The organism is Hymenobacter montanus (genome assembly GCF_014699115.1).
GTDB lineage: Bacteria > Bacteroidota > Bacteroidia > Cytophagales > Hymenobacteraceae > Hymenobacter > Hymenobacter montanus.
Genome location: NZ_JACXAD010000011.1, coordinates 1 through 56,545, shown reverse-complemented (window position 1 = coordinate 56,545; position 56,545 = coordinate 1). Strand labels below are relative to the sequence as shown.

Here is a 56,545-nt window from a genome sequence, read left to right as displayed (position 1 = left end):
GACCTTGCCAAGGTCGAGGTCGCGAGTTCGAACCTCGTCTCCCGCTCCAAATAAGTTAAAACGCTGTCTTTGGGCAGCGTTTTTTGTTTTCACCCGCCCTATGGCCGCCCCCCGAAAATGTCTGAGCACCGACGACGAGTTCCGGCAAGCGGTGGCCGGGAGCTTGTCGGTGCGACAGGTGCTGGGCCGTATCGGCTTGGTACCAGCCGGTGGGAACTACAAGACGGTGCATAACCGGATTCAAAAAATGGGATTAGATACCAGTCATTTCACCGGGAGCGGCTGGAACGTAGGACCGCGCTATCGAAACATCAATAAGACGGCCGAATTAGATGATTTGCTCGTAATAGGCTCAAGCTATCAATCATATAGGCTTAAGGCTAGGTTGATTGCGGAAGCAAGGTTAATCCGAATTTGTTTTTCTTGTAAGCTTACCCATTGGCTTGATAAGCCAATTCCTCTGGAACTTGACCACATCAATGGGGTTCATAATGATAATAGAATAGAAAATTTACGCTTACTTTGCCCCAACTGCCACGCTTTAACGGAAACGTATCGTGGCAAGAATCAGAAACGAGCCAGAGTGGTGAAATTGGTAGACACTAGGGTCTTAAACACCCTTGCTGAATAGGCGTACGGGTTCGAGTCCCGTCTCTGGTACAATAATCCACCACCGGAAGGCCCGGAAAACCGCTTCTCACGCCGTGAAAGCCGTTTTCCGGGTTTTTTGCGTCTGGGGGAATCGGTACTCCTAGGCGTGAATCTTTCACTTAACGGCGTGAGCGACGCGACCCTGGACGCTACCCATTATGGTTACCCAATTTGTGCTGCGTAAGCAGAAGAAAAACGCGGCGGGAGAATGCCCGGTGCAAATGATTGTGTACTTCGACGGTGCCCGGCTGGCTTGCTCTATCGGAGAGAAATGCAAGGTTACTGACTGGAATGCTGACCGGCAACAGTTCCGGCGCTCTTACCCGCTGGCGGAAGATGCCAACCGGCTGCTGGCCCGCCTCACGGCGGATGTGCTGAGTTGGTGGCGCACCCTGCGGGCGACGGGCGAAGCGCCGACGCTGGCGGGTTTGCGGGCTGCGCTGCGCCCTGCCCCTGCGGCGAAAGTGGCGGTGGTCGAGCAGTACTCGCTCACGCAACTAAATGAGGAACATGGGCTTGCATTGCGGGCTCGGGGATATGCGGATCATACGTTGCGGCAACGTAAGATGATGGGCAGCTGGTTGGTGGCTTATGAGCAGGCCAGTGGTGAACTACTGGACCCCACTACCTACGACCTGGCTACACATGACCGGCTTTTAACTTACCTGCGCTTCGACCGCAACCTGGCCCAGAACACGGTGGCGTCGGTGGTGCGCGGGCTGAAGGTGTTGCTTCGGTGGTGCCGGGAGGAGCGGGGGCTTGCGGTGGGGGTGGAACTGCGAAAGTTGCAGGGGCGCCACGCAGATGTGGTGAAAATGTGGCTCTCGGCCGATGACCTGAAGGCATTGGCCACGGTCATGCTGCCGGAGTACTTGGGGCGGGTGCGGGATGTGCTTTTGTTTTGCTGCTATACTGGGTTACGTTATTCGGACGTGTGGGCGTTGCAGCCAGGCAATTTGCATGAGTGGAACGGTGCGCGGGTGCTGCGGCTGGTTCAAACCAAGACGCGGACCGGAGTAAGCATCTACCTGACGGAAGCGGCTGGAGCTATTCTGGATAAGTACGCTGATCGGGAACGGCTGCGGCTGCTGCCGGTGCTGGCTAACCAGGTGATGAATCGTTACCTGAAACGAGTTGGGAAGTATGCTGGACTAACGGCGCCAGTGGTAGTTGCTGAGCAGGTGGACGGAGTAATTATTAAATCTTCGGTGCCGAAGTACGAGTTGTTGACCACGCACACGGCGCGGCACACGTTTGCAACACAAAGCTTGCTTCGGGGAATGCCGGTAGAGGTACTGCAAAAGGTGATGGGGCACGCCAAGATTCAAACCACGCTTATTTATGCGAAGGTGATAGAGGACTTGCAACACCAGACGATGCGACGGGTGTGGGAAGGTCAGGGAGCGATGGACAGCACGGGAGCCCAGTCGAGCCAGATTTGTGCGGTGGAGCCTTCGGCGGCCTGAACGTAACCTTGGACTAGCACCACACGACCCGCTAGTTGCGTCGGTGCTGCTGCAAACTTGCCCACCAACTCGGGCTTTACGACAACCTCTAACAGGCAGGCCGGGCGGGGCTGATCGAGGTTTAGAAAGACGTAGCCGCTTCTGGCGTTGTAGGTGCGGGCGATGGTGGCGCGCACGTGCACGTACTGACCGGGGCGGGCGGCCTCGGCGGCCGTCATCGCCGAGAGCGGCGGGGTCGTCGAGGATGCAAGGCCGGCGGTTAGTACTAGCAGGAAAAACCCGTGCACTGAAAAGCGGGGGCAGGCGTGAATTACGTCTTGGCAGGCTGGGGTTAACCCTGTTTGTAGGTTGGTTGCAGGGCGGCGGTTACTTCGGCCAGGGGCAGGCCGGTGAACTGGCAGAACTCGCCCACGCTGACATCTGTGCGGGCGGCCTTGTTGAAGTGAGCGCGAATGCGTTGCAATAGGGCTTTGGCGGCATCGTAGCCGGTACCGCGAAGGTGGGCCGCTTCTTTGGGTCGGATGCTGACCTGTGCCATAAAACGGGGTAGTTCTGGGGGGTGTGGGATATGCGAATATACAACGAGATAAGGACGTTAGTAGGTTCAGGCCATGAACAGGCTGGGGCTACTTCGTTTGGGTGTTCGGGTACTACTGGCGGCCGGCTCGGTGGTCGTAGCTGCTATGGGGGTGGCGGTGGCACCGCGCGGCTGTGTGGTGCGCGCCCAACAGGCACCAGCTATCACGGTGCGAGCGTCGCAGTTGCGGCGGCAGTTGTACCCAGCTCCGGCCCCGGTGGTGCTACCGGTGGGTGGGTGGCGCATGCTGAAAGTGGTGCGGGTGCTAGACGCGGACACGTATTCGGTGCAGATGGTCGCGGGTGTGGCGACGGTGCGGCTAGTGGGCGTGGACGCGCCGGAGGCGGGGCAGCCCTTTGGGCGGCAAGCTACGGACTCAGTCCGGGCGCGGGTGCTAGGTAAGTACGTGCTGGTACGGGCCGAAGGGCTGGACGCCTATAGGCGGAACCTGGGCCAGGTGAAGCTGCAGCCGGTAGCCTTCGGCCCAGCCCGGGCGGTGGCGCTGGATTCGCTGCTGGTGGTGCGGGGCTGGGCCTGGGCGTACGCGCCGGGTGGGGCGGCGCCGGCCCGCGCCGGGCAGGAACTGCTGGCGCGCAATGCGGGCCGAGGTTTATGGAAGTGCGGCACGGCGGAGCCGATTCGGCCCGCCATTTGGCGGGTGTATACGAAGCAAGAAAAATTACTGCACTGGGGCGCCTGTGCCTGGTAGAGCAGTCAATGAGCAGGCAGTTACTTCATTTTTTACCTTTTTACCTTTTCAATTATGGCACGAGTACGGAGCCTCCTTGGTGACATCGAGGGCAGCGCGGGGCAAATGACATTCACCAAGCGCAATGGGATCAATATCATGCGGCAAAAAGTGGGGTCCAATGGCAGCAATACATTTGCGCAGCGGTCCATCCGGGCCCGCTTTGCGGAGCTGGCGATAGCCTATAGTAAGATGCCAGTGGCGATTCAGCGGGGCTTTCTGAAAGAAGGTGCTCAGACGAGCTACAACCGCTTTATCGGGGCGAACTTCAAGAACACCACGGCCGATTCGGATGCTGTGGGTAGTATCCTATACCCGGCTCTGATTTTGTCGGCCGGCTCGGTGCTGGGAGTGGCGAACTTGGTGGCGACGGCTTCGGCTAACAGTGTCTCGTTTGCGTTCGCCAACAACGCGAATGGGACAGAGGGCCTACCTACGGACAAGATCACGGTGGTGGTCATCGAAAAGGCGACGGGGGCAACCTATACCATCCAGGGGGCCGCTCGGAGCGCCTCGCTTCAGGTACTGGCGGTGCCGGGCCTGACTGCGGCCAACAAAGCCAACTACGCGGCCTATGCGTTTTTCACCCGGGCGGATGGGGCGGATTCGAGCACCACGTCGTACGTGGCACTAGTTTAATCCGAGCGGTGCAGCATGGAAAACCCCGGCCAGTCTAGTCTGGTCGGGGCTTTTAGCGCTCCACAGCTAGGAGGAGGCTAGGAGTTAGGTAGAAGCAATAATCTGTTTTAACCTTTTCAAATATGGCGCAAATCAGAAGTTTACTCGGCGACATTGAGGGTAGCGCGGGGCAGCTGACATTTAGCAAAGCAAATGGTGTTAACCTGATGCGGCAGAAGGTGGGTAACAATAGCAGCAATACGCCTGCCCAGGCCGCCCAGCGCCGGAAATTTGCCTTGTTGGCCCGGCTATCCAGTGCCCTGGCACCTGTTATCCGTCAAGGTTTCAGTGTGGCCGCGGCGAAAATCACGGCACAAAACGCGTTCCAGCGGGCCAATGCTGACTTGGTAACCGACAACGGGATGGTTGCCAGCATCGATATGGCCCGGCTGTCCATTTCTTCTGGTATCGTTGGTGGGGTGCAGAATCTGAACCTTGGAGTGGAGGCGAATGCCGTGACCCGTGAATTATTGCTTACGTGGAGTGATAATTCCGATGGGTCGGCCGCACTACCAACTGACCTGATTGGTTTTGCTATCTATAGTACAGTACTCGGTGTAGTTGTGACCGATACCAATGTAGGCACTCGAGCCCAAGAAGAGTTCGCTACAGGTATTCTTGTTCCTACAGGTGTATTGCCCTCTACCTATCGTGCATACGCTTATTTCAAACGGGCCAACAGCCCAGCCACCAGCCCTACGGCCACGGACGTAGGCAGCTAGGCCGCGGGGAGGGTGTGCTTTTAAAAATGCCGCTTGCCTCGGTTACCCCTTTGTCTGATCTAGCATATAATTGCTTGTTGTGTCAGGAGCTGACTCACCGCTTTAAAAGCCTTTTTCATGTGCGCGAAGCAGCATAGGCCACCTTTTGCACAGGGTACGCTGGGGCAAACAACAAAGCGCCCAAGCCCTAATATAAGCTGGGCTTGTTCGTAGCTTGGCGTCTCTACCCACTGCATGCGCCACCTCCCCGCCCGCTACCGTACCGGTTACCACCGTACTCTCACCCGCCAGCAGCGCTGTAACCGCCAGTTGCTCTATGGGGCACTGGTGCTGCTCACTATCACCGGCAACCGCTTCGTAGCCGGGTGCCAGCGGGTGGAGCCAGTAACAGAACTGGGCTGGGTACATGGCTATTCTCTCCTTCACCGATGCCAAGTATGAGAAGCTGGGCAAATTGGCAAGCACGGCCAAGCTGGGCCGGAGCGAGTACATTATTGACCGGCTGGGATTGGATAAGTAAGTTCTCTATATAAGCTCGCCCTGAGGCTACCTCGGCTTGGGACGGCTCGCTGCGCTGGGCAGGCAGCGCCGGCGCAGTGGCTACCTACTACGCCGACACCGTGCGCCGGGCCGTGCGGGGGCATTTGGCGAAGTGCACGGGCAACCTGACGCCAGCGCTGTACCGCCAGCTCACGCCCGGCCGGGCGGTTTATCTGCACGGCGCGGCCTACCGCCTGGATGCCGTGAACTCCTACGACCTGGCCGACGAAGCCAACCAAACAGAAATCCAGCTTCTGCGGGAGGTCTAACGCACCCCGACAATTCTTAACGCAAATCTTTGTTTCCTCAACAACTCTCTCAACTTTTCCTCGCAAGTATTTGGTTTTTTCGCAAATCCTTTGACTTTTTTCGCAAATCCTTTGACTTTTTTCGCAAATCCTTTGGCTTTTCTATCAAGTTTTCTGTTTGTTTTGCAACTTTTGTGATTTTTTGACCACAAAAGTTGTTAGCTTTTGCAACTTATGGATTCCTTTGCGTTACTTTGTGCGTATATAAAAACAGGGGGCCGGGCACAAGGCCCAACCCCCTGACCACTACCGGAGGAAGTGAGAGAGCAACACAAAGCCAATGGCTTTCGCTGCCCCACTCACCAACCCGAGCAAAACGCCCTCGCAGACTTTTTGCAGTAGTTGTTTCGTACGTTCCCGTTTCATTTTTGCTTGAAGAAAGGGTGTGTACGCACCCACTTCTAGAAGCCTCGGTTGTTACCAGCAGCCGGGGCTTCACCTTTTTACAGGTGGCGCTTTGGCGGGAGACTACCGTGCGATAGGCTAAAGATACTGGGTGTAAGAGGCCCATTCCAACCTATTCTTTAGTTTCAATAACTGGAAGGACTTGAGTCTTATTTGTAATATATTGGACTTCAGCATAATGTGGAAAAGCAGGCTAACCTCTTTTTGTAACTATACCGGCAGCGAGTATGGGTAAGTTTTTTACAGTTGGTGCAGGACTGTAACTGGTTTGGCTGATTAGGTTCGGTGTTGCTGGTTTATAAATACTTTCTGGTTAGGGAAAAAAGAGGAAGTTTTCTCAATGCAATAGTCGGGGCGTCTTCGTAGCTTGGCAGTCCTCTATCTACCCATGCGCCACCTCCCCGCCCGCTACCGCAACGGCTATCATCGTACCCTTACCCGCCAGCAGCGCCGCAATCGCTGGCTGCTCTATGGGGCATTGGTGTTGCTTACCATTACCAGCAACTGCTACGTGGCTAGGTGCCAGCGGGTGGAGCCAGTCACAGAACCGGGCAGATGGGCTATCCTCTCCTTCACCGATGCTGAGTATACCAAGCTGGGCCGGAGCGAATACATCATTGACCGGCTAGGGCTGGATAAGTAGCGCGAAATAACCATTTATGATTACTCCTAGATATATCAATCAAGTCCGTGCTGCTATTCGCAATCGAGGACTTATAGAGCAAGACTTCGAGTTAACGAACACTCACAATGAGCTTGTAATTAAGTATAATAGGGCTGATTTTTATTTTACTTTCGCCCGACATACAGTGCTGCCAACGGCTTCCCCTGTAACAACAAAGACTGTTGTACGGGCGGTAACGACCACTCTCTTACCTTATTCGATAGAGTACAAGCCTAGCTTCGTATCATCGCCAACCGACGTAGGTCCAATAAAGAATTCCGCTAAGGATTTTGATTATGCGCTTAATACAATTAATCGCTGGTTGGCTTGGATAAAACAAGAGTACGGCCCGTTTGAAGCACCGAAACTGCTTAGTGAAAGGGCGGTTGAGCAGGCTACGACTTCTCCACTCACCTACCTGCACCCCACCATCCAGCACGCCGCCGGCTCTTTATACGCCACTGGCCACTACCGCCAAGCCCTGCTCGATGCCTGCATTGCCTTGGACCGTGCAGTGCAGCAGAAGTCGCAGCTCACCGGCAGCGGCACGCGACTGATGGAAACTGCTTTTTCGCCCGGCAACCCCGTGCTCAAAATCGGCAATAGCCCCGACGAGCAGCAGGGGTTTCTTTCGCTTTTTCGGGGAGCCATGCTGGCCATTCGCAACCCAAAGGCCCACAGCCTAGGCGGCACCCACGATGCCCAGCGTGCGCTAGAATGGCTTTCCTTTGCTAGTGTCCTGCTTCGGAATCTGGACGAAGCAACCGTGCAGATACCCAACACCCCGAACGCTTAGCGTCCTTCGCCCTTGACGAAGCCCGTCGCTTGGGCATCACCATCGACAGCTAGTAGTCAATCTAGTACAGAATTGCCTGCTATTCGCATATATTTAGGTAAAGGAAAAACGCGCCACCTGTGGCGCCTAGGCCGGCGTCTTAGTGTGTTCGTCCGCAAAGTTGATTGCAGCGGTTAGAGCATTTACCAATAAACCCATCGTTTCACGAACCGTGAAGTTTGTAGCGGAGAGCTTCGCCCTGCACTACACGGCTCCGTTTCTTGTGGCTATTGTTAAACTTCTAAACCTAAAGATTATGGCAACACTTGCAGTAATAACAGTTGGAGCATCCCTCGTTTCGGTGGAGCGTTGGTAACGGTAAATGCTCTAGCCGTGCTCGGTAACCCGGACAATGAACGCCTAAGAGTCGATAGAGGGCGGGAGTTCGATTCTCCCCTCCACCTCATAACAAAGCCCTGACTCCTCAAACGAGCCGGGGCTTTTTCGTAGCTTGGCAGACCAACATCCTAATTTTCTACCCATGCCAGAAATCACTGCACAAGATTTTACCGCTGCTGGATTCGACCAGGTTTCGCCGGCTCGCAATACCTTTCCAAGCGAAGGTCACATAATCTTTAAGCACAAAGACGTTTCTGTTAAATCCCAAAACGCCTTGTATGCGCACGCGGCAGCCGATTACAGCGCCTTTTGGCTGGCGACAGATGAACGGCTTGATTCATCTATGGTATTGCTGCGGGGCGAATACATGCACACCAGCACGGTCCACTTAAAGAGCATGGTGGACGAGTTCTTCAACAAGCGAGGAGGCAGGCTGTAGCATCATTCATCTGCGGCACAACCGACATAGGCCACCTTTTGCGTGGGGCAATCGTTGAGGCGAATCGTCAACAAATGCAGAAAAAATAGAGGCGCAAACCGCTGGCTACCAACAGGTGTTAGCTAGCAGGTCCTATGGAATATTCCACGCTTGTTGATAGAATCTAATAAACTTCTGTTAGATTTGTATCGTAGACCCACAAAAACAAGGGGCCGAACCTTGCGGCCCAGCCCCTTGCCCTAGTTAATCCAGTGGCTTGCGGCTGCCGATAGGGCGCCGCCGCCCGCTAGAAGCCACAGAAGCCATTTGAACAGCTTCGGTGGCATCCGGATTTTGAGCTCCAACTCAAAACCCGCACTCGCTTTGTCCTTTTCCATTTTGCATGAAGTAAAAGGGTTGTCAGAAAACCCCTGCACTTCTCGAAGGCCCGGCTGCTCCAACAGTTCGGGCCTTCCCTTTTTCAAGGGTAGCCGTTAGTCTGGGGACTTGGTAACGCGAGTGGGGCAAAGGTACTATGGCATTTCTAGCGCAGCCCTACGAATCCATCATACTTTCCATCATATTTTCCCTCATACATTTTATCATTGCCATCTATGCTAGTACTACTTACCTTAGCAGGAATGAAAAACATTACTGTTATGGCAACGGTAAAACTGAACAAAGAGGAAGTGCTCGACTACGACGGGGCACAAGATGTAAGCTACGAAGACCAGGGCGCAACCGGACTATGAGGATGCATTTCGGGATGCAGACGCGGGCGAGGGTAGCCTGGAGTGGCAGGCTTGAAACCAGAAATAAGAAAAACACCGGTTGAGGAAGGTCGGGGCTTTTCCGTAGCTTGGGGCAGAAATCAATCTTTTTCGATATGCCCTACAACGCCTCACTCATTCCCTACCGCTACAAGCATTTCTCCCTGCACAGCGACACAACGATGCTGTGCATCAGTGTTACAGAAGATGCCATGTCTCCCCTTGAGGGCAACCAGCAACTGTGGGCCTACTTTGTTGCTAATGCAGTGAAAAAGCATGGACAAGGCAAGACGTTGGGCACTCTTAAGATAGGTAACAAAACCTATATACTTGAACCCAAGCCAGGAGTACGTCGCTCCGAGTGGAACTCGTTTAAGCAGTTTGATAACGACCGCCCCGCTGAGGACGAAGAGAATTGGCCGTCAGATTCAGATACAGCCACCCGATGACCAAGCCAAGCCCCGGCCCACCAGTCGGGGCTTTTTCGTAGCTTGATAGCCCTACTTTTCCTCCTTTCTATATGTCCATTCAAATCTCGATTAAGCACCAAAGCGCACTTTTCAAGGAACATTTTGAGGAAGAAAACAACGACCGCATCATCTTTTCCGGAGCCTTCGGTATCGGGAAGACGTACTTTCTGGATAAGTTTTTTGCACCGACCAACAGCGAGTACCTGGCTGTAAAGCTGGCCCCGGTAAACTATTCGGTTTCGGCCAATGAGGACATATTCAAGCTCATCAAGTACGACGTCTTATTTGAGCTGCTGCTCCACCACGGCCTGGAGCTGGATACTGACCCGGTGGTAATCAACCGAAGCGTAGCTTATGGCGTGGCGATGCCGGGGAAAGCACAGAGCATTGCCGAGGGTTTTATGAAGGTGCTGCCCTTGCTCAACAAATCCGCTGAAGGCATCCCAACCATTGTGGGAGCGTTGTATGGGTGGCTTACTACGATACAGGAACTTGAAAAAGAACGGAACATGCCCGGCGTTGATAGTGAGGTAGAAAAAGCGGCCGAAGAGATTGCCAAGCACTTCACACTAGAGGCAGACCACATCACCGCGTTCTTAGAAGAGAGCATTACCCGGCTCGCCACGGAGAAGCAAGCCAAAGTCAAGGTGCTAATTATCGACGACCTCGACCGCATCGACCCCGAGCATATTTTTCGCTTGTTCAATATTTTCAGCGCTCACCTCGACTATCACAAGACCAACCGCAACAAGTTTGGTTTTGACAAGGTCTTGTTCGTGTGCGACATCAAAAACATCAAGAACATTTTCCTAACCCGCTATGGGGCCGACACGGACTTTTCGGGCTATATCGACAAGTTTTACAGCAAGGAAGTCTATTTTTTCAACAACGCAGCAGAGGTTCGAAAGGCAGTGGATAAAATCGTGCAGGCGGTTCAGTTTAACGAGGAGAGCAAACACTATTACGAAGAACACATACTGCGGGGGGACCGTGGGAACGGGCGGAGCTTGCTTGAAGTGGTATTGACCGAATTAGTACATGCCGAGGCGTTGATGGTACGCCGAATTATGACGGGTTACAATGTGAGAAGTCGTCTTAATGCGGGCTCACTCGGGCTAAGCTCTCCCTCGGCCCACGAAGTCAGGGACTGGCAGATTCCAGCGGCTGTCTCGTTGAAGATTCTCCATAAAATCTTAGGAGGAAGCGAACCGATGGAAAAAGCGCTTCGGCGGACGATGCAACATGAGCGCAGCGAGGAGTATAAAACCTTTGCGGAAATCCACCAAGATTGGCTCATTGGTTTGATGCTGCCCATTTTAGGTTATGAGCAGCATCAGTTTACGCACGACCTTAATGCTGCCTTTAACTATAGAAACCCACATAATGAGCAAAGCGTACAATATAATCTATATAAATACGGAAGCGGTCGTAACTTATACTATGGGAATTTAATATCCCTAAACGGAAATAATGTAATGGCTCCTACTATTGTCTTTAAAATTGATTTCTTTGGGTTGCTGCATCAAGCCTTTGGTATATTACAAAAGACTGGTTACCTGCGATAGCACCCTACGCCCGGCAAAGAATACCTGTGACCGCAGCCGAACTCATTTAAAACGCCTCGGCTAACTCGCTCACCACATATTCGCGGGTATGCTTGCGGAGCCGAGGCTTGGGCTATTGTTAGGCACCCGACATGGCACAAAAAGGCCGCCGCACCAATGCAGCGGCCTTGAAGTGGCGGCTCGGGCTGAGCGGTGTCTACCCCACCGGTTCAACCTGAAAGCCACTGCACGAGAGGTCCTTCCTTTCCACATCTCCACCCCGTGCAGGGATACTTGTAGGGCAAAAGTATACTGAGCGGAAAAGCAGCAGTAGCGGCTTGGCTAAATCACGCTATTTTCCTGGTCAACTACCCGAACGAAGCGGCGAAGGGTATTTGCAAGAGCTGGGACCGAGACATTTTCATTGCTGAGGGATTCTACCCTGCTCATGCGCCACACCCCCGCAACATCCACCTCTGCCCCTTGTACATTCGAATAAGAATATTGTTTAACAGTTAGTTAATACTATCGCACGTATCTTTGTAGCTTACCTAGCTACGTCCGCATGCTGCGTCTTTATCCTCACTTCCTCTGTTTACTTGTTTTCCTCAGTTTAAGCGTAGGGGCGACGCAAGCCCAGAACATCACGCTACTCGACGACTTCAACCGCCCGGCCAGCAACAGCGTGGGCAATGGGTGGACGGAGGTGGAATCATCGTCATCAAGTAGCTGCGCCATCGTTGGCAACCAACTGAAGCTATCTAACGGAACCACTGCGGGCCGGGACTACATTGTCCGGAGCGTCGCCACGCAGTATGATCCCATGCTCAGTAATAATACGGGACAGCTCACCTGGGCGTTTAACCTGCGCCAGTCCCGCCCGAATCCCAGCGGCTTTGACGGAAGTAATTACGGGGTAGCGTTCGTGCTGGCGGCCAGCTCAGACAACCTGCTGGCCAATACCACGACGGGTTACGCGGTGGTGGTCGGCAATTCCGGCACACCTGATCCTTTTAGGCTTGTACGCTTTGCCGGGGGCCTGGGCAGAAACTCAAACCTGACCAACGTTTTCACCACCAATACCGATTACGGTACGGCCTACCTAACACTGCGCGTCTCTTATTTTCCTGACGACGACAGTTGGACGATGGAGGCAGGTACCAGTACCACCGCCTTTCAAGACCCCAGCACCAGCACCTTCCAGGCCATCGGCACCGGCACCGACGCGACGTATACGGGCGTTAGCCTGCCCTATGTGGGCTGCCTCTGGAACCACGCGACCACGGGTAGTGAGGCGGCGTTGTTCGACAACTTCTACATCACAGCGCCCTGCGTACCCGGCCCCGAGCCCACCGCGGGTCCGCTCGCAGGCATGGTCGACCAGCTCACAAGCAGCAGTGCCCGGGTGAACTGGGCATCGGGCAACGGGACCGCTCGCCTTGTTGTACTGCGTGCCGGACAGGCTCCGGTTAGTGTACCAGTTGATGGAACCGCCTACGCGGCCAATCCAGCCTTTGGATCTGGCAGCAGCCCGGCTTCGGGAGAATACGTCGTGTACAACAGCACCGGTACGAGTGCTACCCTGACCAATCTACAGGCCAACACCACTTATTACTATACTGCCTACGAGGCGCAGGGAACCGGTTGCGCGGCCAACTACCTGCAAAGTGCTCCCCTCTCCGGTTCGTTCACAACGCCGCCCTGTGTGGTCGCGGCTTCCCCTACGCTGCCCGCCAGCCAGGGCACGGCTACGCCGTCTACAGTGGGCAACGGCTTAACGTTCACCTGGCAGAACGGTAACGGCGCGCGCCGCTTAGTGGTCGTGCGCCCGGCCCAGGCGGTAACTGCCACGCCCGCCAATGCCACCAGCTACTCCGCCCATGTCCGTTATGGCAGCGGCACCGCCTTGAGCAGCGACGAGTACGTAGTCTACGATGGTACCGGAACGAGCGTCACGGTGTTAGGGCTGACGGTGGGCCTGCGCTACCACGCGGCCGTGTACGAGTTCAACGGCAGCGGCTGCACCGCGGCTTACCTGACCAGCACCCCCGCCACGGCCTCGGCCGTGGCGCCTCAACCGCCAACCAGCACCAGTTATAATTTTTACCGAGGCAACCTGCACGGACACTCCGCTTATTCCGATGGAAACAAGGATGCGAGCAGTTCAGGTGCTTCGACGCCCGCCGATGACTACGCCCTGGGGCGCCTGGCTCAACGTTTCGACTTCATGGGGATCTCGGAGCATAACCACAGCCAAGCCGGAATGAGTCTGCCCAACTACGCCCTGGGCTTGGCGCAGGCCAATGCAGCCAACCAGGACGGAACCTTTGTCACACTGTATGGCATGGAGTACGGCACCATCAGCGGGGGTGGGCACGTAATTATATATGGCTATGACCGGCTAATCGGTTGGGAGCCAGGAAACTACGATGTGTACTCGCCGAAAGGCAACTACACGAACCTGTTTGCACTCGTGGCCCAACAGCCCGGCGCCATTGCCTACTTAGCTCATCCGCAGGCATCGGATTACAACGGCCTGCTCAGTAATCCGCTCAACTCCACGACGGCTCAGGTGTTGGTGGGGGCGGCCATGCGGTCAGGGCCGGCCTTCTCCACGGCCACTGACTATAGTAATCCCAGCACCAGCACCTTCGAGGCACGGTACAAGGAGGCATTGCGACAGGGCTACCATGTTGGGCCAACGATGGACCATGACTCACACTACAGCGTATTCGGGCGCTCTTCGCATGCTCGCCTAGTCCTACTGGCGCCGACGCTGACCCGTGCAGCGCTGTTTGATGCTTTACAACAGCGTCGCTTTTATGCCGCCGATGATGACAATACGGAGGTAACGTTCTCCGTCGGCACTTCCCCCATGGGCAGCGTACTCACCCGCCCGGGTGCGCCTACCTTCACCGTGTCTGTGGTAGACCCCGACGCTGGCGATGCGGTGTCTTCTATCGTGCTGATGAGTGGTATTCCAGGCAGCAGTGCGCTGCCCACGCAGCTTACCGCCAGCGCGGGCAGCGCCACTCTCACCTACACCGACCCCATCCCAAACACGTCGACGTACTATTATTATGCGGTTATTACCCAAGCGGATGGGGATAAATTTTGGACCGCTCCGATTCGCTATACCCGCAACGACGCGCTGCCCTTGCCAGTAACCCTAACCCATTTCCAAGCTGTGTTACAGAATGAGGACCAGGCCATATTGCGCTGGGCTACCGCCAGCGAACTGCGCAGCGAGTACTTTGTCGTGGAGCGCTCGGCAGACGGGACCCACTATCAGGAAGCAGGCCGCCAACCAGCTGCTGGGAACAGCAGCCTGTCGCGGGCGTACGAGCTACGCGACCCGCAACCGTTGACCGGGCTAACCTATTACCGGCTACGCCAAGTGGATACCGACGGTACGGCCACCTATAGTCCCGTCGTGACCCTCGCGCCCACTGCGCGCGAGGCGGCCCAGGCCAACGTTTATCCGAACCCGGTTGCTGGTCGCGCCGGCCGGCTAGCCTTGCGTGGCCTGAGTGACCAGCAGGTGATGGTGACGGTGCGGGATATGGTAGGCCGTCTGGTTACGACCCAACAGGTCCAGCCAGCTACCTACACCGCTGATGTGCCCTTGTTGCTGCCCAATACGGCCACCACTGGCATCTACGTGGTTACGATTACCACTGGTACCCAGGTGTGGACGACTCGCTGGACGGTTGAGCCATAAGCTACGGCAAAACAATCTTTTTGGCAGCAGGGCATAGAAGTATCAGGCGAAGTCTTGGATTATTCATCAGTTCTAATGTACCCGTCCTGGGGCATGACCACCTGCAAGCGCAACGGCTCATAGTTGTTCAACGCCGCACTAACTGCTGGATCTGCTGCCCGACCAGGTTGCTGTCGGCATCGAACACAAGCAGGCGCAGGTATCCCCGGGACACGCCCCCACTTAGCTGCGGCACCGAGGCCAGCCCCGCCGCCACGCCCACTTGCAGCAGCGGCAGTCCCCTGCGACGCACGCCATCGGGCGGGGTCGGCTGGCTGGGCGAGGGCTGCAAGAATCCGGTTGCAGCCGGCTCGTGCCCACGGTCTTGCCCAGAACCTGCCCCAGTTCAGTATACTCCACCCGAGCCAGAGGCGTGTCCTGCGCCTCGCCTGGCAGTTGCTGGCTCGTGCTCAGCAGCCGGCCCGCGTGGTCGTAAGTGAAGAACTTGCACACAATTACGGTTACATGGAATATTTTGCTTGTTTAAGCTGAAGCTAATCGAGAGCTAAATCATACTCTTTAGGAGAGGATGCAGTAGTAACTAACCGCCAGCCGAGCATAAGCTTTGCTCTAGCATCTGGACCAACATAAAAAACACCGATTCTGGTAGTGCGCTGCTTGATGATTTTGGCAAAGGCCTGGAATGTCATTGTAGAATACGCGGTGGATGAGCCAGTCACTAAGGAGCCCGCCACCAATATCCCCTCAGTAAAGATGCCGCTAGGTTTGAAAACTACTGTGTCTGGGTTTTTTTGCTGGTCAATGGCATACGAATACCCTCCTCGCTGCAATATGATTTCTCGGACAACAATTTTGGTCTCTGGTGCAGATATCAAATATGTGGGTGACTGATTCCAATCACCGCTTGTAAGGTGTCCGAGCGAAGCCTCCTCTATTAGCGAAAATGCTGTTAGAGTCTTGGGCGAGGGGAAAGTGCCAGCTTGGTGATATGAAACTACATTCTGACTTTCAAAAGCTGCCATTAGCTCCACAAGCTCGGCAGGAGTAAGAAAGAAAAGGAGTTGTTTGCTTCCAGGTCTCATTTCCGTTTTGGAATTAATAGTAAATCATCATTAGGTTTTTGTTCTCCAATCCGAATAGCATTTGCAGCTTCTCGTTTGTCTGGCATACCATTTTTGTTAGAATCATATGTATTCACTCGAACCGTTTTGCCATCTTTTGTTGCCGTAATGTCTGGATAAGAACTACCCTTATTTTTACCTTTAGGCCCAGGAATACGTTCTTCTGGGCGTCTGCCCCCTCCGCCGGTGATGGTATGACCACTACTTTCTAGGTCATCGGCAATTTCTTTCACTTGGTCTCGGGTCTCTTTTTTTCCGAGTTTTCCTTTGTTAGATCCTTCCCCTACTCTTCTTGCTGGTCTCGCGTCGACGCGTCCGTTAGCGTCTTTGGCAGAGGGATATCCTTTTGAGCCTTGGGGTAAATAATAATTAGAGCCACCCATCGTCGCCGTTTGCGTGACGACTCCTGGCTCTAGAGAAGGTAACGAAGGTAATTGGTCCCACACGGACCCGATCAGAACCCCAGCCGTCACCAAGATGGCCACAGGCAAGGCCGCTGCGGGTACGCCCGTAGCCTCCCCTGCGGCGACCCCTTCCTGCCACGCCGTTTGCATAGTGCCCGCATCCGGACAAGTCGGGCACCGGCCGTTGGGGTCATTGAAACGCACGGCGTTATCATAGCTGAAGGCATAAGGCGACATCGTTTCCTGGCCCTTCTCCACCTCAGGGTCCACCCCGGGCAGGCGGTCAATCTGGGCATCAAACATGCGCCAGTCGAGCTGGGTCCAGTTCAGGCCCAGGTCGGCCTGGAACTCCTTGCCATTCCAGCGGTACTGGTTCAGCGGTTTCAAGCCCGGCGTCTCCCGCGTGAGCCCAGCTAGTTCCAGCCCCGTAGGGTCGTACTGCGTCTCCTGCACTTGCAGTCCTTGGCGATGCTCAATGGTAACATCATCAAAGAAGACGTCGACGTTGCTCTCGTTGCCCACGTAGGCACTCACGTACCCGTCCTGCGGCACGACCACTTGCAAGCGCAGCGACCAGGTTGCTGTCGGCGTCAAACACGAGCAGCCGCACGTAGCCCCGGGGCACCCCACTACTCAGCTGCTTTGTAGGACGACACTTTGCAATCTTACAAGAAGGCTCTGTTTATCAAATTCTTCGTTGCTGAAATTATTGGTTTTTCCTATAACTTCAGCTATTGTTTCAATAAACATTCTGATGCGGTGCATCTTGGACGAATCTCGAAATTCAATGTAATTGATACGAGCTCGCGCATCCAGTGTTTTATCTTTTTTACCGAACCTCCTATATTCCGGTGTAGGGTCACGGTTTATGATAAATACGACCCTAATTTTTTCAATTGCGTTGCCAAAGTCAGTTTCTTTGGTGATTGTATTGAGACCTGATTGAACAATTTTCATTGTTTCAAAAAAAGCATCGCCAACCTCAGCTTCAACAATGCCGCTAATCCAGAGTATCATCAGTAATCCGATTTGTTAAGTGGCGGGCGCTGCCCATTATTATCTGCTTTGTATTTGCGAATTTGTTCTGTTTGCCATTTGTGCATTCCTGTTTTCGTACCGTCAACCTCTTTCTGGTAGAATGAATTTGTCTTCTCTAAATAACTGTTTGAGTACCTTTTTTGGTTTCCAGCTCCATTCTTGCTTTCACCGTTGGTTGTTTCTCCAAATTTGTTAACACCTTTTGTGTCTCGGTCCCGCAATGTATAACCTTCTGCTGGTTGGTCGCCCAATTTGTTATTATGGGCAGGCTTATCTGCTGTCCTCCTGGCAGGTCTGGCATAGACACGGCCATTATCACTATTGAGCAGGTTATGCATGGCGTTGCCAGCTGTATTGGCGCCGTGAGCCGCAACGGCTGCGCCCCCGGCCGCTACGGCAAACCCCGCCACAGCCCCCACACCGGTTTCCGCCAAGGCCACCCCACCCACGGCCCCGGTGGTGGCTACCACGGCCCCCTCCCCCATCTGCCAAATGCCTTGCGCGACGCTGGCCAAATCACCGACGACCTGGCCCGCGTGTGCCGCCGGGGTGTACGCCGCCACACGCGGCACTCCGTTGCCAACCGACTGGTTGCCCCCAGGTAAGGTCGTCGCATTCGACACCACCGCGTTCACGAAGGCATTGGTAAAGTCGGCGACTGCCATCAGCGCGCCCCCAATTCCTTCGCCCGGGTAGCGCCCATTGGGGTCATTGAAGCGCACGGCATTATCGAAGCTGAAGGCATACGGCGACAGGCTTTCCTGCCCGTTCTCCACCTCGGGGTCCACCACATGCGTGTCATTGAGTTGGGCGTCGTACATGCGCCAGTCGAGCTGGGTCCAGTTCAGCCCCAGGTCTGCCTGGAACTCCTTGCCATTCCACCGGTACTGGTTCAGCGGCTTCAAGCCCGGCATCTCCCGCGTAAGCCCAGCCAGTTCCAGGCCCGTGGGGTCGTACTGGGTTTCCTGCACTTGCAGGCCTTGGCGATGCTCGACGGTGACGTCGTCAAAGAAGACGTCGACGTTGCTCTCGTTACCCACATACGCACTCACGTACCCATCCTGCGGCACGACCACTTGCAAGCGCAGCGACTCATAGTTGTTCAACGCCGCGCTGGTAAGCTGCTGGGTCTGCTGGCTCACCAGGCTGCTGTCCGCATCAAACACCAGCAGCCGCACGTACCCCCGGGGCACCCCGCCACTCAGCTGCGGCACCGCCGCCAAGCCCGCCGCCACGCCCACTTGCAGCAACGGCAGCCCGCCCCGGCGTACCCCCTCGGGCGGCGTCGGCTGGCTGGGCGAGGGTTGCAAGAGCCCGGTCAGGAACGAGGCTAGCGAGAACCACACGTTGTGCTGCACCGCTTGTGGGTAGAGCCCCGGCGCAATCACGCTCACCGTATCGCCCCGCTGCACGGCCAACTGCTTCAACGCACCCAGCGGCTGCGGGGAACTGCCCCCCGCATTGAGCTTGGCCGCGTACTGGCCCGAGCGAGCCCGGGGCCCGACGAGCTGAGCCACGGGCGGGCTGACCGAGAGCGAGTCGAACTGCCGCCGCTCCCGCTCCGCCTCGCCCGGCTCCAGGCCCGCTACATAGGTGCGCATCTGCCCCAGGCGATAGGCCAGCCGCAAGTTGCCCAAATGGTCCTTGAGCGTGTACTCCCGCTCGTAGCGCACGGCCCCGCTGCTGGCGCTCACAAAGCGCAGCACCCGGCCTTCAGCGTGGGGAAAGAAGCGCAGGCTGTCCTGCTCGTACTGATACGGTCCTAAGTAGTCCGTCCGCTGCACCGGTTTGCCCGTCTGATACACCAGCTTGGCCACTTTCTGCCCCGTGGCCGAGTAGCGGAAGACCAGCGAGTCCGCCCCCTGCCCGAAGTGAATCAGCCGGGGCAGGCTCAAGTGGTTGTAGGTGATGCCACTGATGCCCTTGTTGCGGTCCTGGGTCAGGCTCCCGTTGGCATCATACACATACTCTTCGCCCAGGTGCGTGCCGCCCTCCTGGAAGTCCCCCGCCAGCGAGCTTGGCGCTCCCTCGTAGCCCCGCGGGCGCGGCAACTGGTTGGTCGTAACCTGGTCGTCCACCGCCAACAACCGGTTGCCCGCATAGCGGTAGGTGAGCGCATCCACCGGCCCGTACTGGGCCGGGCCCAGGCGCGTGGCCCCCGCCAGCAGCCCCCGCCGCCGCAGCGTGGCGATATTGCCATTGTCATCATAGCTGACGAAGCTGAGCCGGTAGCGGTCTTCCTCCGCCCGCCACGCTCCGGTTAGGCTGCCGCTGCCGCCCGTGCGGGCCACGAAGTCGCCTTGCAGCAGGCGGTTGAGCGGGTCGTAGACGTAGCCATAGGCCCGGTGCACCCCGTCGCGCCCCCGCCAGGTCTGCCCCGTCAGGTTCCCGTTATACTGCTCATAGCCTTGGGTGAAGCCCCGCTCGTAGTGCAGGCTCAGGCTGAACAGGTCCTGCGGGTCCGGCGCATAGGGGTTGTTCACGCTCGTCAGCCAGCCGCGGATGTTATAGGCATAGTCCACCTCCTGCCGCAGCCGGCCCGTGCCCACGGTCTTCGTCAACGACTGCCCCAGCTCGTTGTACCCCACCCGGGCCAGCGGGGTGGGCTGGGCCTCGCCGGGCAGTTGCTGGCTCGTGCTCACCAGCCGCCCCGCGTGGTCGTAGCTGAAGAACTCCCGCACCACCACCGGGGCGTGGTTTGGGCCTTCGTGTATGCTCACCGTCTGTACCGGCTGGCCTGAGAAGTTCAGGCGGGTGGTGACCAGGTCCAGGCCGCCGCGGGCGTTGGTGGCCTGCACCTGCACGGGGCGAGCGCGCTCGTCGTAGAAGGTGCTCGTCGTCAGCCACGCCCCCGCCTCGGTCGCCCCCACGCCCAGCACCCGGGTCTTGGTGCGCGTGACCAGGCCCGTGGTGCGCAGTACGTCGGCCACCGGCGCCGTGCCCGCCGCGAACTGCCCGTCCAGGCTCGGGTTGTACTGCACATCCGCCGTGCCCTGCGCGTCCTGGTCGAAGTTGTAGTCGTCGTAGTAGGTGACCGTCAGCACTTGTCCGGGCCCGAAGCCCTGCTGGCCCAGGCGCGGGAAGGCCTGGTCGGTGGTGTAGAAATGCGCATAGGCACTGCCATTGCTCGTGCGCTGCTCATATTGCTGGGCCGCGTCAGGGGTAGCATCAGCCAGCGCCTGCAGGGCCTCGCGGTCCACGGCCTGGGCGTGGGTCACCAGGCCGGTGAGCACGACCCGCCCCAGCACGTCGTACTTGCTCCAGCTCCACTCCCGCCGCCCCCGCTGGGCCGCGTCCTGGCTCAGCACCGGCCGGTCCAGTTGGTCATACACCACCCACGTCTCCCCCTCCGTGCCCGGCACCTGCTTGGCGATTTCCCGGCCACGCGCGTCATAGCGGTAGTGGAACAGGAAGGGCGCGGCGCTGGCCGGCAGCGGGGCCGGCCGGTTGCCCAACACCAGCACGCGCTTAGTGGCCTCAGGCTGGAGCACGTAGCGCTTGCGGCCGAAGTCGTCGTAGACGTACGCCGTGCGCAGCCAGCGCCGGCGAGTGCTCGCCCCGCTGCCCGTGCGGGCCCCTTCCACCTGGCGCAGCACGGTCTGCCCCTGTTTGTCTTTCCACTCGATCGTAGCATAGCCCCCGCCGCCTGGCCCGGTCTGCTCGTCGGTGGTCTGCACGCCCCAGAGCTCGCCGGGGGCATAGTAGCCCTGGTAGCCCGGGTCCCGGTCCTGCGGCCCGTAGCCGGGAACGAAGCGCGGCACCGAGTCCTGGGCCATGTTCGGCCGCTCCAGCCGCTCTTGCGCGTGCCCGCTGGTCAGCTGCCAGCTCTCACCAGGCGCCGCTTGGGCCAGCACCCGGTTCAGGGGCGAGGGCTCGAACAGCGTTTCAGCGTAGGCTACCCCCGTCCGGGCCACCCCCCGCGTCGGGTCGGTGGCGGGCAACGGACCCAGCGGGCCGGGGAGGTAGAACTGCGCTTGGTCGTCCAGGGCCTGCTCGTGGTAGCCCTGGGCCGTGGCCCGCCCCGAATCGACCGGGTAGGGCAGGTACTGGCGGGGCTCGCGGCCGAGGGCGTCGTAGGCCTGGGGCTGGACCAGGTCCCGCCGCTGGGGCGAGGCTTGGTGCTGCACCGTCTGCACCGGCCGTCCCAGCCCGTCGAGGTACACCGTGCGCATGGCCACCGAATCCACCGGGGCCCGCGGCACCCGACTCGAGTCGGTCAGCGCCTCGCGTGGGGTCCAGGTGCGCACGAAGTTCAGCTCCGCCACGGGGGCGTTCGGGTCGAGGAGCCCGGCCTGAGCGCCGGGCAGGAACAGGCCCGGGGCCCGGTTGGCGTCGTCGGGGCGGTTGCGGGCCAGCGGGGCGTAGGGCAGCAGGTCGGCATAGACCATCACCGAGTAGAGCTCGGTCGGGGCCAGCGGCCTGTTAGTGAACCAGCGGTTACGCTCGGCCCGGCGGTAGGTGCCCTGCTCGGCCGCCGTGGCCGCTTCCCAGCGCTTGGTGGCCAGCGTATCGCCGGGCATACTCACCCACTCCCCGGCCACCAGCCGCTGCCACTGGTAGCGGTAGACGTGCCGCGCGGCCGAGGGGCGCACGTCCAGCACGAGCGGCCCCCCGGCCTGGTAGGTGGCCGTGTCGACCCGCTCCGGCGCCCGCTGCCCGCGCGCGTCGACGTAGCTCAGCCGCGCTTGCCCCGGACCTTGGTAGAGGCGCTCGAGGCTGGCAAAGCCGAGCCGGTTGCCCTGCACGTCCAGGAAAGCGCCCCGCCCCGTGGTCCCGCCCAGTTCCTCAATGCCGGTCAGCTCGTTGTCGGCCAGCCTGAGCGAGCGCAGGGCCGGGCCGGTGAGCACGGCCGCCGGCAGCGTGCCCGTGAGGCGGTTGCCACTCAGGCTCAGGGACTGGAGCATACTGCGGGCTCCGAGCGTGGGGGGCAGCGGGCCAGTGAGCTGGTTGACGCTCAGATCGAGGTCAATGAGCCGGGGCAGCTGCCAGAGCTCGGCCGGTAGCGGCCCGCTGAGCTGGTTGCCAATCAGGTTGACCGAGGACAGATTCATGAGGTCTGCCAGCGGCCGTAGCGAGCCCGTGATGCGGTTGCGGGCCAGGTTCAGGTAACTCAGGCGCGTGCACTGGCTCAGGGCGGCGGGCAAGTCCCCGCTGAGCTCGTTGGCGGCCAAGTCCAGGTCGGCCAGGGCCGTGAGCGTGCCCCAGGCCTCGGGCAGCGGGCCGGTGAGGTGGTTCTTGCTCAGGTGGAGCAGCTGCAGGTGGGTGAGCAGGCCCAGGCTGGCGGGCAGGGGCCCGTGCAGGTTATTGCTTCTCAGCACGAGCTGGACTACGTCGCCCTCGCTCACCGTCACCCCGTACCAGGTGGCGGCCTGGTCCAGGGTGGTGCCGCGGAGCCAGTTGTCCTGGCGCCACCACTGCGGGCCGTTGGTGGCGTAATAGAACTGGCGTAGCACCCGCAGCTCGGTCGTGTCGGCCACCAACCCCTGGTCCGGCGGCACCGTTTGGGCCTGCGCCCCCAGGATAGCAGCCAGCGCCAATAAAATGATCAGCGCCAAGCGCCCACCGGCGCGCGGGAAAGAATAAAGAGCAGTCATAACGATCTAACGAAGGGAACCAGGCGAAGAGAAGCAAAAAGAAAGTGGTGCGGCCGGGGCTTAGTGGCCGGCGTAGTGGTGCTGCTGCTGGGAGAGGATGCGCGCTTGCTCGTCGCGGGTGCGCAGCAGGCGGCCCAGTCCGTCGTACTCATAGAATAGGGTGCGGCCCGTCGGGTCGGTTTGCGAGGTCACCCCCACCAGCGGCTGGTAGGTGTAGGTGGTCAGTTGCGCGTCCACTGGATGTAAACGCAGCTCATCCAGTATCGCCGAGGCTCCTGCGGATGGGGGCCCTAGGATGAGGCGGCCGGGGGCGGTAAATTGCAGGCGGGTACGGTACCTTTGCCAGCCACCGGGGGCAGTGGTTATTAGCTGCGGACCGCTGTCGAGCTGATGGCCGCCACTCAGCGACACGTTCGGCAGGACCTGGCCCCGCACCCAAAAGGAAGCTTCATAGTCCCCAGCCGCCCCAGAGCGACACTGAAAAGTTGCGGAAACGGCAGAGAGTAAACTGCTCAAGAGCATGGGCGTCAGGTATCTGTGCAGGAAAACACTGCCCCTGGTAGAAGCACGGATTAATGAGCGCAAGTTAAGCTCTTTTCAATCGTTATAAATATTATTTAATTCAGTAAGATTAAAATCTAATCTATCGGTTATTATTATCTTGATAATGAGAATTATGATATCTAATAAATTCATCCTATGACCTTGGTCAGTCTTCAACTAGTAAGTCGTTTATCGTTATTCTCCGTCTCTTCGCTTTTGCCCCCTCCCTTACCGTCACTGAGCGCATGTTTGAGAAGGTGTTTAAGTTAAATTCGGGTCATGGAAGAAATAGCGCAAGTTTTTTCTCGTCGACTGCGGCTGGCCACGACGTTGAGTAGGGCGACGGCGGCAAATAGCCGTTCAGCGGTCTGGCATTGCAACTTCTCAGTTCCCAGGCCCATCAGCTTCCAACCTACACCTTTTGCTGCCTAGTGGTTTTCGCTCGGCTGATGTATAGCCACAGCTTCTGCCTGCCCACTAGGACAACTTGCCCAATGCTCCGCAACATTTTTTCTCTTTGTGCTTTGATTGGCCTGCTTATGCCGCTACCAGCTTAGCCCCCCCGAAGCCCTTAGCCAGCACCTTTACCAACTGCTGCTCCATCTGCTGCTCGGCGTAGCACCGCAGCAACTTGCTATACTTCTTGCGCCCTGTCTCCATTTGTGTCATGCTCAACTCAACTACCCATACCTGCGGCTCTTGGCCTTTTGATGCCTTTTTCTGCACAGCAATGAGTACCACGCGGTGCGCGCCCAGAACGTCGGCGTATAGCGCGGCTTGGCGATCGTAACCGTACTGCTCGACGGTGGTTAGAAATTGGGGTAAGTCTTTGCAGCTCGTGGTTTTGAAATCAATAAGTGTACGGCGGCGACGCTTGGGGCTGTCGATGAGCAGATCTGGCCGGACCTTCACCGTGATGCCCGTCGCCTCGTGGGTTGCCGTGTACGACTGCTCGGCTTGGCCTAGATAGAGGACGTGGCGCGGGTAGCGCCGGCGGCGGATGGCGGCGGCCAGCCGCGCGGCTTGCTGGCGCTGGCGGTGGTCGACGGGGTCCTGGTCATTGGTGGGGGTAAACAGACGCGGCTCCAGGGTGGCGCCGTGAAAGTGAGTGCCGAAGGCGAAGGCGGCGGCGCAATCACGCTGCGGCCGGCCCAGGAGCTCATCGGCGAGGCGGCTCAGGTCGGTATTGCTCACGAAGGGCAGGGCGCGGTGCTGCTCCTGGGTGATGGCGGGGTGGTGGGTGAGGTTGGTGAACATGAAGCTAAAGAGTGGGGGCCAGTATGTCGGCCAGTAAGGGGAATTGTTGTTGTAGTCGCTGCCGCTCTCTGGCCTGGGCCTTTTCCTGTTGTAGCTGGGCGGCTGTTTTAGGCTTCCATTCGATGCCCTCGGCGGCTGGTGTTGGGCAAACATTGCGCTGCTCTTCGGGGCTCAGGAACTCGTCACCAGGCGCGTCACGGTCGAAACAGAAGGCCAGACGATACGGCTTCACGAAATAGAGCTCCCGCAGCTTCCAGCCCTTTTCCTGGCAGTGTCGCGCTACCAGACGGCGGCACTCGGCGGCATCTTCGGCTAGTAGCCCCTCGGCCCAGTCTATCCATTCTTTTTTCTGTTTGGCGGGCTTATAGACGCGAAACTGAGCCAGCCACTCCCACGCGAAACAGTAGCGGGACAGGTTCGGAAACTTACTGCTGCGCTCCATACTGACGGGTTGTTGCTGCTTACTAAAAGCAGGGGCCGCAACTTGTGGCAGTTGCAGCCCTTGCGGCCCTAAGCGGCCTGGGTGGCTTCGGCGGTGGTCGACGCGGGGAGTTGCTTGGCGGCCCGCTGCTCGGGGAATTGGTAGCCCTCGGGGATGCGGTAGCCCTGCACGATGCGCATATCGGCCATGCCGGTAAGCGTTTCCTCGCGGTAGAGGTCGAAATCTTCGGCAAACTCCTGGCGGGCCCGCACCTCGGCGGGGTCGGCGGGCTTGTAGCTGAACTCGGCAATGAAGTAGGTGGCGGGCTTACCGTCCTTCTCGGTTTGCTTCTTGACGGGGGTAACGGTTAGCTCCACGTCGGTTAGGTTCAGGTCGTCGTAAAACAGGCTGGCGTTCAGCTTTTGCAGGTTCTCGACGCTGTAGCCGTGGAACAGCACGGCGCAAACAGCCCCTGACTTGTCGATAAAAAACAGCTCGGCCCATACTTTGCGGCCCATATTCAGGATGTTATCCGAGAAGATGCGCAGGGCGACGGGAATAAACGTCAGCGTCTTGCCCAGCACCTCTTGCCCGTTGACGTTGAACACCCCGGCTTTTAGGTCCGCGCGAATCTGGCGCGGGTGGCCTGGCAGGTATTTGAAGCGTGATACTTCTACTACTTCGCCGCTGGCCTCATCCACCGAGGGGGTGAGGTAGGCGCGGCTGGGGGTAGCTGTTGCGGCGGGCGCGGCTGCTGCGGCGCTGGCTGCGACTTGTTTGGTGGTTGCCATTGGGGCGGTTGCTGGGGTTGGTGAAAAAGTGGGGCCTGTTGTCGGCCGGCCCCTATGCCGTTGGTGGCGTGGGTACTGCTAGTCGTCGTATTCTTCTGGTGCCCAGGCTGGCGTAGGCTCATAGAAGGCTTCGCCCCCTTCTTCCTCCTTGTCGTCGGTGCTCTCTGGCTCATCGTCGCCGGGGAAATCCTGCGGCGGTTGCGGCGGGGAGTAGCTGCCTGCGGCGGCAAGCAGGCGGGCGTCAGGGTAGGCGTGGGCCGATTCGTGGAACAACTGCACGGCGGCGGCCAGGGCCTCGTAGCAGGTGGCACCACTCCCTGGATAGCCCGCGGGGCCTGCCCACGGCTGGGGCGGAAAGAGCGTGACACAGTAGCCGGCAGCCTTGGCGTAGCCGCGCACCATGCATCCGGGCACGGGAAAGCAGGCGGCGGCCAACTTGGGGAATGCGGGCGAAATGCGGGCAATCATGGCGGGAGCGGTTGTGGCCCGCGCCGGTAGGGGGCGCGGGCCTGGTGGCTAGGTGGTGGCGGGAGTGATGACCAGGCGGCCGGCCTGTACTTCAATTGTGGCTATTGTGCCGGGAGCGAAGCCGGCGGCCTCTAGCCAGTTGCCTTGGAGCATGAGCTTGGACGTGATGCGGACTCGCGGATGAAGCTGGCGGTAGTGTGGGGTGACTTTGATGCGGCGGGCTTGCATGGCTATATGAATTGCGCCCAGCGGTCGGGGTCGGTGGCGGGGTGATCGAGCGGGTTAGTGATGAGCGGGGCTAGCGTGTGGCTGCGGCCCTGAGCGGTGGGGAGCGGGCGCGGCGGTGGCAGTTGGGCTAGGATTTCCTCTAAGCGGGCCCAAGCGGCGACGATGCGGACCTGGGCCGTTTCCTGAGCGAAGGCGGCGGGCGCGATGGCAGTGCTAGACATGAGCAAAGCGGGCGGCTTGAGCAGGCACATAGCAGCAACGGCACTGGTGTAATAGGTCTGCTGACTCACCACAAGCGGCACAAGTGACCTGGGCGACGCTGGTCGCCTGCACGTGGCCAGCGGCCCAACAGGCAGGATAGAAGGCCCACAAGCCAAAGCGCTCACTGAAGGCAGCCAGCGCGTAGCAACTGGCGGAGGCTACGAGGCCGGCGCGACGGCGCTCTGCGGTGCGAATAATGAAGCTGCCCCAAAGCGAGGAGCGGCGAGCGCGGACCTGGCAACGGGCCAAAGCGGCAGCGGTGCGGGGGCAAGGGGTGTGCAACATGGCTGTATGGGTTAGCCGTGGGATGCGCTACTGGCCGGGGGCCCACCGGTGCAGCGCTGGCGTCCAGGCCTCTCCCGGACTACATACAAATATACGCAAAGTACACCAAAAAGGATGCATAAATGCATAAAAATATATGTAAAATATGTGTAGCAAAAGACGTAAAAAGTGCGCAACTTGTAGTATGAAAAATATACAAAATGGGGCTGGTACCATGCGCGGCCTGGTGGTGGCGGTGGTGGGTAGCCGGAGTGTGGACTACTGCCATGAGCTGACCTGGCGGCTGCGTGAGTTGCACGATGCTGGTCGGCTGGCAATGGTGGTAAGCGGCGGGGCCGAGGGCGTGGACGGGCAAGCGGCTGGTTGGGCACAAGGCACCCGGGTGCCGCTGCGGGTGCACCGGCCTGACTACCGCGCCCACGGAGCCGGAGCTCCGCTGGTGCGGAACCTGCTAGTGGTGAAAGATGCCGACCTAGTGCTAGTGGTGTGGGACGGTGAGAGCCGCGGGACCCTGGACGCGGCTCGTAAGGCGGCCAAGCTGGGCAAGCCCCTAGAGTGGCTGCTACAGCCGGCGCCCAGCACGGCCCCGGTGCCAGGCGGGCTGGGCCTGTAGCTTCATGGGCGGCGGTGGTGGCCATGCCGGCACCTACCGCCCCGCTCAACGAGGCAGGCCCACGGCGGCCCTGGTGGTGGCAGCTGAGATCAACACGAAAATAAGCCCGCCACGCGACGCAAAACCGCCAGCCCTGAAACGCCCCACCCGACTGCTGAACGTACTGCCTGCGTGATGCCAGACCGCAAAAACGGCTACCTACCGTCGCGGCCGACCTGCTACCCCTAAATGCTAGCCCCGCGCAGCGGACGCCCTAGGCGGAAATGTGCGCGGAGCGACATGAGCCAAATGCCCAGCGCCGGCATCGGCGCGCAGGCTGTGAGCGGGGGCCGACGTCCGCGCCGTTCTGGTAGCCGCTGCCGCCGCTTTCAGCCGCTGTTGCCGCAAGATGCGCGTGGGAAACGGCCAGGGGGCCCCGCATGGGAGGTGGCGACGCGAGGAGCCGGCGACCTTGCGGATTGGCAACCTGGGCCAGTGCGGTGGGTTGGCGTCTGGGCTTTTGGCGTGGCGTCTGTGGCTGTTTCTTCAGTCTCTGTGGTTGCGGTGAGCGAAGGGGGCGCGGGCCTTAGCCCAAGCTGGCCCCCGGAGCGTTGGCCGGCCTGTGGTGTGGGAATGTGGAAAAGCGTGCGGTGGGCTGTTGTGGGTAGCCTTTTCCACATTCCCACGCCTGAACGACCTGTGGTAACCCTTGAATCGGTGCGGTGGTGAGAGGCCGGCCGACCGGAGCGTGGGTGTGGTGGCAAGCGAAGGCACGGAGCGTAGTCCACCATGCCCACGCGGAGGGAGGCGGGCCGGGGCGGTGGGTTGCGGTAGGGACGGGCGGCGCCTTTTCCGGCGCGGCCTGGCCCGCTATCGGTGATTCCGGTGTAGCGCCAAGCATCAATAGCAAGCGCAAGGGATAGGAAGGGCCGGGCGGGGCTGTCGCAGCTGCTACCATTGTGGCGGGCAGTATCGTCGAGCAGCGGGCCCCGGCCGGGTGCGCAGCACGGGAGCGAAGCGGACCCCTGGACAGCCCGCCCCCCGGAGCGACCAGCGGGAGCGGAGGGGGATGCGCCCCACTACTGAAAAGTGAAATTCAAGCAATGAAAATAAGTACTCGTCTTTTGGTATCTATGTACCTACTTTTGTCGTACATATTTACGCAAATATTAATACGCACCAACTCATGCCATTCATGCTTTTCAGCAGCAACAAAATTGGTCATGTAGGCCAAATTCTTAGTGGCGGCTTCCTCGGCGAAGTGGTAGTGAACAATCTGACGCCGCCGACGCCTAACCAGGTTCAGGCGTGGGGGGCGGTTATCATTCAGTTGTTGGTAGGCGTAGTGACCATCTGGGCGACTATCCGCAAGGCGTTACAGCAGCCGCAAGCGGTGGTTCAGGTACCGGCTGACGTGGTGCCCGTTATTTCGGCGGCGGTAGTTCCTACGGGTTCGGTTATTTCGCCAGTCTCAGTTCCGGCTGCTGATGGTAGCGCTCAGTAAATTCCAGGCAATGACGCAGGCAACGCGGCTGGCCCAGGTGCGGCCTGAGCTATCGAAAGCCTATGCTGTTGCGTTGGGGCGGTGGATGGGCGACCGGAAGTTGATGCTACTGGGGCTACCCATCATCACCGAGAGCTACCGGTCCAACGCTACCTAGGCCGCTTACTACGCGCAGGGCCGGCCGAAGCTGTACTCGTTTGCTACGCTGAATAAGTTGCGGGTGGTGGCGCACCTGCCTGTATTTCCGGCGGGGGCATCTGAGGCGGGGCGGATCGTCACCTACCAGAAGGCAGGCACTTCGAACCATAACAAGCTGCCGAGTTGGGCGCTGGATGTGGCGTTGCTGCAGCCGGATGGCTCGGTGAAGTGGGACGCTGGGGCACTGCTGTTGTTTTCGCGGCTGATGCTTGCGGCCAATGCACGGGTGGTATGGGGCGGCGACTGGGACCACGACGGGTGCACCGATGACCAACAGTTGCACGACTGGCCACATTTTGAGCTTACCGGATGAGTTGGCCGGGATTCCAGCTTTTATCTTTTCCCTTTCTGATTATGTGGCGAATCATTGCACAGGTGGCCATTGTGGCTATTTCGGCCATTCTGGACCGGAAGAAAAATCAGGTGTCGAAGTAAGAAGCATCTGTAAACAAAAGCCCGTTTTCTTTACACGCCAGACGGAACGTGTAAAGGAAATGGGCTTTTCTTATCAGATGCTTAGTGACACCGGCGGCATGGGCGGCGGCCGAGCTTCTTAGCTTGGGCCTCGGTGACTTGCTTTACTTCGCTTGTGCACCAAGCCAAGCCATCGCATCGGGTGGTGCTGTGGTAGGCGTAGGAGGCACTGCCTTGGCAGAGGTATGCGGGCCTGGGTTTGGGCGGGCTGGTGGTGAGCAGTAGGATGGTGGAGCAGGAGCAAGCAAAATACTGCTGCTTTTGCTTGCTCCTGCTCCACCACCTGAAACTTATGAGGTCAACTGGCCGGGCATGATGTCCGACTGGCTAGCCACGCTTAATCTGGTACTTTTACGCCAAACCCTGCTAAGCAAGTCCACATGGTGAATAGCGATAAACCGCTGCAATGGAAGAAAGACACCAACGCTTCCGTCGATTTATACAACGATTGGTTCATGAATTTTGCCCCGAAAGCATTTCGGGACAGTCGAATAGAGGCGACCAAGTTTGTTGAGAAAGCATTTAAAGACACTGATTTTCTACGGGACATTACCCTAATCAGCCTGCGGGCCAACCCCAGTATGTTGCCGGTGCTACGGCACAGCACTTGCCCACCGTTAGCGGTTGACCGCCTCGTGGGTTTATCAGGCGTGCCGAAGGGCATCATTACCTCGATAGAGAAGCGGCAGGCATTAGCCCGAAACACCACGCCAGCGCATCTAGGGCAGATAATTAACATCATTGACCGGCTGTTAGACCGGGACGTGTTTCCGTGGATTGGCAGCCCGGCAACGCCGGATGCAGGCGACGCACACCGGGCGGCGACGGTAGTAGCCGACCGCTATTGCGGAGCCTTGACCAACCCTATTATCCGCAACGCCCAGGAAGTGCGGCAACTAGCGTACATCGAAGCCTGGCTAACAGCACGCGGCTACAAGAAGCTGGCTAGCGCGCATGGCTTTACCGCGCAGACCATGCCGCCCGGCACCTTCTCTTTCCGAATGGACGTGCCCGTCGACCAAGGCAGCCTGACCGTGAAAATCCCGGTGGATGCAGTCATTAAGCCACTAAGCGCGGCCGTGACGGACTTTCCGTTGTTGGTGGAAGCGAAGTCGGCCGGCGACTTTGCCAACGTCAACAAGCGCCGGAAGGAAGAGGCGCAGAAGTTTACGATGCTGAAGAACACCTACGGCGAGGACGTGCGCCTGGTGTTATTTCTATGCGGCTACTTCGATGGCGCGTACCTAGGGTACAGTGCGCAGGAGGGCTTGGATTGGGTATGGGAGCACCGGGTAGAGGATTTTGCGCTGATGGGGCTATGAGCATACTGCAAGACCAGCGGCTGACCATGCTGCGCGGCCTCGATGCCGCCAAAACGAACCTGGGGCGCAACAAGCTAGGGCAATTTGCGACCCCGCCCCGCGTGGCTGATGAAGTGGTGCGCTACGGGCTGAGCTTGTTGCCTCAAACCGAAATTCGTTACCTGGAACCGGGATTTGGCACCGGCGCTTTCTTCAATAGTCTGCTAGAGCAGGCAGGGGAGTACCTTATTACGCAGGCAGTGGGCTACGAAGTGGACCCCCATTACGGAGTTCCGGCCGCCGCATTGTACGCGCCAAACGCCCTAGAACTGCGAATGACGGACTTTACCGAAGCCACGCCGGAGCCGTTTGATTTGCTGCTTTGCAACCCGCCTTACGTGCGTCATCATCACCTGGTAGCCGCGAAGAAGGTTGCCCTGGCTGATGCCGTGGTGCAGCGTTACGGAGGCACCCGGCCGAGTGGCCTGACCGGGCTTTATAACTACTTCATGATGCTAGGGGAAGCCTGGCTAAGCGATACCGGCGTGGCCGCTTACCTCGTGCCCAGCGAGTTCCTGGACGTTAATTACGGGGTAGTGGTGAAGCGCTTTCTCTTGGAGCAGGTGCAGCTGACCCGGATTCACTTATTCGAGAGTGAGCAAGTGCAGTTCGACGACGCGCTGGTGTCGTCGGCCGTGGTGTGGTACCGCAAAGGACGCCCTACGGCTAACAGCCGGGTAGAGCTGAGCTACGGCGGCTCACTGCTCACGCCCACCCACAGCCGAACCGTCGCGCACGGTGATTTGGACCCCGCAACCAAGTGGACCCGGGACATTCGCAACGGTGCCCGCGATGTGGACGTGGCCGCAGCGGTGCCGGTGGTTGGGCCGCTGCCAGTGCTCAAAGACTTTTTCGACGTGAAGCGGGGCCTGGCCACCGGCGACAACAGCTTCTTTGTGCTCACAGCCGAGCAGGTCCAGCAGCACGGCCTACCGGCTGAGGTGCTGACACCTGTTATGCCCAGCCCGCGCTATGTGAAAAGCGACGTCATCCACGGCGATGCAGCGGGGTATCCGTTGAACGTGGAGCAACTGTTTCTGCTCAATTGCCGGCAACCGCCGGAGGAATTAGCGGTGCAGCAGCCCCAGGCGTGGGCGTACCTGCAAACCGGCATTGGAACCGTTAGCAAGAAATACCTCTGCAACAGCCGCAAGCTCTGGTACCTGCAAGAAGCGCGGGAACCAGCCCCCATTTTATGCACCTACATGGGCCGTGGGGGAAAAGACGGTGGGCCGTTTCGCTTCATTCTAAATGAATCGAAGGCAGTGGCCACCAACTCGTTTTTGATGCTCTACCCGAAAGCGTTTTGGCGTAACCGGGCGCGGCAGCACCCGGAGCTACTGGCCCTGGTGTGGAAGGCCCTGTCCGCCATTACCACGGCCGACCTGGTAAATGAAGGGCGGACCTACGGCGGTGGCTTAGAAAAAATTGAGCCTTCTGAGTTGGGCAACGTGCCAGTCAGCGCGTTATTTGAATTACTTCAACCAACAAAGGCTCTTACTCTTATCTCATAAATCAGTGTAAAGCAAAAGCTCAGCCCTTTTTCATCAACTTTAAATGATTGAAAAAAAAAGGGCTGAATGAGAAGGTAAACACTATTTGCCAGGCTGGTGTTTATGTGGCTTCAGCGATGGGTGTTTCGGCTGAACTTCTGGAGTCACCCTTCTTCTGCGGTCATCTGTGCCGTCTTCTTTTTTAGGCTTGGGGCCGGGCTTGATAGGCATAACGTATTGTTGTTTTGGTTAAGACTACCCAAAATATTTGGGATTTAGGATGCAACCCGCTTCACAGTTGGAATAGTTTCGAGTACCGTCGTAAACGATGCCGATTGGCCAGGCTTGGTGTTCGGCTGTGCGCTTACTCTGATGGCGCTTCAATTTTTTGCATAACTATCTTTATACATGCTTACTAGAGAAGAGAGTATCATTAAAAAGATACAGGAGTTCAAGGATGCAGTCCATGAATCACAGTTTGATGAGTGTCTAGAATACTTGATAAAAAAGGCTTATGAAAAGCCTGTTTTAATCCTGCTTGAAAACAGAAATGGACTAGGCTCAGAAATCGACAAGTCCAGTACAATACGCATCGACAACTCCTTTGAGTGCAAACGGATTATTATTTACGAATTGATGCACGAAATAGGCCATTTGTTAGACCCTATCAAGAGAGACTGTAGCATAACAGACATAAACAGTAAAGACCCCGGTTCTGTATGTAGCCGGGAAATAAGAGCTTGGGAAGCTGCTGACAGCGAATTCGACAGATTTCCCGAGCTTAAGGAACATAAACAAGAGTATCAAAAGCATAAGGCACATTGCAAGCACACATATGGAATAGAAGGTCAGTAGTTATTGTTTCTCCTTTAGCAATGCTGTTAATTGGCCATAAGTTGCTTCAATAAGACTGGCGGTGTATTTTCCAAAATCTGGCCCAAGATGCGCTGCTGCTCGTGTGGCGGCATGGCTTTGTAGCGGGCTACCCAGCGGGCGGCCTTGCGCTTGGTGTACTCGCGGGTGCGGTAGTTCTCGCCGCTAAAGCAGTCATCGTGCAGCACCGTTGGCGTGGGATAGTTGTAGAACAGCCACTCGGTGGCGGGGCCTTTGCGGGTCATGCTCTGGAACTCGGTGCGGTGCCAGTGGCTGAGCTGTTGGGCGTATAGGTCGTTGGGGTAGGTGCTGACGAGGCAGTCGACGCAGAGCCAGCGGATGGCGTCGAGCAATTCGACGTGTTGCTCGTGGGTCATCTCGTGGTTGTAGATTAGTTTGGAACTCTTGCGGCTGTCTAGTGGGTAGGGTGGGTCGCAGTAGATAACGAGGCGGCCGACGCGGGGGCTCTGGATGGCGTTGCGGATGAAATCGAGGGCGGGGAGGTTGTACACCTCCAGGCGCGGGCCGAGGTTGGCGGCGCGCCAGGCGTCGCCCACCGCCGTATCGAGGTCGTTGATGAGTACGCGGCCGGGCCACTTGATTGCGCGGGTGACGGCGCAGTTACCGGCGAAGGGGATTACCAGCGTGTCATGTGGCCGAATGTGGTTGATGATACGCTGGTAGGTACCACTGCCGCCTTTGCCGCCGAAGTAGGTATTTAGGCCGGGAATCTTAATCATGGCGGTAAGGGGCTGGCTCGTCGTAAGTGGTGGTGAGCCCTGGTAGGCTCGTCAGATAAGGTTGTGCTGGAGCAGCGTTGGGGGTGGCGGTAGCGGCCGACACCGGCGGCGCGGGCGGTGCTGCAGGTGCTGCTGAGCCGGTGCATGGTGGGCGTTGGATGGTAGGCAACACTAAATCGGGCATTAGGTACTCTGTTTTGTAATCGCGGTGGTACGTCTTTTTGCAGCCGCATTTGTCGCACATTCTGCTTTGACCGCGCATCAGGTGTTTATTCAGCCAACAGTGTCGTTCGTGGCCGGGCACTACGCGTGGGCGTTTCACTTCTTGCAGGTGGAAGGTGCCGGTGCTGGGGTGGTAGTAAAAGCTCATGGTTAGTTGTTGCGGGTACTGCCTCGGTGGTTGCGGCGGTGGTGGCCATGGTGGGCACGAGGTGCAAGCCGCGTCGCTCGAACGACTGCACAAAGCCAGCGAAGTCATATGCGATGAAAGCCAAGCCGCCGGCCGCCTTCAACTCATTCAGAAACTCGGTCTGCTCGGGACGGGGCCTATCGCTGCCGGCTTTGACTTCGACGCCCAGAAACTTGGCGTCAGTGCGCCGAAAACCAAGAATATCGGGCACACCCCGGCGGCTGTTGGGATGTGGGCGCCACTTCAGAGTTTTGGGGTCGTATTCGCCGCGGTTGGGCTGGGCCCAGGCGGTAAAACCGTGGGCGTCGAGGTAGCCCAGGATGGCGGCGGTAATCTGCTCGGCGGTGAGGGTGCCGAAGTCGAGCGGGGTTTGCGTGGTGACTTTGGGCATGGCTACGGCTGGAAAAGTGGGGTTGGAGGCAGATTTTTGGGTGGCTTGTCGCGGGTGACCTTGCCGCGAAATCGTAGGTTGAGTTGAGCTCGCACTTCCAGCAGCCACTGCTTGTAGGGGTGATGTTCCCGAATGCCGTAGGGGTATTGCTCCGAAATCAGCTGGCGCAACTGCTTCTCGTCTGCCTCCGGGTTTTCGCGGATTACCTTGGTAATGATTGGTCGGGCGTGGGCGGCCCACCTGGAATTTCCTGGCTTGGGCATGGCACTTCGAAAAATGAGCCGACGCTGACCAATCGAGCAACTTCGGCGGTGGTGGTGGGGTACTCGGGGCTGAATTCGACGGCGCTGGGGCTGTGGCGGGCCTGCATGGTGTGTGCTCCCAGCTGGCGTGTGGCGGGCACTTGGCGCACACGGTAAAGGCTGCCACAGGTGGCGCGGTAGTAGCGGGTGGTGCTCATCAGAATGGCAACTGACTACCGCCCAAGTCCGAGAAAAGGCCGTTTCGGAGCTTGCAACTGGCTATTACCTCATCGATGGCGCCATTGTGGTGCTTGGCGATGTCGAACAGAATAGTGTCGGTGGTGCTGGCGCCGTCGCTGTACTCGCTGATGCCATAGTATTCGCCGCGCCATAGGAATACTACGCTGTCGGCGTCTTGCTCCAGGCTGCCGGACTCGCGCAGGTCTGAGAGCTGCGGGCGTTTGTCGCCGCCGCGCTTTTCTACATCGCGGCTCAACTGGCTTAGGGCAATAACCGGGGCATTTAGCTCCTTGGCCAGTTCTTTTAGGCCGCGGCTGATGCTGCTAATTTCCTGTTCCCGGTTGCCTCTGACGTCGCCGCGCATCAGTTGGATATAGTCCACGAACACAATGCCTAGCGGGTGTTGGGCGTGGAGGCGGGCGCACTTTGCGCGCAGCTGCTGAATGCTGATGCCGGGCGTGTCGTCGAGGTGGAGGCGGTGGCCGTGGGTTTGGAGGCGCTGGGCCTGCTGGCGGATGTGGGCTACCTGGTCGAGGCCACCGGGAAGGTTGCCGCGGCGCAGGTCGGAGTTGGAATAACCGGACACTTCGCTGGCCACCAGACGCTGCATGAGTTGCAGTGTGGGCATTTCGAGGCTGAAAATGGCGGCGTGATGCTCGTGTTCGAGGGCGGCGGTGCGGGCGAAGTGGAGCAGAGCGGCGGTTTTGCCCATCCCGGGCCTGGCTGCCATCAAAATGAGGTCGGACGGTTGCCAGCCGCCGGTGAGGCCGTTTAGTTGCGTGATGCCGGTGGGGATGCCCGTGGTTCCTTGCTGGGTCACGGCGTGGGCCAACCGTTCAAATGTGGTGTCGAAAGCCTGGGCGGCTGTCTGGCTGGCTTTGGTTTCGAGGCTGCGGTGGAGGCTGGTGAGGTTGCTTTGCGCGACGGTGAGCAGGTCGAGTGGGTCGCGGGTGTTGTCGTATCCGTAGGCCGTGAGCTCGGTGCCGGTGGTGATGATGACGCGGCGGGCGTGGTGCTCTTGGAGTATGCGACAGTGAGTTTCGAGGTGGGCAGCTGAATTGATTTTCAGGGTCAGTTTGGCCACGGCGAAGACGCCGCCGGCGCGCTCCAAGGTGCCGCGGTGCCGTAATTGCTGCACGACGGTGAGTTGGTCGGCGTGGCGGCCGGCCTGCACTAGGTCGCGGATGGCCAGGTACACTTGCTGGTGGGCGGTGGAATAAAACACCTGTTCGTCGGGCAGTGTAGCCAGCATGATGCGCTGCGCGTCGGCTTCGAGGAGGGCGGCACCGAGTACGGCGGCTTCGAGGTCGAGTGCTTGGGGCGGGAGGTGGCCCACGTTGGGCGCGGAGGTGGCAGCTGCGCGGTGGGCTGAAGCTACTCCACGTTGATTTTTGTCGTTGCTCATGGTCGCTTAGCTGTAGCGTTTGGGGTCGTTGGGCTTAGGGGCGCTGCGGGCGCGGGTTGGGGTGGCCGCTGGGCCTGCACCGGCGCGGCCGGTGGTGGCTGCCGGCGCGAACTGCGGACGGCGGCGGAGCCAGTTGCGGAAGGAGGCTTGCCAGTTCACCATCGGGGTTTTCCCGGCGACGCGCCAGCCGTTGCTCTCGAAATGGTCGAAGAATGGGGCGGCCTCGGCCCGGGCCTCGGCGCCGTGCTCGGACTCGGCGTAGGCTTCTATTTCGGCCAGGGTGGGCCGGGCCAGCGCCGTGCCCTTTTTCTTCCCAACGTTAGGGTGCTTTTCAAGCCCCGAAGTTTGAGGCGCGGGAGGGGCGGCTTTAGCCGTTCCCCTCTCTCTATTAACCGAAGTTGTAAATGAAGATGAAGGGGTTGATTTTTGCTTAACCACGGTGGTTGGCTTTTGCTTGGACTTTTGGTTAAGCAAATTCGGGTTGCCGCCCTTCCGACCTGCTTCTGTTCGCAGCAAACGCAGTTTTTCATCTTTCACCATGCGGCGGCAGAAAACGGCTCCGTCTGACTCGCGTTTGCTTGCTACCCCAAATTCCAAGAGGGTGGTTAGAATTTGGTTGGCAGTTTGGTTAACCAACCCGAGGCGGCGCGCTATAACTGCTTCTGGCATAGGCTTTCCGTTCACCAGCAATACGCCGCGCTCGTCGCTGTCGTGCATCATCAGCAGCAGTTCAAACCAAGCCCCGCGTTCCTCCAGGCTAAGGGCCTGCACCCCTTGGTCTTTGTGCCAGTCGCCGGGGTAGAATTGTAGGGCGGGCAGCTTCATTATTCAGCTGCATTTGCAGTGGTGGCGGTGTTGCGCCTGGCTTTGCGCTTTTTGGTGGGTTGCTCTTCGACGCGCTCCCCCATTTCCACCTCCTTTTCCTGCACGAACATGTCGAGCTGGCGGCCGGCCTCGCTGCACTTGCCGCGCAGGGCGGCTTCTACTTCTTCGAGGGTCACTTCTACCGCGCCTTGCAGTTCGTCAGTGTGCTGGTAGTGCCAGGCGTCGGATTCCTCAAACTCCTCTGACGTCTCGGCGAAGCTGACGTACTGGCCCGTCATGTTGAGCACCTTGCCGCTTTCCAGCTGTCGGAAGCCCATCAGCGTGACGCCGTTTTTGGCGCCGATGATGAGGCCAGTGACACCGTAGCTATCGAAGTGGACGGGTAGCGGTTCACCTGGCATGGGCCAGTAGCCGGCTGGGGTGTCGTACTCGGCGTGTTCGTCTAGCTGCTCGGTCAGGAGGCAGAAGTGGGGCACGAGGTGGGCAAAGCAGCGTTCGAGGTCGGGGTGTACCAACTCGGCGCTCTGCATGGTGAACGGGCGCGGCTTGGCTTGCAAGTCCAACTGCTCGGTGAACTCAGCGTAGAGCAGTTGCTTTTTAACGGTGGCCTTCTGGATGGTGAGCAGAGACTTTCGGGCCTGAGGGCCGACGATGGGGATAAGCTCAGTGGTCATGTGGTTGGTGGGTTAGGAAAATTGAAAACTTGTCTGTTTTGCTAGGCGGGCTAGGCGGGCTAGGCGGGCTAGGCGGGCTGGGTCGCCCCACTGGCTTGCCATTGCGGCGGCGATGCCAGCAAAGAAGCGGCTGCGCTCTTTCCAGCTTTTTGCACATTCCACAAAGTGGCGGTCCTTCACATTGCCGCTACTTCTTCTGCGCCGGCTCAGTATTGGTGCGGCCGGGGCTACTACTTCGGTGGCTTGTAAAAGCGGCAATCCTTTCAGCCAAAGCCCTATTCGCTTGCGTGTGGGGTCACCGAACTCGTAAGGGTTGATGTTGGTCGGCTGGTCTGAATGCTTGCCCTAGGTAGCCTTTTGGATTCTCCACCGCGACAAATTCAATGGGGGCGTGGTACAACTCCCTCATGAACTTCAGCGCTTCTTCGCGTTTCTCAGCCCGTCCTGGAGCATTCCAGTGTCGTGTTCCGGCGTAGCTCAGATACCGGCATGGCGGGTGGGCTATCATCAAATCCCAGCCTTCGCGCAGTAGCTCGCGCACGTCGCCTTGGTGGTGTGGGCCCGGGTTCTCGGTGGGCAGCAGGTCGCAGCTTAGCGCGTCGTGGCCGGCAGCTAGAAAAGCATCCCGGACGATGCCTGAATATTCGCAGGCTACCAGCACCCTCATGCGGCTTGTGCCTGGGCGGCGCGGTGGTAGCGGCGGGGGTACTTGTCGAGCACCGACTTTTTGAATCCCCAGTCCTTTTCATTGAGCCGGACGCCCTGGATGCGGCCAGCGCGGCGGGCCCGTAGTAAGGCATCCTGGGAAAGGCCGATGTGGACGGCGGCGGCACGAGTGCTTAGGACCTCATCGGGTGGCGGTGCTGGATCCTGACGAGCTTGCTCAGCGGCTTCCAGACGGGTAAGGCGGGCTGTGAGGCTGTCCCACTCAGCCGCTGGCACGATGTAGGCAGTTTGCATGACTACGCTTGGGCTAGTTGTGCAGTGCGGGCGTCTAGTTCGGCGGCGCGGACTTTAGCGGCCTCGGCGGCGTTCAGGATGGCCTCAATGAGCTTGGGGTTCTTGCTGCTTTCACCACCTCATACAGGCCGCGTCGGCTGATAGTGTGGCCTGCTTCGGCTAGGGCTTCCTGGGCCTCGCGGATGACGCCGTGGCGGGTGGGCAAGGTGTCGAGCACCTTTTGCAGCGGGCTTTTTTCTTTGGCTTCCGTGTGCATAATTGTAGGTAGTTATTGGGTAAGTGAGTACATTTGGGTAATTCCCATTGTATTCATTGCTTACAAGTGTACGCAAAAAATTGTGCGTATAGTTCACCTGAATACCTATTATTATGGATAAAAACGCCACCGTGACTGACCGCATCAACGAAATGCTACAACATTACGGCCTGAATGCCAACAGTGTAACGCATAAACTTGGGTATGCTACTAACAGCAAAATGTACAAAATTTTGCAAGGCACAGAGCCAAGTTTTCCTACACTTGTAGACATACTGCGTGCCTTTCCTGACGTGTCGTCTTCATGGTTGGTGCTGGGTGAGGGGCCGATGCTGCTTGGGGAAACCGGCGGCGCGGTGCCTGCTGCAGAAAAGAAGACAACCGCTGGGCGTGCGCCTGTAGTGAACAGCGGGCACGTGGTGGCCATCACCGTCGACAAAGACGGCGACGATAACATGGAGATGGTGCCGATTCACGCCCAGGCCGGCTATGCGCTACAGCACAACGAGGCGGTGTTTGTGCAAGACCTACCACGCTACCGGGTGCCGGGCTTCGAACATGGGAAGTTTCGGGCGTTTGAGGTGGCTGGTGATTCGATGGAGCCCACGCTAAACCACCGGGATATTGTGGTATGCTCTTATGTCGACAACTGGCGGCTGCTGGTGCCAGATGACATCTATGTGGTCGTGACGACGGAAAGCGTGATGCTGAAACGGATTCGCGTGCGCATCAGCGGTAAGGGTGACGAGGTGGTGCTGCACTCCGACAACCCGCATCGGCGGCCGTACCCATTGGACGCGACCGACATTACGGAGTTGTGGCGGGTGCGGGGATATATCTCAACTTACCTGCCCAGCGCGCCCGACGTGACGGTTGAGCGGCTCTGGGAGGTGATTGAGGCGCTGGGCTTCGACAAGGGGGAGGTGCGGCGGCATTTGATGGAAAACGCTACCCCTAACGCTACCCATTGAAATAGAACAGCCGCTTCCTATTCGGTAAGCCACTAATAATATATATTTTACCGAGCTTTCCGGGTGTTGGGTTTTGCCACCGTCTCTGGTACTTTGAGGCTTGGCAGCCTTGTAACCCCCTAGAAAAGCCCGTTTGCAGCCAGCAAATGCAGTTTTTCTAGGGGTTTCCCATTTGGTGTCTACCACGTGAATTTTTCAGCAACAGTTTGTCTTCGCACGCCTGCTCAGAAAAATGGCCTCAATACAGTGCGCCTGCAGGTGATTCTAAATCGAAAAGTGATGCCCATCGCCCTGGGTATTGCGTGGCCCGAGCTTCTCTGGGATAAGGAGGCTAGCCGATGCTTATCCAAACTGCCAGCAGATAAGCGCTCGGCCGAGTGCCAAGTCCAGATGAAGGCGATAAGTGGCGTGCTCGGCGAGGACCTTACCGCCCGACTCCTCTCCTGGTCGGTATATACCCTATATATGGTATCCTGGCGCTCGGCAAACTCGGAGTTGGTGGAGCTGGTTGGCGGTGTCCTGGCCTTTGTCTTTTGTCGGCACGCGGGCGTGGATGGCGACTCGCATTAAGTAACAGGATTTTGGTAGCCAGCAGCCCTAGCAAAGTTTAAGTAGGCCAAAATTCTATTGTCTATTGCTCTGTGCATCGCATCCTTACCATACTGAGTAACCAGCGCAGGATGCATTTGCAATATTTTTTCCACCCATTCTTGTTTGTGCTTAATTAGTTCGACAGGGTCATTTATATTTTTCCCATCCGCAGCCAACTGCGCTTGTGTTTGCTGGAATACCATTTTAAAACTATCGTTTAAGTAGCTTAATAAGCGTAGAAAGTCTCGCATCGACCCTCGGGCGTGCTGCTTTCCTTATCTAGATTTTTGGCTGAACTATCAACGATTGCTATGACTTCCTCTGGGCTGAAGAGTAGTTCTGCTCCAGCGGCACTTGCTTTAGTCATTCCAGATATTTTTTTTCTTATTTCTACCCGATACCTGTTTAGAATAATTAAACTAAGCACCAACAAGACGACGGGAAATGATAAGAGTGCTTTTAAGAAGTCAACAAAAAGCTTCCAATCGAAAGAACAAGGGCACATCATAAAAGCGGCTGTTTAGGTAGCCATAAAGCTACGGAGTGCCCAAAATGGGTGTAAAAAACAGCCCCAAAAACCTGAGTTTCGGGGCTGTTTGGGCAGGGGAAATTACCCTTCAAAGTACCGACTTTTTTGTCCGGAATCCGCCAGAGAGCATAATTAGCATTCTCCCAGCCTAGTCTCGCCAAGAAAGCTGCCTCTACTCTTCCCTCATTTTTCAGATCAATTAGGAGGGAGACGCTAGCCGTTTCTGCTTTGGGCGGAGGGAAAAAGAACTGCGCTGCGGCAGCCACGAGCGGGGCGGGGTCCCGGCGATACCAGTCCAGGCGCGTTCGCAGAGCGTTGGTCCAGCCGGCTACCTGGGCGGATTGCGCCAAAAGCGCGGCAAAGCCCAACCGCCGCAAGCGCGCATCCGGGCTGTCGGCCAGCGCGAGCTCGAAGGCTTGCAGTGAATTAACGCCCGGTTTCGCGCCGGGGCGTTGGCCACTCGCTTCAAGGGCCTGTACCGTTGCCATAAGGGACTCGGCGTCCAATTCGTTGGTTTCGGCAAGTCCGGATAAGTACGTGGCCAGCTCATTTCAGGGTAAGCCGGCAACGGCGAGCTTGGCGCGCGAAAGAACCGTCAGCGGGTCGTCGTGGAGGGCGTCTAAAACACCGCGCACCACTAAGCGCAAACGGCTGCGGTTAGTGGTCAGGGCGGAGTGCAAGGCGTTTAGGGTTCCTTGCAAGGCGCGTCGGTTGGGCCGAACCTGGGCAACGGTTTGGCAGATAGCGTCGACATTTTGCGCCGCATTGGTGGCATAAGTCGCAACATGCGGTTCAGAAGGGTTTTTCATGACAACTTTTAGAAAAGAGTCAATGCATACCCGGACGGGACAAAGACGCAAAAAAGGGCCCCGGAACCGTGTTCCGGGGCCCTTTCCCAATAAACTCTGAGTAGGACTTAATTAAGAAGTCAAGCCTTTATCGCGGTACTAACAACTCAATACTATTGGCTGGATATCGTAAGCCCGGGTTAGCGGGCTACTTCCACCCAGCCTTTCCAGCTTTCGCCGGTGTTGCTGTCAATCTTGTAGTAGTACAGGCCACTGGGTACGTTATCTTTACCCCAGCCTTCGACGTAGTTGGCTTGCTCGAATACCTGCTTGCCCCAGCGGTCGAAAATCCTGATGCTCACGGGCTGGAATGCTACGAAAGGCTTGAAGGTATCGTTCTTGCCATCGTTGTTGGGCGTGATGATGTTGGGAAGCTCATATTTACGAACCAGCACGGCCAGCTCCTGCACGTCTTCGCACTCGCCCTGCGCAGAGCGGGTAGTGAGGCGCACCTGATAGTTGCCAGGTTCCGTGTAGGTGTGCGCGGGAGTCCGCTCGGTGCTCGTCTGCCCATCACCGAAGTTCCAGAGGTAGCTCAGCGTGGCCGAGGTTCTGGGAGAGGTGGCAGTGAAGGAGATGGGGGTACCCGTAAACTCGTTGGTCGTACTGGCCGCAATGCTGACTTGCACCCGCGGGATTACATTCACCAGCACGGTATCGCGGCTGTTACAGTTGTTGGGCGTAGTGGTGGTCAGAAGGTAGTAGGTACTAGCCGTCGGCGAGGCGATGACGGTGCGGCTGGAGGTGGTGTTGAGGCCGACCGGGGGAAACCAGTTGTAGGTCACGCCCGGCCCGGCGTCGGGTACCGAAATAGTAACGGAGTTCCCTTCGCAGATGGTACGGTCGGGGCCGGCCGCCGCGGGGGGCAGGCCAAACACCTCGATGGTGTCGGTAGAGCTAACGCTTTGCAGGCAGTTAGCGGGGTCGAAAACGGTGAGCTTGGCCACGTAGCGACCCGGGTTTCGGTACACGGTGCTGACCTGCACAGCATTGCTGGTGGAAGTTAGACTGTTGCCGAAGTCCCAGATGGAGCTTACCCCCGTGAGGGACGGACGCGTGAAATAAACCGTCAACGGTGCGCAGCCCCGCCGGATGCGCGGTCCCGCCGGAATGTTGGAAGCCGTGAAGGTGGCGTTCAGCTGCAAGACGTCCATTTTGAAAGCGGCATTATTGTAGGAGCCGGAGCCCTTGGCAGTAGCCCAGGCATTGGGCGTCGTGAAGTCGTTGCCGCCAGTACCCACAGTACCCACGCACATCGATTCGTAGATGACGCCGCGCTTGTCGAAGCGCGAGGTTCCCCCGTCGACGTGGGCGTTGCCATTGCCGAAATACGTGGCGTACACCAGGTTCTCCGCATTGGCGGACAGCTGCATGATGTAGTGGTAGCCACCCCCCGTGACGGTACGGATAAGCGCGTCCGGGGTGGTGGGCATGTTCGTAATCGAGGTACTGGTACTCAGTTGGCCGCCCCAGCCCGCCAGCAGGATCTGGCCGCAGTTGTCGACCAGGAAGGCCGTAGGCGAGATGTTCAGCGCGGAAGCGGGCCCATTGCCAATCACCGTAGAGAAGAGCGAGGTAGTAAGCTCCCGGTTGATTTTATGAATAAACTGGCGGCTGTTGGCATTGGAATACACCCCTGGGCTTACGGGGTAGTCTCCATCCGTTTGGCCGTAGAGGTAGACGTTGCCCTGAAGGTCGAGCTGCACGAAGTGAGCCTGGTCGTAGCCGCTGGTGCCCACGTAGCTGCTCCGGATCAGGCTGTTGCCACCCGGCGCGATACGAGCGATAAATCCGTCGCTGACGCCTCCTTTGTAGGTGGCGTTGAGGCCGCCCGAGGTACCCGGGAAGTCGGTGCTGGACGTGCCCCCGCTAACGAACACCGTGCCGGCCCCATCGACCTGGATGGAATACGCCGCGTCGTTGTTGCTGCCACCCAGGAAGGAGCTCCACACGAGCGAGGAGAGGCCGGAATTCATTTTTACAACCACCGCGTCGGCGTTGCCCGCCAGCGTTGGCTGAAAGCCGCCCACGATCGGAAAGTTGGCGGAGGCGGAATTGGAGGCCAGATAAATATTTCCTTCCGCGTCCGTGGTGATGTCCCCGCGGTAAGCGTCGCCATAATTTTTACGCAGCGTGCTCGGCGTTTGTCCGTCCAGGCCGCTGTTGCCCAGGAACGTGGAAGCCAGTAATTGCTGGCCGTTGGCGCTGAGCTTCGAGATTACAATGTCGATTCCCGAGTTATATGAGGGGTCGTAAGCACCGACCGTAGTAGGAAAGTTACCGGAATTGGTAGAGCCTAAAATAACCAGATTGCCCATCGGATCCACCACCATGCTGTGGGGGTGGTCGTCGCCGCCGCCGCCAATGTAGGTGCCATAAACCCTGGAGGCGGCGCCCGCGGCGGCCGGATTGAACTTCATAATGCCATAGTCCTGGCCGGCCTCGTAACTTACGTCGTAGGCGCCGATGGTAGTAGGGTAGCCCTGATTAAATACCACCCCGCCCGCGTACAGATTGCCTTGCTCGTCGAACGTGGCGGTATACCCATAGTTGCTGGCCGCGGAGCCCGAGTACGTAGAGTACACCAGCACTGGGTCGATGACCAGCGGCAGCGCATGGTTGTAGCCCTGGGGAAAGTCGAAGGTCAGGTTGTTGTTCGAGTCGAGCCGATACTTGCAGGGCACCGGCACTCGCCGGTCTTTCAGCAGCTGATACGCGATGGCGGCCTGCTCGACTACCGTGCCGACCGAGGTGGTAATTTGGAGGGCTCCATTCACGAGGCTGAGCTTCTGCTGGCCTTCGTAGCGCAGTTTGATCTGGCGGGCGTCCGCCCCGGGCGCCAGCTCAAAGTCGTATTCGAGGTGCGAGTCATGGGTGTAAAACCGGAGGCTGGTGCCGGGGTAGATTTTCTCGTAGCGGACCTCGTTGTAAATGGGCACGTTGCTAGCCCACTTGGCGCGGTCGTTCCCGATAAAGTAGTTGTTGGCCGAGCCCGTGGGAGCTTCTCCCTTGGCTGTGGCCTGCAGGTCGGCTCCTACGAAGGTTACCGAGTAGGCATGCGCTTTTAATCGGTGCTGCTGGTTATCGGGCCCTTTGTCGTGCAGCGCCTCTATTTGCTTCACATCATAGAGTGCCTGCACCAGTCGGTTACGCTCAAAAAACAGCTTGCCGCCGGGCACGTCGGTAGCGAAGAGAACCGATTGGGGCCATTGATTACCGTTGGCCACGAATTCCAACTGGGTAGTAGCCGGGGAAGCCACCACTTTCGCGGTTGGGTTAGTAGCCATCGTGGGCGTTGCCAGGGTAACAGCGAGGATAGCGCTCAAACTCGCTAAACGAAGAAACGGCTGCCGGAGCAGGGTAGAAGTGTGCATATAGCGTGGTAGATGAGAGTGGAGGAAGTAGCGTTCCGTAGGAACGGGCACGCAAAATATGCTATATTCAGCAAGAAAAACCAGAAGGGCTTCCTTTCCAGTAGGACCAAGCCTTGTCGAAACGGAAATTCTCGGGAGCCCGCGCCATGTTTCGCGGCTCTTTAACCCCGCTGCGGGAGAAGTTCCGGCCCTACGTTCTCCCAAAAAACCTGAAGGGAGTAATTGATTGAATGATAAAGGTATGGAGCTCCATCATAGGCAGGTGGCTCGGCTCGCCGGTGGCGCGGCAACGCGCCGTCACGGTATCATTTGCCAGCGTCTGGTGGTCGACGGCGGGGCAAAGCGGTACGCCGATAAAATCCCGAATAGGGCAAGCTCCGAATTACATCTTTTCCTGCGGGCCCCCGACCGAAGTCGTCGTGTCGGGCATTGAATAGCCGCCTTCGGGTAAACGATGCCACGGCCTGGTACCGCGGGAAAGTGCTGGTTCTAATTGGCTGCTCTCGGTGTAAGCCTGGCCGGCCGCACGTGGCCGGGAGCAGGCGGCCAGCTCAGGGTAGGAGCTTCTTATCAGCTAGCCACACCGCTTTGGCCCAGGCGCTCAGGCGCGGCGGGTCAGCCAGCAGCAGGCGCGGGATTGTTGCCCTGGGCTTCCTCCGCTACCACCAGAAACCCGTAGCCAAAAACGAACATGTTCAGGCCAATTTGCAGGCTTAGCACGTCGGCGACCATCATGACCGTGGCCTGGGTGAGGATAAAAAAGCAGATGTAGGGATTGCGCCGGGTCCGGGGCTGGGCCAAGGGCCAAAACAGCACCGCCAGCCACAGGGCCAGCCCTACCAGCCCGCCGCCCAGCAGGGCATCCAGGTATTGGTTGTGTACTTCGATGCGGTTGGCGGGCCGCAGCCCGAAATCGCGCCAGCTGTACTGGTCCATCATGGCCGCGTGGCTATCGGCCGGCCCCACGCCCAGCAGCCAGTGCTGGCGGATGACGGTGATTGCCGTTTCCATTGCCGCCAGCCGGCGGGCCAGGGAGTAGTTGTTGATGTCGTGCCCCTGCGTATACTGCTGCACATCCCACACGGTGGCGTTGGTGCGCTGCCGTACCGATTCGAGCGTGTGGTAGGCCAGCCAGGGCCCCAGCCCCAGCAGGGCCAGCAACCCCAGGCCCCAGGCCAGGTGCCGGCGGGCCAGCAGCCAGCCCACTACCGCCAGCAGCCCGACGTAGAGCACCAGCAGCCCCGTCCGGTAGGCCAGTACGTGCAGGACCAGCAGGATGGCTCCGGCGGACGCCAGCAGCGCGGCCCGCAGCCAAGGGGCCGCTAACGGGTGCCGCTGCAGGAGCAGGCCCCAGAAGAAGCTCTGGGCCAGCATAACCCCAAACGAAATGTGAAAAACGCGGGTAATGGCCTGCATGTTCTGCCCGATGTGAATGGCTTCGTTGGCCTGAGCGGGGTTCAGCAGGTATTGGCCCAGGGTGGCCAGGCCCACGGCGGTAGTGCCCAGCACGAAGAATGCCCCTACCGACAGCCGCTGCCCCGGCGTGAGCGGGACCGCCAGCGTAAAAGCCAGCGGCACCCCCAGCCAGGGCAGGCTGCGAAATACTTCGTGGCGCCAGACCGGCCAGTCGCTGGTGTAGCAACTGCTCAGCAGTAAAAAAGCCACGATGGCCGCTGCCCGCAGGGCGGCCCCGTTGCGCCAGTAAGCCGGCAGGTCGCGCCGCAAGTGCGGGTTGGCCAGCACCGCGAACACGCCCGCCACGGGGGCCAGGGCCACCAGGGCCCGCGCCGCCAGCAGCCCCAGCACGCCCGCCAGGCAGGCTAGCCATAACAGGTGCCGCGAAAAACGGCCGGAAGAATAATAGTGCGCGAAAACTAGTGGCATATGGCTTGACACTTACCTTAAAAAGCAAAGTTCAGCAGGCGAGCCCGGCGAAGCACTACACCGGCTTTGCTCAAGCGGGTAGTGGCCATCCTTAAGGGAGGTGCTTTGCTACACCCGGGGTAGTCCGGCCGGGCCGCTTCTTGCTGTTCTTTAGCGAGATACTCAGCTCGGCCAGGGGGCTGCAGGCTTGCGAAAAATTCCCACTGGGAAGCGCTGGAGTAAAGCATGAGCCACCAACGGATTGTAAATAATGCGGGCACAAAGTAACCGGTCAAAAGTTTGGGGCGGGCGTATTGCGCCCCTGATTTGGGTATTGTTAACGGGGGAGGCAGATGCCTGGCCTCCGGTTCATACACACCACCCGCCCGAAAGATTTATGAACTCTCAGACACGTACGAAGTGACGGCAGGGAAGGGAGCGACTTGCTGATAGGCACCTGGTTAAGCGGATAGGATAAGGTTTTATTGATATTTTATATCATTCATTACTAAGTTGATAAATAATACAAAGCTTGAGCTTGTAGTATTAATAGATTAAATAATTTCCAGAAAAAGTAAAACGAGCTTAATTTGCGGTCATTAATCCAGGTTTCCATCTGGGGTAGTGTTTTCCCGCATAACTACGTGACAGCTTTGTTAGGTAGCGGGTTGCTTTCTGCTGTTCCTGTGGCATTCGAGCTGTCATGGGTGTTTTGACCGCCGTTCTGGGGCGGCTTAATGTTTCGCGTGGCCGCGCCGGTTGCTGGCCCAGCCCCATTTCTACCCGTTGCCCTTACCAATGCTTCGCTTTTAAGTCAACTCCTTATTGCCTGCCCAGCTCCGCTGCATAGCAAAGCCGGGCGCCTGCGTGCGTGGGTCTAATAACACCTTGGCGGCCCAGAACCACTATTTCTATTATTTTTCGCATGAAGACACCAGTACTGGGCCGCCTTGGCAACAAGGCATTCGCGGGCGCATTGACGTATTGCCGAACCTGGCTGTCGGCCATCGTCCTTCTTGGTTATGTGAGCGCCCAAGCGCAGGACCGGAGCATGGACTTGCTGCCGCCCAAGTTTGTTCCCACGTCGCCGACCCTCACCAGCTTCGCGCGATTTGATTCGCAAAAGCTGGTTGACCTGCCCACTGGCGCCGCGCAATTGGCAGTTCCGTTAGCCAACATAACTTCCGGGGAGTTGCAGTTGCCGGTTTCGTTGGCTTATTCGTATACCGGGCTTCAGGTGTACCAGCCCTGGGACCTGGTGGGGCTCGGCTGGGCCCTGCAGGCGGGCGCAAGCATCAGCGTACAAGTCAACGGCCTGTACGACGGAGCCCCCGTTGGCGCTGGCAACGAGTACCGCCCGGCGAACGTCTACGCCGGCGTGAGCGACCAACGCTACCTTAAGCGGGTGGCCGATGGGTTGGCGGATTCGGCGCCGGATGTGTATTCTTTTTCGTTACCGGGGGGAGCGTCGGGCCGCTTTGTTATGCAAGATACCGCCATTATATTGCTCCCCCAACAACCTTTGCACATCCGCCGGATTGCCAGCGGGGGTTTCCAGATCACCACCGAAAGCGGGATACGTTACCAATTTCAAGTCCGGGAGCAGACCCGCCCCAACCACAACAATTTCGGTTCGACCTTCAGCACGTTGGGCACCTATACGTCGGCTTGGCAGCTTACGCGCATCATTTCTACCGACAACGCCGATACGCTGCGCTTTTATTACACCAACCACGGCTTTGAGCTAGCTCCTAATCGGTGCTCCGTTACCACGGGCCAATTCTCCGTTACGCTGCCCGAAACCACCGGAAATTGCGGCTCGCCGGCGGATTATCCGTTTCATAATGTTTTTATGTTTCCCAATCGTCTGGAGTCGCAGTACTTAGACTCCATTACGGGCCGGGGCGGGCACTTGCTACTGGTGCGCAACCGCACGAGTCACGAACTACAACGGGTGCGCTTGATCGCCACAACCGGTGGCCGCCGGGAGATAAGAAGCATACAGCTATACCAATCCCATTTTGACGGAAACACTTCAACGGAGTACCGGCTACGACTTGACTCCCTGCAGGAAAGCGCCAACGGAATGGCGCTGCCGGCTTATCGCTTCTTCTATGTTGCAGGAGATATGCTCGCCCGTGGCAGTGCTGCGCAAGACTACTGGGGCTACGCCAACGGTGCCATTCGTAACGGTGATTACACGACAACCACAGTACCTACGCTGCTGGCGGACCCGCGGTTGGGAAGCTTGGCCGCGGACCGACGCCCAAACTTCCTGAGCGCGGTCGCGGGGGCCTTGGAGCAGGTTCGCTACCCCACCGGAGGAACGAGCCGCTGGGAGTACGAGCCCGGGCGCCTCGCGGCGGAGTCCACCGACATTCCCCTGGTTGAAGAAGTAATCGTTCTGGGCCCGGTGGGATTCGATCCCAGCACCGCGAAGCCTTTGGACGGGGGCCGGATACCGGTCACCACGTCGGGTTTTCTGCCGTTCGAAGTTAAGCAGGAAGGCGAGGTCCTGGTCGGGCTCTCGCGTCAGCCTACCGAAAGCAACAACCGGCTCCAGGATTTCAACATCTGGCAGCGCTTGCCCACGGGAGACGCGCTCATTACGAACCAGGACCCCGGTACGTACCGGGCCCCGGCGTCGACCGACGGCAAGGACTTCACGTTTCATTTGATGCCGGGCAACTACGTGGCAAAGCTGTACGTGGAGCAGAACGACGAGATCATGTTCCTAACCGTTCATATGGCTTACCGGGACTCGACCTTGTTCAAGTTCGGGTTGCCCGGACCCGGCGTGCGGGTTCGGCGCACGACTACGACGGCTGCGGGCGCCCCGCCCTTGGTCCGCACGTATTCCTACGATTCCGGGCTGGGCCGATCGCCCTCCGGGGTCTCGCTGTTGCCGCAGTACGGCATGGGCTTCGACCAATGGTCCTATAGTGAATCTGGAATAGGATCATCCGGAGGCTGCTTAGACCCCACAAACGGGCTGCCTGTTTACGCGTGGACACGCAGTTTCACCATCACGTCCTCGGATAATCAAGGTTTGGGCAATGAATTCAATAAATATAGTTTTTATTACCGCGAAGTCACCGAGCGGGAGGGAAACGACCAAGGAATGACAGTCAGTTATTTTACTCACCGCCCGCAACAATTCAACGATGTGGTACTGCACCGGCGGCTGATTTACCGGCAGGATCCATCGCGCCCAGGGGGGCGGCAATTAGCGAGCAGTGAAAACTACACCTATGCAACGGACAGTGTCGTATCTTTTATCACCATTCGGTCTCGCTTGCGATCGAAGATTCTCCCCGGGGTTACTATTCCTGCCACGCAGGAACCGGAGCAATACGGGGTGGACATGTACGACCTGCACGCCGCCTTTGAGGCACCCGTTCTAACGGAGCAGCTGCGCTACGACGAACAGGGGGCGGTGCTGGCCTCCAGCACCCGCTCCTCCTACCGGCGCCAGCGGCTGGTGCGCATGGCCACTCGTTCCAACATGGGCTGGGACATTCAGCACTACAAGCGTTTGAGCGACTACACGGCCAGGCCGGCGGTGGTGGCCTTGCGCGTCAATCATTTCAACCCGGTGGTGGAAACGCAGCGGTGGCGGCGGGGATTGACGGACGCCGACTCAGCACTGGTTGGTGGGCAGCTAACCTTTTATGGTCCGGCCGGGCGGCACGCGGCCGGCCACTGGGACTTGCGCCTGAGCCAACCCGTGGCCGGGCCCAACGCCGAGCGCAGCGCCAACGGGGCCTTCACCGCATTCAAAAGCGATACGCGCTACGCCCCAACGGATAGCGTGTGCTACGACCCGGCCACGGGCTTGCTGGTGGAACGCCGCCTGCCGCACGCGCCCGTGACCAGCTACTTATGGGGGTACGACCGCAGCGGCCTCGTGGCCCAGGTGGAAAACGCCACTTATAGCCAGCTAATTGCCGTGTTGGGCGCGGCGGCCGTGCGCCAGCTGGCCGGCCCTCATCCCGGCACTGACGCGCAGGTGCGCCAGCTGCTGCAGCCCTTGCGCCGCCAACTGCCCCAGGCGCGCGTCACCACCTTCACGCAGCAGTCCCTGGTGGGCCTGACCTCGCAAACCGACCCGGCGGGGCGCACCACCTTCTACGAATACGACGGGCTGGGCCGCTTGCTACGCACCCGCGATGACCAAGGTCGGGTGCTCTCCCAGCAGCAGTACCACTATGCCGGCCACTAAGCCCGGGCCGCGCTGCCGCGGGTTCTTTCTCCTTACTTTTCTTTGCTGATTATGCCTGCTCTTTACTTCTTCCCGCGCGCCGGTGGGCGCTGGGCACTGACTGCGCTGTTGTGGCTGAGCGCCGCCTTTTTCGGAGCCCGGGCCCAGGCCGTGCCGCCAGGCCAGGGCCTGGTGGCCGACACGACTGAGCTGCGGGTGCTGCGGGAGTTCTACGACGCCACCGACGGCCCGCAGTGGACCACCCGCACCAACTGGCTCACGGGCACCACGCTGGCCCAGGCCGCGGCCTGGGCCGGGGTGTGGGTGGCCAACGGCGACGTAGTCGAGCTGGGCATGTACAGCAACGGCTTGCGTGGCCCGCTGCCCGCCAGCCTGGGGCTGCTGCGCGGCCTGCAAGTGCTGTACTTGCCCGGCAACCGCCTGAGTGGGCCCTTGCCCGCCAGCCTGGGCAGCCTGCCTAACCTGCGCCAACTGCAACTCTGGCAAAACCAGTTCACCGGGCCAGTGCCTCTGGCCTGGGCCCAGCTCGACTCGCTGCGGGTGCTTGGCTTGAGCTCGAACCGCCTGTCCGGGCCCGTGCCCGCCGAGTTGGGCCGCCTGGTGCGTCTGGAACACCTGAACCTGAGCGACAACCTGCTCACCGGGCCCCTTCCCCCACAGCTGGGCCAGCTCTGGCGCCTGCGCGAGCTGGACCTGTACGCCAACCGCCTGAGCGGCCCGATCCCGCCCGCCCTGGGCCAGCTGCGGCAGCTGCAACTGCTGGTGCTGGCCGTTAACCAGCTCACCGGCCCGCTGCCGGCCGAGCTGGGCCAGCTCGGCGAGCTGACGAGTCTGCAGCTCTGGCAGAACCCCATCCAGGACTCGATTCCGGCCGCCTGGGGCCAGCTCGGGCGCTTGCAGTGGCTCAACCTGAACCAGTGCGGGCTGCGCGGACGTCTGCCCGCCAGCCTGGACCAGTTGCGGGCCTTGCGGAGCCTGAGCGTCAATGCCAACCAGCTCCGGGGCCCCTTGCCCGCGGGGTTGGTGCAACTGCCGCAACTGGAACTGGTCGACGCCGAGTACAACGCGTTCAGCGGGCCGCTGCCCCCGCGCTGGACGGCCTCGCTGCGCGAACTGCGCCTGGGCTTCAACCGGCTGGCCGGTGTCCTGCCGGCGGGGCTGGCCCAGGCGAGTCCGCTGCGGGTGCTGCGGCTGGGGGGCAACCAACTGACGGGGGCCATTCCCCCCGGCTGGGGACGGCTGAACGCCTTGCAGCAGTGCTGGCTGGGGGACAACCAACTCAGCGGCCCGCTGCCCGACTCGCTGACCTACCTGAGCCAGCTCACGTACCTGAACCTGGCCCACAACCAGCTCAGCGGGGCCCTGCCCGACTCGTTGGGCCGCTGGGCTGCCCTGCAGGTGTTGGCGCTGGATCACAACCGCTTCAGCGAAGCCGTGCCGGCGGGGCTGGGCCGCTGCGCGCAACTGCGCGAGCTGGACCTGTCCTTCAACCGCTTCACGGGGGGGCTGGCGCCACTGGCCGGGCTGCGAAACCTGACCTGGGCCTCCGCCAGCGACAACCAGCTCCGCGGCCCGCTGCCGGTCGAGCTAGGCCAGCTGCCGCAACTGCAGGCCCTGGCGCTGAATAACAATCGCTTCACGGGCTCGCTGCCGGCCACGCTCGGAGCCGGCGGCGCCCTGGCCTGGGTGAGCCTGAGCGGCAACCGCCTTTCGGGCACGCTGCCGGCGGCCGTGCTCACCCGCCCGGCCCTGCGCCTGCTCACGCTGGCCGACAACGAGCTGACCGGCGTCGAGGAGCTGGGCGGGGCCACGGGCCTGGCCGCCAGCCTGGACGTGCAAGAAAACCGGCTGGACTTCGCCAGCCTCGAGCGCCTCTATCAAGGCTCGGGGCTGGCGCGGTTGAGCCACGCCGACGGGCGGGGGCAGCGTCCGCCGGTGGGGGTGGACACGGCCCGCTACCTGGCCGGGGGCGTGCTCGAGCTGCGGGTGCCGGGCCCGGCCGCCGCGCACGTCTACCGCTACCAGTGGCAGCGGCTGGTGGCCGGGCAGTGGGTGAACCTACCCGGCGATACGCTGGCCACCAAGCGCTGGGAAGTGGCCACGGCCGCCGAGCAGGGCACCTACCGCCGAGCCGAGCACAACCGCTGGTTCACCGACGGGGCCCTGGCCCCGACCGAGCTCTACTCGGCGATGGTCTATGCCGACCTGCTGCCCTACCCCCCGCTGGCCCGCAACCGCCCCGATGACACCAACCGGGGCCCGGCCATCCTCCCCCTCCTCGCCGAGCCCATCGACTGGAACGCTCCGTCCCAGGGCGATGTGAACTTCGTGCGCACCTGGACCCCACGCGAGGCGCTGACCGACTCGAGTCGGGTGCCGCGGGCCCCGGTGGACTCGGTGGCCATGCGCACGGTGTACCTCGACGGGCTGGGGCGGCCCGTGCAGACGGTGCAGCACCAAGCCTCGCCCCAGCGGCGGGATTTGGTCCAGCCCCAGGCCTACGACGGGCTGGGCCGCGAGCCCCGCCAGTACCTGCCCTACCCGGCTGATCCGGCCCAGGCCACGGGCCAGGGCTACCACGTGCAGGCCCTGACCGCCCAGGCGCAGTTCTACCAGCCGACCGGGCTCGGGCCCCTGCCGGCCGACGACCCGGCCCGGGGGGTGGCCCCGACGGGGGTGGCCTACGCCGAAACCCTGTTCGAGCCCTCGCCCCTGAACCGGGTGCTGGCCCAGGCGGCGCCCGGCGAGAGCTGGCAGCTGACCAGCGGGCACGCGCAAGAGCGGCTGGAGCGGCCGAACACGGCCCAGGACTCGGTGCCGCGCTTTGTCCCGGGCTACGAGGCCCAGGACCGGGACCCCGGCTACCAGGGCTACTACGCCCCCGGGGAGCTGTGGGGGGTGCAAACCACCGACGAGCAGACCGGGCCCGGCGGCGGGGGCTACGCCACGATCGAGTGGAAGGACAAGCTTGGGCAGCCCGTGCTGCGGCAGGTGGAAGGGGCCCGCACCGGCAGCGGGGCGGACACGCGGCGGCGCTGGCTGCGCACGGCGTATGTCTACGACGACTTCGGCCATCAGCGCTACGTGCTGCCGCCCGAAGCCACCAAGCGGGTGCTGGCCCTGGGCAACCGGCCAGCTCCATTGCCGACCAGTGCCGCGCCCTTCCTGTTCCACTACCGCTTCGACGGCCGCGGTCGGCAAATCGCCAAGCAGGTGCCGGGCACGGACGGGGAGACGTGGGTGGTGTACGACGAGCTGGACCGGGCGGTGCTGAGCCAGGACGCGGCCCAGCGGGGGCGGCGGGAGTGGAGCTGGAGCAAGTACGACGCGCTGGGGCGGGTCGTGCTCACCGGCCTGGTGACCCACGCCCAGACGGTGGACCGCGAGACGCTGCAGGCGCAGGCCGACGCTACCCCTGACGCGGCCCAGCAGTACGAGCAGCGCACGGCCACTGGCAGTGCTTATCCGCAATTCTACACCACCGACCAGGCCTTCCCGCGCCTGGGCCAGCAGGGTTTCGGGCCGGGGCAGGTGCTGACGGTGACCTACTACGACGACTATAACTTCGACCAGGACGCGCAGGGTACGGCCGATGTGGCCTACAACCCGAGCCTGGACGGGCAGTTCGCGGCGGGCACGGCCCCGGTGGCCGACGTACTGCGCACCACGGGCTTGGTCACGCGCACCAAGACCCGGGTGCTGGGCGTGGAGGGGACGCAGGCGGGAGCGTGGCTGATGACGACGACCTTCTACGACGAGCGGGCCCGGCCCGTGCAGGTGCAAAGCACCAACGCCCGGGGTGGGCTCGACCTGGTCACCACCCGCCTGAATTTCACGGGCCAGCCTCTGCAGACGGTGAGCATGCACGAGGGCCCGAACCACGCCCCCGTGCAAGTAGCTGAGTTCTTCACCTACGACCACACGGGGCGGCTGGTGAGCACGCGTCAGCAACTGCCCGGCGAGGCCCAGCCCACCCCGCTGGCGCGCGTGGCCTACAATGAGCTGGGGCAGTCGCTGACGAAGACCGTGGGCACGGGTCGGCTGCGGCAGGAGGTGGACTACGCCTACAACATTCGCGGCTGGCTGACGAGTGTGAACAACCCCTATGCCCCGGACCCGCGGGACTTGTTCAGTCTGAGCCTGCACTACGAGCGGGGCTTCACCCGCGGCTACGAGCAATACACCGGGAACCTGACGGGGCAGACCTGGCGGGGGCGCGACGGGGTGCAGCGGGCCTACGGCT

Annotated in this window: 54 protein-coding genes, 2 tRNA genes and 1 pseudogene (1 of these 57 cut by a window edge); 26 read left to right on the top strand and 31 right to left on the bottom strand. The window is 59.6% G+C overall.

The window, feature by feature from the left end; genetic code table 11:
• The 3 genes from IC235_RS11355 to IC235_RS11345 form a co-directional block, all read left to right on the top strand.
• Positions 1–49, top strand: a tRNA-Gly gene (locus IC235_RS11355) (it extends 27 nt beyond the left edge of the window).
• 528 nt (positions 50–577) lie between these two features.
• Positions 578–660 (top strand) — tRNA-Leu (locus tag IC235_RS11350).
• A 149-nt stretch (positions 661–809) separates the two neighbouring features.
• On the top strand, positions 810–2,117 hold the full coding sequence (locus IC235_RS11345) for a site-specific integrase (protein WP_191005296.1): 1,308 nt from the start codon (positions 810–812) through the stop codon (positions 2,115–2,117).
• On the opposite strand, the gene IC235_RS11340 is transcribed toward IC235_RS11345, so the two are convergent.
• Both IC235_RS11340 and IC235_RS11335 read right to left on the bottom strand, forming a co-directional pair.
• Positions 2,048–2,404 (bottom strand): hypothetical protein, encoded by a 357-nt coding sequence (locus tag IC235_RS11340; RefSeq protein WP_191005295.1) that lies wholly within the window; start codon positions 2,402–2,404, stop codon positions 2,048–2,050. The two genes, IC235_RS11345 and IC235_RS11340, sit on opposite strands and share 70 nt — an antisense overlap.
• Before the next feature lie 44 nt (positions 2,405–2,448).
• Complete coding sequence (locus IC235_RS11335; RefSeq protein ID WP_191005294.1) at positions 2,449–2,655, bottom strand: hypothetical protein; 207 nt, start codon at positions 2,653–2,655, stop codon at positions 2,449–2,451.
• Positions 2,656–2,728: 73 nt separating this feature from the next.
• Between IC235_RS11335 and IC235_RS11330 the strand changes: the two genes are divergently transcribed.
• The 8 genes and pseudogenes from IC235_RS11330 to IC235_RS11295 all read left to right on the top strand — a co-directional run bounded on the left by IC235_RS11330 (position 2,729) and on the right by IC235_RS11295 (position 8,372).
• Positions 2,729–3,403: a thermonuclease family protein gene (locus IC235_RS11330; RefSeq protein ID WP_223847230.1), complete on the top strand. Its 675-nt coding sequence runs from the start codon at positions 2,729–2,731 to the stop codon at positions 3,401–3,403.
• 54 nt (positions 3,404–3,457) lie between these two features.
• On the top strand, positions 3,458–4,081 hold the full coding sequence (locus tag IC235_RS11325; RefSeq protein WP_191005293.1) for a DUF6266 family protein: 624 nt from the start codon (positions 3,458–3,460) through the stop codon (positions 4,079–4,081).
• Between the two features lie 122 nt (positions 4,082–4,203).
• Complete coding sequence (locus tag IC235_RS11320; RefSeq protein ID WP_191005292.1) at positions 4,204–4,842, top strand: DUF6266 family protein; 639 nt, start codon at positions 4,204–4,206, stop codon at positions 4,840–4,842.
• Between the two features lie 596 nt (positions 4,843–5,438).
• A complete protein-coding gene (locus IC235_RS11315; protein ID WP_191005291.1) occupies positions 5,439–5,651 on the top strand; it encodes a hypothetical protein in 213 nt (70 codons plus the stop codon).
• Between the two features lie 832 nt (positions 5,652–6,483).
• A complete protein-coding gene (locus IC235_RS11310) occupies positions 6,484–6,738 on the top strand; it encodes a hypothetical protein (protein WP_191005290.1) in 255 nt (84 codons plus the stop codon).
• Positions 6,739–7,081: 343 nt separating this feature from the next.
• Positions 7,082–7,555: a TIGR02391 family protein gene (locus IC235_RS11305; RefSeq protein ID WP_191005289.1), complete on the top strand. Its 474-nt coding sequence runs from the start codon at positions 7,082–7,084 to the stop codon at positions 7,553–7,555.
• A 339-nt stretch (positions 7,556–7,894) separates the two neighbouring features.
• Positions 7,895–7,998, top strand: a pseudogene (locus IC235_RS11300).
• A 77-nt stretch (positions 7,999–8,075) separates the two neighbouring features.
• Positions 8,076–8,372: a hypothetical protein gene (locus tag IC235_RS11295; RefSeq protein WP_191005288.1), complete on the top strand. Its 297-nt coding sequence runs from the start codon at positions 8,076–8,078 to the stop codon at positions 8,370–8,372.
• 239 nt (positions 8,373–8,611) lie between these two features.
• Here the strand turns inward: IC235_RS11295 and IC235_RS11290 are convergent, their stop codons facing one another.
• Positions 8,612–8,749 carry a hypothetical protein gene (locus IC235_RS11290; protein WP_191005287.1) on the bottom strand — a complete coding sequence of 46 codons (138 nt, stop codon included), beginning with the start codon at positions 8,747–8,749 and terminating at the stop codon, positions 8,612–8,614.
• A 488-nt stretch (positions 8,750–9,237) separates the two neighbouring features.
• Between IC235_RS11290 and IC235_RS11285 the strand changes: the two genes are divergently transcribed.
• The 3 genes from IC235_RS11285 (at position 9,238) to IC235_RS11275 (ending at position 14,856) form a co-directional block, all read left to right on the top strand.
• Positions 9,238–9,570 carry a hypothetical protein gene (locus IC235_RS11285; RefSeq protein WP_191005286.1) on the top strand — a complete coding sequence of 111 codons (333 nt, stop codon included), beginning with the start codon at positions 9,238–9,240 and terminating at the stop codon, positions 9,568–9,570.
• 71 nt (positions 9,571–9,641) lie between these two features.
• Entirely contained in the window at positions 9,642–11,156 is a 1,515-nt protein-coding gene (locus IC235_RS11280) for a P-loop NTPase fold protein (protein ID WP_191005285.1), read from the top strand.
• A 544-nt stretch (positions 11,157–11,700) separates the two neighbouring features.
• On the top strand, positions 11,701–14,856 hold the full coding sequence (locus tag IC235_RS11275; protein ID WP_191005284.1) for a CehA/McbA family metallohydrolase: 3,156 nt from the start codon (positions 11,701–11,703) through the stop codon (positions 14,854–14,856).
• Positions 14,857–14,983: 127 nt separating this feature from the next.
• On the opposite strand, the gene IC235_RS11270 is transcribed toward IC235_RS11275, so the two are convergent.
• From IC235_RS11270 to IC235_RS11215, 12 genes are all read right to left on the bottom strand, one after another.
• The gene (locus IC235_RS11270; protein ID WP_191005283.1) at positions 14,984–15,187 is read right to left on the bottom strand and encodes a hypothetical protein; all 204 of its coding nucleotides are present in this window, start codon (positions 15,185–15,187) and stop codon (positions 14,984–14,986) included.
• 202 nt (positions 15,188–15,389) lie between these two features.
• Positions 15,390–15,938 (bottom strand): hypothetical protein, encoded by a 549-nt coding sequence (locus IC235_RS11265; RefSeq protein ID WP_191005282.1) that lies wholly within the window; start codon positions 15,936–15,938, stop codon positions 15,390–15,392.
• Positions 15,935–16,975, bottom strand: a complete 1,041-nt coding sequence (locus tag IC235_RS11260; protein ID WP_191005281.1) for a hypothetical protein — start codon at positions 16,973–16,975, stop codon at positions 15,935–15,937. The genes IC235_RS11265 and IC235_RS11260 overlap by 4 nt, the downstream gene beginning before the upstream one ends.
• Before the next feature lie 39 nt (positions 16,976–17,014).
• A complete protein-coding gene (locus IC235_RS11255; RefSeq protein WP_191005280.1) occupies positions 17,015–17,398 on the bottom strand; it encodes an Imm44 family immunity protein in 384 nt (127 codons plus the stop codon).
• The gene (locus tag IC235_RS11250) at positions 17,398–23,013 is read right to left on the bottom strand and encodes a DUF6443 domain-containing protein (protein ID WP_191005279.1); all 5,616 of its coding nucleotides are present in this window, start codon (positions 23,011–23,013) and stop codon (positions 17,398–17,400) included. The genes IC235_RS11255 and IC235_RS11250 overlap by 1 nt, the downstream gene beginning before the upstream one ends.
• 60 nt (positions 23,014–23,073) lie before the next feature.
• The gene (locus IC235_RS11245) at positions 23,074–23,448 is read right to left on the bottom strand and encodes an RHS repeat domain-containing protein (protein WP_317173561.1); all 375 of its coding nucleotides are present in this window, start codon (positions 23,446–23,448) and stop codon (positions 23,074–23,076) included.
• 645 nt (positions 23,449–24,093) lie between these two features.
• Positions 24,094–24,813, bottom strand: coding sequence for a PD-(D/E)XK nuclease-like domain-containing protein (locus IC235_RS11240; RefSeq protein WP_191005277.1), 720 nt, complete (start codon positions 24,811–24,813; stop codon positions 24,094–24,096).
• 4 nt (positions 24,814–24,817) lie between these two features.
• Positions 24,818–25,255, bottom strand: a complete 438-nt coding sequence (locus IC235_RS11235; protein ID WP_191005276.1) for a hypothetical protein — start codon at positions 25,253–25,255, stop codon at positions 24,818–24,820.
• Between the two features lie 68 nt (positions 25,256–25,323).
• Positions 25,324–26,025, bottom strand: a complete 702-nt coding sequence (locus tag IC235_RS11230; RefSeq protein ID WP_191005275.1) for a hypothetical protein — start codon at positions 26,023–26,025, stop codon at positions 25,324–25,326.
• Positions 26,026–26,103: 78 nt separating this feature from the next.
• A complete protein-coding gene (locus IC235_RS11225; protein ID WP_191005274.1) occupies positions 26,104–26,493 on the bottom strand; it encodes a hypothetical protein in 390 nt (129 codons plus the stop codon).
• 48 nt (positions 26,494–26,541) lie between these two features.
• Positions 26,542–26,721, bottom strand: a complete 180-nt coding sequence (locus tag IC235_RS11220) for a SymE family type I addiction module toxin (protein ID WP_191005273.1) — start codon at positions 26,719–26,721, stop codon at positions 26,542–26,544.
• A 2-nt stretch (positions 26,722–26,723) separates the two neighbouring features.
• A complete protein-coding gene (locus IC235_RS11215) occupies positions 26,724–26,942 on the bottom strand; it encodes a hypothetical protein (RefSeq protein WP_191005272.1) in 219 nt (72 codons plus the stop codon).
• Between the two features lie 509 nt (positions 26,943–27,451).
• Between IC235_RS11215 and IC235_RS11210 the strand changes: the two genes are divergently transcribed.
• From IC235_RS11210 to IC235_RS11175, 8 genes are all read left to right on the top strand, one after another.
• Entirely contained in the window at positions 27,452–27,880 is a 429-nt protein-coding gene (locus IC235_RS11210) for an SLOG family protein (protein ID WP_223847229.1), read from the top strand.
• 1,165 nt (positions 27,881–29,045) lie between these two features.
• Positions 29,046–29,363, top strand: coding sequence for a hypothetical protein (locus tag IC235_RS11205; RefSeq protein WP_191005271.1), 318 nt, complete (start codon positions 29,046–29,048; stop codon positions 29,361–29,363).
• A 10-nt stretch (positions 29,364–29,373) separates the two neighbouring features.
• On the top strand, positions 29,374–29,520 hold the full coding sequence (locus IC235_RS11200) for a hypothetical protein (RefSeq protein ID WP_191005270.1): 147 nt from the start codon (positions 29,374–29,376) through the stop codon (positions 29,518–29,520).
• A 66-nt stretch (positions 29,521–29,586) separates the two neighbouring features.
• Positions 29,587–29,874, top strand: a complete 288-nt coding sequence (locus IC235_RS11195) for a M15 family metallopeptidase domain-containing protein (RefSeq protein WP_191005269.1) — start codon at positions 29,587–29,589, stop codon at positions 29,872–29,874.
• Position 29,875: 1 nt separating this feature from the next.
• Positions 29,876–30,118 carry a hypothetical protein gene (locus IC235_RS11190; protein ID WP_191005268.1) on the top strand — a complete coding sequence of 81 codons (243 nt, stop codon included), beginning with the start codon at positions 29,876–29,878 and terminating at the stop codon, positions 30,116–30,118.
• Between the two features lie 297 nt (positions 30,119–30,415).
• Positions 30,416–31,357 (top strand): XamI family restriction endonuclease, encoded by a 942-nt coding sequence (locus IC235_RS11185; protein WP_191005267.1) that lies wholly within the window; start codon positions 30,416–30,418, stop codon positions 31,355–31,357.
• Positions 31,354–32,910, top strand: a complete 1,557-nt coding sequence (locus tag IC235_RS11180) for an Eco57I restriction-modification methylase domain-containing protein (protein ID WP_191005266.1) — start codon at positions 31,354–31,356, stop codon at positions 32,908–32,910. The genes IC235_RS11185 and IC235_RS11180 overlap by 4 nt, the downstream gene beginning before the upstream one ends.
• Before the next feature lie 387 nt (positions 32,911–33,297).
• Complete coding sequence (locus IC235_RS11175; protein ID WP_191005265.1) at positions 33,298–33,744, top strand: hypothetical protein; 447 nt, start codon at positions 33,298–33,300, stop codon at positions 33,742–33,744.
• 26 nt (positions 33,745–33,770) lie between these two features.
• On the opposite strand, the gene IC235_RS11170 is transcribed toward IC235_RS11175, so the two are convergent.
• The 10 genes from IC235_RS11170 to IC235_RS11125 form a co-directional block, all read right to left on the bottom strand.
• The gene (locus IC235_RS11170) at positions 33,771–34,502 is read right to left on the bottom strand and encodes a DNA adenine methylase (RefSeq protein ID WP_191005264.1); all 732 of its coding nucleotides are present in this window, start codon (positions 34,500–34,502) and stop codon (positions 33,771–33,773) included.
• A 269-nt stretch (positions 34,503–34,771) separates the two neighbouring features.
• Positions 34,772–35,302: a VRR-NUC domain-containing protein gene (locus IC235_RS11165; RefSeq protein ID WP_191005263.1), complete on the bottom strand. Its 531-nt coding sequence runs from the start codon at positions 35,300–35,302 to the stop codon at positions 34,772–34,774.
• Positions 35,303–35,304: 2 nt separating this feature from the next.
• Positions 35,305–35,565 (bottom strand): hypothetical protein, encoded by a 261-nt coding sequence (locus tag IC235_RS11160; protein WP_191005262.1) that lies wholly within the window; start codon positions 35,563–35,565, stop codon positions 35,305–35,307.
• On the bottom strand, positions 35,505–35,762 hold the full coding sequence (locus IC235_RS11155) for a hypothetical protein (RefSeq protein ID WP_191005261.1): 258 nt from the start codon (positions 35,760–35,762) through the stop codon (positions 35,505–35,507). Before IC235_RS11155 ends, IC235_RS11160 begins: the two co-directional genes overlap by 61 nt.
• Complete coding sequence (gene dnaB / locus IC235_RS11150) at positions 35,762–37,189, bottom strand: replicative DNA helicase (RefSeq protein WP_191005260.1); 1,428 nt, start codon at positions 37,187–37,189, stop codon at positions 35,762–35,764. The genes IC235_RS11155 and dnaB overlap by 1 nt, the downstream gene beginning before the upstream one ends.
• A 6-nt stretch (positions 37,190–37,195) precedes the next feature.
• Positions 37,196–38,014 carry a hypothetical protein gene (locus tag IC235_RS11145; RefSeq protein WP_191005259.1) on the bottom strand — a complete coding sequence of 273 codons (819 nt, stop codon included), beginning with the start codon at positions 38,012–38,014 and terminating at the stop codon, positions 37,196–37,198.
• The gene (locus tag IC235_RS11140; protein WP_191005258.1) at positions 38,014–38,688 is read right to left on the bottom strand and encodes a hypothetical protein; all 675 of its coding nucleotides are present in this window, start codon (positions 38,686–38,688) and stop codon (positions 38,014–38,016) included. Before IC235_RS11140 ends, IC235_RS11145 begins: the two co-directional genes overlap by 1 nt.
• A gap of 295 nt (positions 38,689–38,983) precedes the next feature.
• Positions 38,984–39,355 carry a hypothetical protein gene (locus tag IC235_RS22105; RefSeq protein WP_223847228.1) on the bottom strand — a complete coding sequence of 124 codons (372 nt, stop codon included), beginning with the start codon at positions 39,353–39,355 and terminating at the stop codon, positions 38,984–38,986.
• Positions 39,352–39,648 (bottom strand): DNA-binding protein, encoded by a 297-nt coding sequence (locus tag IC235_RS11130; protein WP_191005257.1) that lies wholly within the window; start codon positions 39,646–39,648, stop codon positions 39,352–39,354. The genes IC235_RS22105 and IC235_RS11130 overlap by 4 nt, the downstream gene beginning before the upstream one ends.
• Before the next feature lie 73 nt (positions 39,649–39,721).
• A complete protein-coding gene (locus tag IC235_RS11125) occupies positions 39,722–39,904 on the bottom strand; it encodes a hypothetical protein (protein ID WP_191005256.1) in 183 nt (60 codons plus the stop codon).
• Positions 39,905–40,197: 293 nt separating this feature from the next.
• Here IC235_RS11125 and IC235_RS11120 point away from each other — a divergent pair, with 293 nt between their 5' ends.
• Positions 40,198–40,875, top strand: a complete 678-nt coding sequence (locus tag IC235_RS11120; RefSeq protein ID WP_317173560.1) for a S24 family peptidase — start codon at positions 40,198–40,200, stop codon at positions 40,873–40,875.
• 566 nt (positions 40,876–41,441) lie between these two features.
• Here IC235_RS11120 and IC235_RS11115 read toward each other — a convergent pair.
• Complete coding sequence (locus IC235_RS11115; protein WP_223847227.1) at positions 41,442–41,669, bottom strand: hypothetical protein; 228 nt, start codon at positions 41,667–41,669, stop codon at positions 41,442–41,444.
• Positions 41,670–41,753: 84 nt separating this feature from the next.
• Between IC235_RS11115 and IC235_RS11110 the strand changes: the two genes are divergently transcribed.
• A complete protein-coding gene (locus IC235_RS11110) occupies positions 41,754–41,990 on the top strand; it encodes a hypothetical protein (RefSeq protein ID WP_191005253.1) in 237 nt (78 codons plus the stop codon).
• Here IC235_RS11110 and IC235_RS11105 read toward each other — a convergent pair.
• The 5 genes from IC235_RS11105 to IC235_RS11085 all read right to left on the bottom strand — a co-directional run bounded on the left by IC235_RS11105 (position 41,971) and on the right by IC235_RS11085 (position 48,101).
• The gene (locus tag IC235_RS11105; RefSeq protein WP_191005252.1) at positions 41,971–42,483 is read right to left on the bottom strand and encodes a hypothetical protein; all 513 of its coding nucleotides are present in this window, start codon (positions 42,481–42,483) and stop codon (positions 41,971–41,973) included. The two genes, IC235_RS11110 and IC235_RS11105, sit on opposite strands and share 20 nt — an antisense overlap.
• Before the next feature lie 63 nt (positions 42,484–42,546).
• Positions 42,547–42,804, bottom strand: coding sequence for a hypothetical protein (locus tag IC235_RS11100; protein WP_191005251.1), 258 nt, complete (start codon positions 42,802–42,804; stop codon positions 42,547–42,549).
• 179 nt (positions 42,805–42,983) lie between these two features.
• Complete coding sequence (locus tag IC235_RS11095) at positions 42,984–46,217, bottom strand: DUF7948 domain-containing protein (protein WP_191005250.1); 3,234 nt, start codon at positions 46,215–46,217, stop codon at positions 42,984–42,986.
• Between the two features lie 190 nt (positions 46,218–46,407).
• Entirely contained in the window at positions 46,408–46,518 is a 111-nt protein-coding gene (locus IC235_RS22820; RefSeq protein ID WP_394355265.1) for a hypothetical protein, read from the bottom strand.
• A gap of 314 nt (positions 46,519–46,832) precedes the next feature.
• A complete protein-coding gene (locus IC235_RS11085) occupies positions 46,833–48,101 on the bottom strand; it encodes an O-antigen ligase family protein (RefSeq protein ID WP_191005249.1) in 1,269 nt (422 codons plus the stop codon).
• 904 nt (positions 48,102–49,005) lie between these two features.
• Here IC235_RS11085 and IC235_RS11080 point away from each other — a divergent pair.
• Together IC235_RS11080 and IC235_RS11075 are read left to right on the top strand one after the other, a co-directional pair.
• Positions 49,006–52,302, top strand: a complete 3,297-nt coding sequence (locus tag IC235_RS11080) for an RHS repeat protein (protein WP_191005248.1) — start codon at positions 49,006–49,008, stop codon at positions 52,300–52,302.
• A 51-nt stretch (positions 52,303–52,353) separates the two neighbouring features.
• Positions 52,354–56,545: DUF6443 domain-containing protein (locus IC235_RS11075; RefSeq protein ID WP_223847226.1), on the top strand; the 4,192-nt coding region annotated here is incomplete at its 3' end.

What these genes read in the sequence shown, in the direction of transcription:
- IC235_RS11125 (WP_191005256.1), bottom strand. Translation starts at nt 39,904, where the DNA reads ATGCACACGGAAGCCAAAGAAAAAAGCCCGCTGCAAAAGGTGCTCGAC.
- IC235_RS11170 (WP_191005264.1), bottom strand. Translation starts at nt 34,502, where the DNA reads ATGATTAAGATTCCCGGCCTAAATACCTACTTCGGCGGCAAAGGCGGC.
- IC235_RS11100 (WP_191005251.1), bottom strand. Translation starts at nt 42,804, where the DNA reads ATGAAAAACCCTTCTGAACCGCATGTTGCGACTTATGCCACCAATGCG.
- IC235_RS11165 (WP_191005263.1), bottom strand. Translation starts at nt 35,302, where the DNA reads ATGCCCAAAGTCACCACGCAAACCCCGCTCGACTTCGGCACCCTCACC.
- IC235_RS11080 (WP_191005248.1), top strand. Translation starts at nt 49,006, where the DNA reads ATGAAGACACCAGTACTGGGCCGCCTTGGCAACAAGGCATTCGCGGGC.
- IC235_RS11280 (WP_191005285.1), top strand. Translation starts at nt 9,642, where the DNA reads ATGTCCATTCAAATCTCGATTAAGCACCAAAGCGCACTTTTCAAGGAA.
- IC235_RS11320 (WP_191005292.1), top strand. Translation starts at nt 4,204, where the DNA reads ATGGCGCAAATCAGAAGTTTACTCGGCGACATTGAGGGTAGCGCGGGG.
- IC235_RS11295 (WP_191005288.1), top strand. Translation starts at nt 8,076, where the DNA reads ATGCCAGAAATCACTGCACAAGATTTTACCGCTGCTGGATTCGACCAG.
- IC235_RS11290 (WP_191005287.1), bottom strand. Translation starts at nt 8,749, where the DNA reads ATGGAAAAGGACAAAGCGAGTGCGGGTTTTGAGTTGGAGCTCAAAATC.
- IC235_RS11160 (WP_191005262.1), bottom strand. Translation starts at nt 35,565, where the DNA reads ATGCCCAAGCCAGGAAATTCCAGGTGGGCCGCCCACGCCCGACCAATC.
- IC235_RS11180 (WP_191005266.1), top strand. Translation starts at nt 31,354, where the DNA reads ATGAGCATACTGCAAGACCAGCGGCTGACCATGCTGCGCGGCCTCGAT.
- IC235_RS11215 (WP_191005272.1), bottom strand. Translation starts at nt 26,942, where the DNA reads ATGTCTAGCACTGCCATCGCGCCCGCCGCCTTCGCTCAGGAAACGGCC.
- IC235_RS11105 (WP_191005252.1), bottom strand. Translation starts at nt 42,483, where the DNA reads ATGGCAACGGTACAGGCCCTTGAAGCGAGTGGCCAACGCCCCGGCGCG.
- IC235_RS11230 (WP_191005275.1), bottom strand. Translation starts at nt 26,025, where the DNA reads ATGGCAACCACCAAACAAGTCGCAGCCAGCGCCGCAGCAGCCGCGCCC.
- IC235_RS22105 (WP_223847228.1), bottom strand. Translation starts at nt 39,355, where the DNA reads ATGAGGGTGCTGGTAGCCTGCGAATATTCAGGCATCGTCCGGGATGCT.
- IC235_RS11310 (WP_191005290.1), top strand. Translation starts at nt 6,484, where the DNA reads ATGCGCCACCTCCCCGCCCGCTACCGCAACGGCTATCATCGTACCCTT.
- IC235_RS11185 (WP_191005267.1), top strand. Translation starts at nt 30,416, where the DNA reads ATGGTGAATAGCGATAAACCGCTGCAATGGAAGAAAGACACCAACGCT.
- IC235_RS11210 (WP_223847229.1), top strand. Translation starts at nt 27,452, where the DNA reads ATGAAAAATATACAAAATGGGGCTGGTACCATGCGCGGCCTGGTGGTG.
- IC235_RS11265 (WP_191005282.1), bottom strand. Translation starts at nt 15,938, where the DNA reads ATGAGACCTGGAAGCAAACAACTCCTTTTCTTTCTTACTCCTGCCGAG.
- IC235_RS11205 (WP_191005271.1), top strand. Translation starts at nt 29,046, where the DNA reads ATGCCATTCATGCTTTTCAGCAGCAACAAAATTGGTCATGTAGGCCAA.
- IC235_RS11240 (WP_191005277.1), bottom strand. Translation starts at nt 24,813, where the DNA reads ATGTTCACCAACCTCACCCACCACCCCGCCATCACCCAGGAGCAGCAC.
- IC235_RS11335 (WP_191005294.1), bottom strand. Translation starts at nt 2,655, where the DNA reads ATGGCACAGGTCAGCATCCGACCCAAAGAAGCGGCCCACCTTCGCGGT.
- IC235_RS11115 (WP_223847227.1), bottom strand. Translation starts at nt 41,669, where the DNA reads ATGGTATTCCAGCAAACACAAGCGCAGTTGGCTGCGGATGGGAAAAAT.
- IC235_RS11275 (WP_191005284.1), top strand. Translation starts at nt 11,701, where the DNA reads ATGCTGCGTCTTTATCCTCACTTCCTCTGTTTACTTGTTTTCCTCAGT.
- IC235_RS11130 (WP_191005257.1), bottom strand. Translation starts at nt 39,648, where the DNA reads ATGCAAACTGCCTACATCGTGCCAGCGGCTGAGTGGGACAGCCTCACA.
- IC235_RS11085 (WP_191005249.1), bottom strand. Translation starts at nt 48,101, where the DNA reads ATGCCACTAGTTTTCGCGCACTATTATTCTTCCGGCCGTTTTTCGCGG.
- IC235_RS11250 (WP_191005279.1), bottom strand. Translation starts at nt 23,013, where the DNA reads ATGACTGCTCTTTATTCTTTCCCGCGCGCCGGTGGGCGCTTGGCGCTG.
- IC235_RS11155 (WP_191005261.1), bottom strand. Translation starts at nt 35,762, where the DNA reads ATGAGCACCACCCGCTACTACCGCGCCACCTGTGGCAGCCTTTACCGT.
- IC235_RS11140 (WP_191005258.1), bottom strand. Translation starts at nt 38,688, where the DNA reads ATGACCACTGAGCTTATCCCCATCGTCGGCCCTCAGGCCCGAAAGTCT.
- IC235_RS11200 (WP_191005270.1), top strand. Translation starts at nt 29,374, where the DNA reads ATGACGCAGGCAACGCGGCTGGCCCAGGTGCGGCCTGAGCTATCGAAA.
- IC235_RS11255 (WP_191005280.1), bottom strand. Translation starts at nt 17,398, where the DNA reads ATGATACTCTGGATTAGCGGCATTGTTGAAGCTGAGGTTGGCGATGCT.
- IC235_RS11095 (WP_191005250.1), bottom strand. Translation starts at nt 46,217, where the DNA reads ATGCACACTTCTACCCTGCTCCGGCAGCCGTTTCTTCGTTTAGCGAGT.
- IC235_RS11345 (WP_191005296.1), top strand. Translation starts at nt 810, where the DNA reads ATGGTTACCCAATTTGTGCTGCGTAAGCAGAAGAAAAACGCGGCGGGA.
- IC235_RS11225 (WP_191005274.1), bottom strand. Translation starts at nt 26,493, where the DNA reads ATGATTGCCCGCATTTCGCCCGCATTCCCCAAGTTGGCCGCCGCCTGC.
- IC235_RS11325 (WP_191005293.1), top strand. Translation starts at nt 3,458, where the DNA reads ATGGCACGAGTACGGAGCCTCCTTGGTGACATCGAGGGCAGCGCGGGG.
- IC235_RS11235 (WP_191005276.1), bottom strand. Translation starts at nt 25,255, where the DNA reads ATGGAGCGCAGCAGTAAGTTTCCGAACCTGTCCCGCTACTGTTTCGCG.
- dnaB (WP_191005260.1), bottom strand. Translation starts at nt 37,189, where the DNA reads ATGAGCAACGACAAAAATCAACGTGGAGTAGCTTCAGCCCACCGCGCA.
- IC235_RS11285 (WP_191005286.1), top strand. Translation starts at nt 9,238, where the DNA reads ATGCCCTACAACGCCTCACTCATTCCCTACCGCTACAAGCATTTCTCC.
- IC235_RS11175 (WP_191005265.1), top strand. Translation starts at nt 33,298, where the DNA reads ATGCTTACTAGAGAAGAGAGTATCATTAAAAAGATACAGGAGTTCAAG.
- IC235_RS11145 (WP_191005259.1), bottom strand. Translation starts at nt 38,014, where the DNA reads ATGAAGCTGCCCGCCCTACAATTCTACCCCGGCGACTGGCACAAAGAC.
- IC235_RS11330 (WP_223847230.1), top strand. Translation starts at nt 2,729, where the DNA reads ATGAACAGGCTGGGGCTACTTCGTTTGGGTGTTCGGGTACTACTGGCG.
- IC235_RS11220 (WP_191005273.1), bottom strand. Translation starts at nt 26,721, where the DNA reads ATGCAAGCCCGCCGCATCAAAGTCACCCCACACTACCGCCAGCTTCAT.